Genomic DNA, 46,156 nt, shown 5'->3' on the forward strand with positions numbered 1-46,156 from the left:
ATCCCGTCCAACGCCTTCTTCATGGCCTTCGCCCTGCTCGTCATCGGCATGATCACCGGTCTCGACGGTTCCGGGTTCTCCGGCCTGCCGCTGACAGGCTCGCTGTCGGGGGCGCTGGGCCCCGCCGCGGGCGTCGACCCGGCCACCCTGGCGGCCGTCGGTCAGATGGGAGCCATCTGGGCCGGTGGCGGCGTGCTCATCGCCTGGTCCTCCCTCATCGCGGTCGCGGGCTTCGCCCGCGTCTCGGTGCTGGACCTGGCCCGGAAGGCGTTCCTGCCGGTGATGCTGGGACTGCTGGCCTCCACGCTGGTGGCCGTGCTGATCTTCTGACGGCCGCCTCCCTCTCCGGTTCTTGCAAGGTTAGGCTAACCTTATCTAGCATGTCCGGCAGAGGGAGGCGATGCCTCGGTGGAGACACTGCTGAGCGGACCGGACGGCACCTACGACATCCTGGGAATCGGCTTCGGCCCATCCAACCTCGCGCTGGCGATCGCGCTGGCCGAGCACAACGCGCGGGTCCCGGAGAGCGAGCGGCTCCGCGTCGGATTCCTGGAGAAGCAGCACGACTTCGGCTGGCACAGGGGGATGCTCCTCGACGACGCGACCATGCAGGTGTCCTTCTTGAAAGACCTGGTCACCATGCGCGACCCGGCCAGCGACTTCAGCTTCCTCTGCTTCCTCAAGCAGAGCGGCAGGCTGGTGGACTTTCTCAACCACAAGACGCTCTTCCCGTTACGCATCGAGTTCCACGCGTACTTCGAGTGGGCCGCCGCGCGGATGCGCGACCTGGTCGAGTACTCGGCGGAGGTGGTGTCCGTCGAGCCGGTGACCGGGGAGGGCGGTGAGGTCCACGCGTTCGACGTGATCGTCCGCGATCCGGAGCGTCCGGAGCGCACCTTCATCCGCCGCGCGCGCAACCTCTGCGTCGCCACCGGCCTGGAGCCGCACCTGCCGCCGGGGACCGTCGTCTCCGACCGGGTGTGGCACAACAGCGAACTGCTGCCCCGCGTGAGCGCACTCCAGGAAGCCGGGACCCGGGTGCGCAGGGCCCTGGTGCTCGGGGCGGGCCAGAGCGCCGCCGAGACGGCCGACTACCTGCACCGCACCTTCGACCAGGCGGAGATCTGCGCCGTCTTCGCCAAGTACGGCTACACCCCGGCCGACGACAGCCCCTTCGCCAACCAGATCTTCGACCCGGCCGCCGTCGACACCTACTTCGGCGCCCCGCCCCAGGTCAAGCAGTCCCTGCTCGACTACCACCGGAGCACGAACTACTCGGTGGTGGACATGGACCTCATCGAGTCCCTCTACCGGACCGTCTACCGGGAGAAGGTCCGGGGCAGCGAGCGGCTGCGCCTGCTGCGCGCCTCGCGCATCCGCGAGGTGCGCGCGCTGGACGACCGGCTCCGCGTCGAGGTGGAGTTCCTGCCCACCGGCGCCCGCGAGGTGATCGAGGCCGACCTGCTCGTCCACGCCACCGGCTACCGGCCCCAGGACATCGGCGCCGTGCTCGGCCGGGCCGCCAAGCTCTGCCTCCGCGACGAGGAGGACGAGGTCAGGATCGGCCGCGACTACCGCGTACTGACGCCCCCGAACGTGTCGGCCGGCATCTACCTCCAGGGGGCGGGCGAGCACACCCACGGCCTCACCTCGACGCTCCTGTCCACCACCGCGATCCGGGCCGGGGAGATCCGCGACTCGCTGCTCGCCCACCGCACGCCGCGGGCCAGGGCGGCGACCTAGTGGTCGTCGCCGAGGGCCGGCCGGGCGTCTCCGCGCAGCGGCCGGCCGGCCTCGCCGCGGGCGACGCCGGCCGGAGCGGCGTCCTGCTCGTGCTCGTGGCGGCGCTGGCCGCCACGTGCGTCCTCAGCGTCGCCGCCGGCACCAGGACCATCGCCCTCGGCACGGTCTGGGACGCGTTCGCCCACTTCGCCGGCACGGAAGAACACGTGATCGTCCGCGAGCTGCGCGTGCCGAGGACGCTGCTCGGCCTGCTGGCGGGGGCCGCGCTCGGCGTCTCCGGGGCGGTGCTCCAGGCCGTGACCCGCAACCCGCTGGCCGACACGCAGATCCTCGGGATGAACGCCGGCGCGGCGCTCTTCGTGGTGTTCGCGATCGGCGTGCTGGGGCTCACCGGCATCTGGTCGTACGTGTGGTTCGCGTTCGCCGGGGTGGCCTTCGCCACGGTCCTCGTCTACGCGCTCGGCTCGATCGGGCGCGGCGGCGCGACGCCGCTCCGGCTGACGCTGGCGGGCGTCGCGCTCGGCGCGGTCATGTCGGGCGCCTCGGCCGGGATCCGGCTGGTCAAGCCGAGGGCCTTCGACTACCTGCGCTTCTGGGACGTCGGCACGCTCGCCGGACGGCCGGCGCAGATCGCCGTGGCCGTCGCCCCGTTCGTCGTGCTCGGCCTGGGCCTGGCGCTGGCGGCGGCCCGCTCGCTGAACGCCGTCGCGCTGGGCGACGACCTCGCCCGCACGCTCGGCGCAGGGGTCGTCAGGACGCGCGTGCTGTCGGTGCTCTCGGTGACGCTGCTGACCGGGGCGGCGACCGCGGCCGTCGGGCCGATCGGCTTCGTGGGCCTGATGGTGCCGCACGCCGTCCGCCGGATCGTCGGGCCCGACCAGCGCTGGATCCTCGCGTACACGGTGATCTGCGCGCCGATCCTGCTGCTCGGCGCCGACATCGCCGGGCGGATGCTGATCCGTCCGGCGGAGTTGCAGGCGGGCATCGTCACCGCGTTCCTGGGCGCGCCGGTCCTGATCTGGCTGATCAGGCGGAGAGCGGTGAGCGGCCTGTGAACGGGGTGGACTTCGGCCACCGGGTCGTGGTCGCGCGGGGACCCGGCCCGCTGTCGGTCCGGTTCGGCGCGCGTACCGCGCTCGTCTGCGCCGGGCTCGGCCTGGCCGCCCTGGCGGTCGCCGTGCTCGGACTGGGCACCGGCGAGTTCGAGGTGCCGCCTGGCGAGGTGATCGGGGCGCTGGCCGGGCAGGGCTCCGGCGCGACGCGGCTGGTGGTCGTCGAGTGGCGGCTGCCGCGCGTGCTGCTGGCCCTGCTCGTCGGCGCGGCGCTCGGGCTGAGCGGCGCCGTCTTCCAGTCGCTGCTGCGCAACCCGCTCGGCAGCCCGGACGTGATCGGCTTCAACACCGGCGCCTACACCGGGGTGCTGGTCACGATGCTGCTGGTGGGCCGCGACTACCACCAGACCGCGGCCGGCGCGCTGGCCGGGGGACTCCTGGCGGCCGCGGTGGTCTACCTGCTGGCGTACCGGCACGGCGTCCACGGGTTCCGGCTCATCGTCGTGGGCATCGCGATCAGCGCGATCCTCGCCTCGGTGAACCAGTGGTTCGTCATCAAGGTCCAGCTGCAGCTCGCCGTCGCCGCCGCCATCTGGGGGCAGGGCAGCCTCAACACGGTCACGTGGGAGCAGGTCCCGGCCGTGGCCGTCGCGGTCGCGCTGCTCACCGCGGGCCTGCTGGCTCTCGGGCCGCGCCTGTCGCTGCTGGCCATGGGCGAGGAGTCCGCCGCCGCGCTCGGCGTGCGCACGGAACGGACCCGGCTGCTCTACCTCGTCATCGGCGTCGCGCTGACCGCCGTGGCCACCGCCGCCGCGGGGCCGATCTCGTTCGTCGCGCTCGCCGCCCCGCAACTGGCCCGGCTGCTCACCCGTACGGCGGGCGTCGCCCTGGCGCCCTCGGCCGTGATGGGCGCGCTGCTGCTGACCACGAGCGACTGGCTCGGCCAGCGGCTGTTCGCGCCCACCCAGCTTCCCGTGGGCGTGGTGACGGTGTCGCTCGGCGGGCTCTACTTCGCCTGGCTCCTGGCCAGGCCGATGCGGAAGGCGGCACCGTGAGACTGAGCGCCAGGGACCTCACGCTCGGCTACGAGCAGCGGCCGATCAGCGAGCACCTCGACCTGGAGATACCGGACGGCCGGCTCACCGTGATCGTCGGGCCGAACGCCTGCGGCAAGTCCACCCTGCTGCGGGCGCTGACCCGGCTGCTCAGGCCGTCCGCCGGGCAGGTCGTGCTCGACGGCGAGGACATCCATGCGTACCCGGCCAAGGAGGTCGCCAGGCGGCTCGGCCTGCTGCCGCAGACGTCGATCGCCCCGGACGGCATCACCGTGGCCGACCTGGTGGCGCGCGGCCGCCACCCGCACCAGAGGCTGCTGCGGCAGTGGTCGGAGCGGGACGAGGCCGCCGTGGTGAAGGCGATGGCGGCCACCGGCGTCACCGACCTGTCGGGACGGCTCGTCGACACGCTCTCCGGCGGCCAGCGCCAGCGGGTCTGGGTGGCGATGGTGCTCGCCCAGGAGACCCCCATCATGCTGCTGGACGAGCCGACCACCTTCCTCGACATCGCCCACCAGATCGAGCTGCTCGACCTCTGCCTCCGGCTGAACCGGGAGCAGCGCAACACCATGGTGGCCGTCCTGCACGACCTCAACCAGGCCTGCCGGTACGCCGACCACCTCGTCGCGATGAAGGCCGGCGCCGTCGTGGCCCAGGGCGACCCCAAGGCGATCGTCACCGCCGAGCTGATCGAGGATGTGTTCGGGCTGCCCTGCCGGATCATCGACGACCCGGAGACCCACACCCCGCTCGTCATTCCCCGCTCCCACCACGCGAACAGGAGAAACGATGTCCGACAACCCCTTCGACGATGAGGACGGCACCTTCTACGTGCTGATCAACGACGAGGAGCAGCACTCCCTCTGGCCCACGTTCAAGGAGGTGCCACAGGGCTGGCGCGTCGTCTTCGGCGGGGAAGGCCGGAGCAGACGCCAGGAATGCGTCGACTACGTCGAGGAGCACTGGACGGACCTGCGGCCGAGGAGCCTGCGCGAGAGCATGGCCGCCGAGCAGTGACCCGACCCATGACCCGCCCCATCACCGGGCGCCGCGTCCTCTGGCGCGCGGTGACCCGCAACCGGCGCCGGCTGGGCGCCGGCACCGGCCTGATCAGCCTGCACCAGGTGTGCGAGTCGCTGGTGCCGATCCTCATCGGGGTCATCGTCGACCAGGCCATCGGGCCGGGCGACGGCGGCGCGCTCCTGCTGTGGGTGGCGGCCATGGCCGCGCTGTTCACCGCGCTGACCATGTGCTACCGCTTCGGCGCCCGCCAGCTGATGATCGCCATCGCCGACGAGGCGCACACCCTGCGCGTCGAGGTCGCCTCGAAGATCCTGCACCCGCGCGGGATCAGGACAGACCGGCGGGCCGGCGACCTGCTCACCGTGGCCGTCAACGACACCGACAACACCTCCTACCTGCTCGACTACGTGCCGCGCGTCGCCGGAGCGGTGACCGCGACCGCGGTGAGCGCCGTCGCGCTGCTCGTGATCGACGTGCAGCTCGGGCTGGCCGTGCTGATCGGCACGCCCGTCGTGCTCGTCGCCCTCCAGGCCGCCACCCCGCTGATCACCAGGCGGGTGGCCGAGCAGCAGGAACTCGCCGGCGAGGCCACGTCCCTGGCGGCCAACGTGGTCAGCGGGGTGCGCCCGCTGCGCGGCATCGGCGCCGAGGGCGCGGCGGCCCGCCGCTACGACGAGGTCAGCAGGCGCTCCCTGCGGGCGGCGCTGCGCGCGGCCCGCACCCAGGGCGGCTACCTGTCCGCCTCCATGTCCAGCGGCGCGCTGCTGGCGTGCGGCGTCGCGATCCTGGCCGGGTGGTTCGCGCTCAACGGGCGGATCACCGTCGGCGAGCTCATCACCGTCATCGGTCTCGCGCAGTTCCTGATGGAGCCCATCGGCCTGCTCGCGGTCGTCCCCGGCTGGGTGGCCGAGGCCAGGGCCTCCGCCGACCGCGTCGCCGGCGTCCTGGACGCCGAGCCGCTGCTCCCCGAGGGTACGGAGGAGGTCGCGGGCCCGTCCGGCCTGGAGCTGCGGACGCTCAGGTACGGCCCGCTGGACGGGGTCGACCTGCGGGTGCGGCCGGGCGAGTTCGTCGGCGTGGTGCCCCACCGAGCCGCCGATGGTGAGGCGCTCGTCAAGATCCTCTCCGGACAGGTGGCGCCGGAGGAGTACGAAGGCGGCGTGCTCGTCGGCGGCGCGCACCTGTCACGGCTCACGCCCGCTGACGCCCGCCGGGTGATGCTGGTGGAACCCCACCTCACCGACCTGTTCACCGGGACCGTCGAGGAGAACGTCACCGCGGGCGGGCCGCTGGACGAGGCCGCGCTGGAGGCCTCAGCGGCCGGCCAGGTCGTCTCCGCCCATCCCGACGGCCTCGCCCACCTGGTCGCCGAGCGCGGCGCCAGCCTCTCCGGCGGGCAGCGGCAGCGGCTCGCGCTCGCCCGCGCGCTGATGGCCCGCCCGCCGATCCTCGTGATGCACGACCCCACCACCGCCGTCGACGCGGTGACCGAGCACGAGATCGCCCGGGGCCTGCGCGCGCTGCGCGGCACCGGGGAGCTCACCACCGTGGTGGTGACGAGCAGCCCCGCGCTGCTCGCCATGACGGACCGGGTCGTGGTCCTCGACGGCGGCCGGGTCGCCGCCGAGGGAACCCACGCCGACCTGGCCGTGACGGACGACGACTACAACCGGGCGGTGCTGAGATGACGGCCTCCGACCAGGCGACGGGCCCCGAGCGGCTGCCCGTCGCGGACGCGCGCAGGACATGGGCGTGGCTGCGGGAGGAGCTGCGCGGGCGGTGGCGGGCCGGGGCGCTCGCCGTGCTGGTGGGCGCCGTGGGCGCCGCCGCGTCGGTGGTGCCCGTGTACGCGCTGGGCAGGCTCGTCGACCTCGTCACCGAGCAGGCTCCCGGCTCGGCGATCGTCCCCGTCGCCGCGGTGATCCTCGTGGGGGCGCTCGTCGGCGGCCTCGCCGCCGGGCCAGGCACCTACCTGATCAGCCGACTGTGCGAGCAGCTGCTCGCCGACCTGCGGGAAAGCACGGTGGCCCGCGCGCTCTCCCTCCCCGTCACCACCCTGGAACGGGTCGGCAAGGGCGACCTGCTGTCACGGGTCAGCACCGACACGGCCGCGATCGGCAAGGCCGCCTCCAACGTGGTGCCCACGATGATCTCCGCGTTCCTGCTGGTCGTGGTGAGCGTCGCCGCGATGGCCGGGCTCGACTGGCGGCTCGGGCTCGCCGGCGCGGTCGCGATCCCGCTGTACGTGATGGCGCTGCGCTGGTACCTGCCACGCGCCGCGCCGAAGTACGCCGAGGAGCGGCGCGCGGTCGCGGACAACTCGCAGTTGCTGGTGGAGAGCATGCAGGGCGTCCGCACCGTGCACGCCTACCGGCTGGAGCAGCGGCGCCTGCACGGCATCGGGAACGCCTCGCACGAGGTGCGCGACATCTCGGTGTCCGTCTTCACGCTGTTCACCCGGTTCGTCGGACGCGTCAACCGCTCGGAGTTCTTCGGCCTGGCCGCGATCCTCGTCACCGGCTTCCTCCTCGTCCGCCAGGGGCACGTGACCGTCGGCGAGAGCGCGGCGGCGGCGGTCCTGTTCCACCGCCTGTTCAACCCCATCGGCATGCTGCTGTTCACCTTCGACGAGGTGCAGGCGGCGGCGGCGAGCCTGGCCAGGCTCGTCGGCGTCATCGACCTCGCCCCCGCGGAGGATCCCCGCGACGGGACGGGCGAGCCGGCAGACGCGTCCCTTGAGCTGGCGGACGTGCACTTCCGTTACGACGGCGCCCCCGAGGTGCTGCACGGCGTCTCCATCAGCCTGCCGGCCGGCTCGCGGGTCGCGCTGGTCGGATCGACGGGCGCGGGCAAGTCCACCATCGCGGCGATCGCCGCGGGCATCCTCACGCCCGGCAGCGGCTCCGTACGCGTCGGAGGAGCGGCGCTCCCGCTCGGGAGCCTGCGCGAGCATGTCGCGATCATCACCCAGGAGGTCCACGTCTTCGCCGGACCGCTCATCGAGGACCTGCGCCTGGCGCGGCCGGACGCCTCGCCGGAGGAGGCCGCCGCCGCGCTCGCCGCCGTCGGCGCCCTGGACTGGGCGACGGACCTGCCCGACGGCCTCGGCACGGTGGTCGGCGAGGGCGGGCACGAGCTCACCACCGCCCAGGTCCAGCAGCTCGCCCTCGCCCGCCTGATCCTCGCCGACCCCCCGATCGCCATCCTCGACGAGGCCACCGCCGAGGCCGGCAGCCTCGGCGCCCGCAAGCTGGAGGAGTCCGCCGCCGCGGCCACCCGCGGACGCACCACCCTGATCGTCGCCCACCGCCTGACCCAGGCCGCCTCCGCCGACCGGGTGGTCGTCCTGGAGCACGGCCGGACCCTCGAAGAGGGCGGGCACCGGGAGCTCGTCGCCGCGGGCGGCCGGTACGCGGAGCTCTGGCGTGCCTGGGAGGCGCGCACCCCCACGTCGTCATCACGTTAGGGCAGCCATGGAAGCGAACCGTCCCGCCAGGATCACCACCATCGCCGACCTTTTCATCGACCAGGTGCGCCGGACCCCCGGGGCGCCGGCCGTGGTCGCCCCCGACGTGCGGCTGACGTACGCGGAGCTGGGCACGTACGTCTTCCAGCTCGCGCGACACCTGCAAGCGCGCGGGTTACGGCCCGAGGACGTCGTCGCCGTCTCGACTCCCCGCTCCGCCGAGATGGTGGTCTGCGTGCTGGCCGTCATGGTCGCCGGCGGCGCGTTCGTGCCCGTCGACCCGTCCTGGCCGCAGGCGCGGCAGCGGCAGGTGCGCGCCGAGGCGGGGGCCGTCCACGTGCTGGACGCGCGCGAGGTCGATCTCTCCTCCTGGCGGTACGGCGACGAGCCCGCCGAGCCGCCGGCCGTGTCCATCCAGGGCGGCCGGCTCGCCTACGTGATGTTCACCTCCGGCTCCACCGGCACGCCCAAGGGCGCCATGATCCGCCACGAGGCGATCAGCCACCGCCTGCTCTGGCAGATGGAGGAGATCCTCGGGTTCGGGCCCGGCGACGCGTCGCTGTTCAAGGCGCCGCTGTCGTTCGACATCTCCGTCAACGAGATCCTGCTGCCGCTCGTCTCCGGCGGGTACGTGGTGGTCGCGGAACCCGGCGGCGAGCGCGACCCCCAGTATCTGCTGGACCTGATCGCCCGCGAGGGCGTCACGTTCGTCTACCTCGTGTCGTCGATGCTGGACGTGCTGCTGGAGATGGCGCGCGGCACCTCGCTGCTGTCCGGGCTGAAGCACGTCTGGTGCGGCGGCGAGGTGCTCACCCCGGAGCTGTTCGAGCGCTTCCGCGGCCAGCTCTCCACGACGCTCTACCACGGGTACGGGCCGGCCGAGGCGACCATCGGCGTCTCCCACGTCATCTACCGCGACACCGCCGAGCGCATCGCGACCTCGATCGGCCGCCCCAACCCGCACACCCGGCTGTACGTGCTCGACGAGCGTCTGGAGCGGGCACCCGAGGGGGCCGTGGGAGAGCTGTACGCCGCCGGGTTCCTGCTCGGCCGCGGCTACGTCAAGGCGCCGTCGCTGACGGGCTCCCGGTTCGTCGCCGACCCGTTCGCCGCCGACGGCTCCCGGATGTACCGGACCGGCGACCTGGCCAGATGGGCGCCCGACGGGTCGCTGGAGTTCGTCGGCCGCGCCGACCACCAGGTGAAGATCCGCGGCATGCGGCTGGAGCTGGAGGAGGTCGAGGCCGCCCTCGCCGCCCACCCCCAGGTGCGGCAGGCCGTGGTCGTCGTGGACGCGACCGGCCGGCGACTCGTCGGGTACGTCCGGGCCGACGAGCCCGTCCCGGCCGCTGCGCTGCGCGACTGGTGCGCCGGCCGGCTGCCCGCGTACATGGTGCCGGAGTCGTACGTCGTCCTGGACCGCTTTCCCCTCACCGCCAACGGCAAGGTGGACCGGCAGGCGCTGCCGGAGCCCGCCGTGCGCGCCCGCACGCGCTTGCCACGCACCCCGCGCGAGCGCGCGCTCTGCGAGATCTTCGCGCGGGTGCTGGGCGTGGCCGAGGTGGGGGCGGACGACGACTTCTTCGCGCTGGGCGGTGACAGCATCGTCGCGATCGGCGTGGTCAGGCAGGCGCGGCGCGCGGGCCTTGAGGTACGCGCCCGTGACCTGTTCGCCCATCCCACGCCCGCCGCGCTCGCGGCCGTGGTCACGCCTGTGGACGTCGTCGCGGTGCCTGGAGTGAACGGGGTCGGCGCGGTCCCCGCCACTCCGATCACGTCGTGGCTCCAGGACGTCGGCCCCTCGATGGACGGCTTCGTCCAGTCGATCACCGTCCGCACGCCTCCGGGGCTCACGGGCGGCCAGCTCGAAACGCTGGTCGACGCCGTACTGGACACCCACGACATGCTCCGCGCCCGAACGGTCGCCGTCGGTGATCAGGTCGTGTCCGGGGGAGTGAGGGCGGTCGGTGGTGACGGTGGTCAGGGCGTGTCCGGGGGGTTGGGGTTGGGGGCGGTCACTGGTGATCAGGCCGGATCTGGGGGTGTGGGGGCGGTCGGTGGTGACGGTGGTCCCGTCTCTGGGGGGTTGGGGGAGCGCGGGGGGCCGTCCGGTGGTGGCCGGGATGGTCGTGGTGAGGTGCGGTGGGGGCTGGTGGTGGGGGAGCACGGGTGGCCGCGGGCCGCGGAGGTGATCACTCGGGTCGCGACGGAGGCGGAGCTGGAGCGGCAGGCCGCCGTGGCGGCGGAGCGGCTTGATCCGGGCCGTGGACGGATGATCGACCTGGTGTGGCTGGACGCCGGGGCGCACGCGCAGGGGCGGCTGACCATCGTGATCCATCACGTGGTCGTGGACGGCGTGTCGCTCCGCGTACTCCTGGAGGACCTGAGCCAGGCGTGGGAGGCGGTGCGGGCGGGGCGTCCCGTCGAGCTGCCCCCGGTGCCCACGTCGTTCCGGCAGTGGGCGACGCTGCTCCGGGCCCGCGACTTCGCCGCCGAGGAGGACCACTGGCGGGGCGTCTGCTCGGCGCCCGACCCGATGATCGGCGAACGGCCGCTGGACCCGCGCCGCGACGTGGTCGCCACGGAGGAGTCCCTCACGGTCGAGATCCCGGCCGAGATCGCCGGTCGGCTGCTCGGCGCGGTCCCCGCCGCGGTGCACGGCGGGGTCAACGACGTGCTGGTGACGGCGGCGGCGCTCGCGCTGGGCCGATGGCGTGGTGCCGGTCCGGCCGTGCTGCTGGAACTGGAAGGACACGGACGGGAGGAGGAGGCCGTCGGGGACGTGGACCTCTCCCGTACCTTCGGCTGGTTCACCACCCTGTACCCCGCGCTGATCGACCCCGGCTCCGGAACACCGGGCGAGGCGGTGAAAGCGGTCAAGGAACAGCTCCGCCGCGTGCCGAACCGCGGGATCGGCTACGGCGCGCTCCGATACCTGGGGGACCGGCCCCGCCCCGACCTGACGGTCACCCCACAGGTGCTCGTCCACTACCTCGGCCGCTTCGACGCGACCCCCGACAGTGGCCCGGACGCGACTTCCGAGGGTGGCCTGGGCACGTCTTCCGGCGCTGGTTTGGATGCGATTCCCGGCATCGACCTGAACGCGACCTCCGGCGTCGGCTCGGACGTGATCCTCGACGGCGGCTTGGACGAGACTCCCGACGCCGACCCGGACGCGACCCCCGACACCGACCCGGACGCCGGGTGGGGGGCCGGGGTGGTCGGTGACTGGGCGCCTGTGGGGGAGGGCGAGGTCGTGGGGGAGCGGCGCGATCCGCGGATGCCGCTGCCGCGGGTGCTGGAGATCAACTCCGTTGCCGTGGACGGGGCCGGTGGGCCGGTCCTGACGACCAGGTTCAGCTGGCCGGCGGGTGTGCTGGACGCCGGGCGCGTGCGGGAGCTGGCCGCGATGTGGACGCGGGCGCTCACCGCCATCGCCACCAGCGACACGGTCACCGGGCACACACCGTCCGACTTCCCGCTCGTACCGCTGGACCAGGAGGACGTGGCCGCCATCGAGGCCGAGTCGCCGGGCCTGGAGGACGTGCTTCCGCTGTCGCCCCTGCAGACCGGGCTCTACTTCCACGCCACCTTCGACCCGGGGCACGACCCGTACGTCGTCCAGCAGATCATCGAACTCGACGGCCCGCTCGACGGCGAGCGCCTGCGCCTGGCCGCAGACCGGCTGATCGGACGGTACCCGAACCTGGGCGCGGCCTTCCGCACCACCGGTGACGGTCACGTCGTGGCCGTGATCGCGGGCCGTCAGACGGTACCGTGGCGTACCGAGGACCTGAGCCACCTCGACCACCCGCGGCCCGCCGTCGAGGCGGCGGCCACGGCGGAGCGGTCGGCGCCGTTCGACCTCGCCCGGCCTCCCGCCATGCGTTTCGCGCTGCTCAAGCTCGGCCCTCGGCGGCACGCGCTCGTCCATACCGTGCACCACATCCTGGCCGACGGCTGGTCGGTGCCCCTGATCCTGCGCGACCTGCTCGCCCTGTACGAGGACAGGGACCTGCCCGCACCGCCGCCCTACCGCGAGTTCTTGAAGATGCTCGCGACGCGCGACCCCGAACCTGCGATCGAGGCGTGGACCGCCGCCCTGGCGGGAGTCCACGAGCCGACCCGGCTCGCCGAAGCCCTCACCAGCCCCGCCGACGGCCCAGCCGGTGGGGCCCGAGGCGGTCCCGGCGCCGGCTCGGCAGACGGTGCTGGCGATTGTCCCGTCGGTGGTTCCGACGGCGCGCCCGGCGGTGGGTCCGGTGGCCCGCTCGATGGTGGATCCGGCGGCGCGTCGGGGGATGGGTCCGTAGGCCCGCCGCGTGGCCTGCTCGGAGATGAGTCCGGCGGTGTTGGTGACCGTTCTGGCGGGTTCGGGCGTGTGGTGCGTGAGTTGCCGGATGAGGTGGGGGAGCGGCTGCGGGGGTGGGCGCGGGAGAACGGGCTCACGGTGGGGTCGGTGCTCGCCGCCGCGTGGGGGATCCTGCTCGGACGTCTGACCGGCCGGGACGATGTGACGTTCGGATCGACCGTTTCCGGACGGGCGTCCGGAGAGGTGCCGGGCATCGACGCGATGGCCGGGCTGCTGATCAACACGGTGCCGGCGAGGTTGCGGTGGCATCCGTCGGACACGCTGGCCGACGCGTTGAGCCGATTCGCCCGCGCCCAGCGGGAAGTGATGGAGCACGAGCACGTTCCGCTGGCGGCGCTGCACCGCAGGCTGGGCGTGACCGAGCTGTTCGACACGCTGGTGGTCGTCGAGAACTACCCGGAGTCCCCGGCCGGGGAGGGTGAGCTCCGGATCGCCGGGGTCGACACGATCGAGGCGCCCCACTATCCGGCGACGCTGCTGGCCAAGCCGGGGGCCCGGATCGCGCTCACGCTGACCCACGACCGGCGGCTGGTCTCCGGCACGTCGGCTGCCCTGCTCATCGGTCAGTACGAGAAGCTGCTCGCCGCCGTCGCCGACGACGCCACCCGGACATGCGGCCAGGTGGAGCTGGTCTCCGAGGAGCAGTACGCGCAACTGACGGCTTTCGGCACCGGAGCCCCGGCGGTTGGTGGCACCGGTGTGAATGACGCGTTCGATCGCCGGGTCGCGGGAGTTCGGGGGAGTGGTGATGGCACCGTAGTCGGCCTGTTCGAGCGTCAGGCCGCCGAGCATCCCGCACGCATCGCCGTCGTCTGTGCCGGCGACACGTTCACCTATGCCGAGCTGCGCGACCGTGCTGATCGGGTGTGCGGGACGCTGGCCGCTGCCGGGGTACGGCGCGGTGACATCGTCGCGGTGGCCGCCAGCCGCTCGGCGGACATGGCGGTGGCCCTGCTCGCCGTGATGCGGGCCGGGGCCGCGTACCTGCCCGTCGACCCCGGCTACCCGGCCGCCCGGATCGAGTTCATGCTCGCCGACGCCCGCCCGGTCTGCGTCCTCACGGACGAGGTGAGCGCCAGGACCCTGCCCCCGCACGACCTGCCCTCCTTCACCATCCGAGCAGCAGCCGCCGGACCGCCCGCCCGACCGCTCGCCGGGTCAACCGTCGTCAGGCCGTTGGACGTGGTGTCCGTCGTCTATACCTCCGGCTCGACCGGGCGGCCCAAGGCGGTCGTGGGCACGCATGGCGCGCTCGCCAACCGGCTCGGGTGGGCGGCGGAGGCGTGGGACGCGCGGGTGCGCCTGGCCAAGAGCTCGCTGAGCTTCATCGACGGTACGACCGAGCTGCTCGGCGGACTGGTCGCCGGCGCCACCACGGTCATCGCGGGCGACCGGGAGGCCACCGACGGGGCGGCGCTGGCCGGGCTCGTCGAACGGTCGGGGGCGACCCAGCTCCTCGCCGTGCCCAGCCTGGCGGCGGCGCTCGCCGACACCGCGCCCGAGCGGCTGGCCGCGCTCACCCGCTGGATCTGCAGCGGCGAGCCGCTCGACCGGGCCTGCGTGCGGTCGCTCAGGAAAGCCTCGCCGAACGCCCGGATCGTCAACTCCTACGGTTCCTCCGAGGTCGCGGGAGACGTGCTCCAGGGCGAGGTCGGCCCCGAGGCGCCGGTGACACTGGGCAGGCCGGTGCCGGGAACGCGTCTCTACCTGCTCGACTCCACCCTCCATCCGGTGCCGCCCGGCGTGCCCGGGGAGATCTACGTCGGCGGCGTCCAGCTCGCCCTCGGCTACCTGAACCGGGCCGGGGTGACGGCGGGCCGGTTCGTCGCCGACCCGTTCGGCAGCGGCTCACGCGTCTACCGCACCGGGGACCTCGGCCGGTGGACGCCTGACGGGCAGGTCGAGTTCCTGGGCAGGGCCGACGACCAGGTGAAGATCAACGGCTACCGGGTCGAGCCGGGCGAGCTGGAGGCCGCGCTGATGCGTCGCGCGGGCGTGGCCGACGCGGCGGTGGCGGTGCGGGGACGGGCCCTGCACGCGTACGTGGTGGCCGAGCAGGGAGAGCGGCTCGACCCGAGGGCGCTCCGGGGCCTGCTCGGCGCGGAGCTGCCCGCCTACCTGCTCCCTGCGACGGTGACCGTACTGGACCGGCTCCCCACGCTGCCCAACGGCAAGCGGGACCGTCGCGCGCTGCCCGATCCTGAGGTCACCACCGGCGGCGGGAAGCCACGGACGGCGGGGGAGGCGGCGGTCCTCGCCCGCGTCGTCGGCCTGCTGGGCATCGACGACCTCGGCGTCCACGACGACTTCTTCACCGCCGGCGGCGACAGCATCCTCGCCATCCGCCTCGTCAGCCTGCTCGCCGGGGACGGGATCGAGGTCACCACCGGTGACGTCTTCCGCCTGCGCACGCCCGCCGCCATCGCCGCCTCCGTGACGGGGACCGGACAGGATCCGGCGGAGACCCTTGAGGGCGAGGTCTGGCCGCTGTCCCCGCTCCAGCAGGGCGTCTACTACCAGGCGACGTTCGCCGACAGCGGCAGCACCTACATCGCGCAGAACGTCTTCGACCTCGACCGCCGCGTCGACGTACCGGCCATGACGGCGGCGTTCGCGGCCCTGCTGCGCCGCCACCCCACCCTGCGCGCCTCCTTCGCCGCCGACGGCGCGTCCCAGCGCATCGCCGCCACGGTGCCCGCCGAGGTGCGGGTGGTCGATCTGACCGAAACCGCTGCGAAACCGGCTGAGGTCCGGGCGGCCGGTGCCGCTGGTACGGGCGCCGATCCGGCCGCCCATGCCGCCGTCCGCGACGAGGAACTCGCTGGGGCGAAGGTGGACGGGTTGGGTGCCGTGCGCGGCGAAGGGCTCGCTGGGGGGAAGGTGCCCGGGCTGGGTGCCGTGATCGAGGCCGTGACGCGGGCGGATCGGGAGGAGCCGTTCGATCTGGCGCGTCCGCCTCTGGTCAGGGTGACCGTGGTGCGGCTGCCGGGCGGGCGGGACCGGTTGCTGCTCACGTCCCACTTCCTGCTGTGGGACGGGTGGTCGCGGGAGCTGGTGCTGCGGGAGCTGTTCGCGCTGTACGACTCGCGTGGCGCACGCGGCGCGCTCCCGCCCGCGGAGAGCACGTTCGCCGACTACCTCGCCTGGGTCGGCGGCCGGGACCGTGACGCCGCCGCCGCGGCCTGGGGCGCGGCTCTCGCGGGCGTCCGGGAGCCGACCATCCTGGCGCCGGAGGCCATCGGCCGCGAGCCGGTGGTGCCGGAGCGGATCGTCGCCGCGCTGCCCGCCGAGGTCACCACCCGGCTCGGCGAGCAGGCCGGCCGCGGCGGCGTCACGCTCAACGCGCTCCTGACCGCCGCGCTCGGCATCCTGATCGGGTACGAGGCCGGCCGCACCGACGTGGTGTTCGGCACGACCGTCGCCGGGAGGCCCACCGAGCTGCCCGGGATCGAGAACGTGGTCGGCCTGTTCCTCAACACGGTCCCGGCCAGGGTGTCGGCCACGCCGTCCGCCACCGTGATCGAGCTGGCCCGCCGGGCCCAGGACGACCGCGTCGAGCTGGCGCCGCACGAACACCTCGGGCTCGGCGACATCCATCGCGCCTGCGGCCAGGAGCAGCTGTTCGACGCCCTGTACGTGCTGCAGAACTTCCTGAACGACAGCACGTTCACCGATCTGGAGCGCGAGCACGGCATCGTCGGCGTGGAGTACACCGACACCACCCACTACCCGTTCACCTGGGTGCTCACCCCCGGCGCCAACCTGCGGATCAAGCTCGAATATCGGCCGGACGTGGTGCGCGAACGCGACGCCCGGCGGATGGTGCGCCGCTTCACCCGGCTGCTGGAGCACCTCGCGGGCGGCCTGTCGGCGCCGGTCGGCGCGCTCGACCTGATGCTGGACGAGGAGCGCGCCGAACTGGCCGGGCAGTGGGCGGCGGCCGAGCATCCGATCGGCACGGCGACGATCGCCGGACTGCTGGCCGAGCGGGCCCGCGCCTGTCCCGATCAGGTGGCGCTGGTCTTCGGCGCGCGCTCGCTGACGTACGCCGAGCTGGACGGCCGGATCAACCAGTGCGCCAGGCTGCTGCGGTCGCAGGGCGCGGGGCCCGGCGAGATCGTCGCGCTCGGCCTGCCGCGCGGCGTCGAGATGGTCGTCTCGCTCTTCGCGGTCCTGCGCACCGGCGCCGCCTACCTGCCGCTGGAGCTGGACCATCCCGTCGAACGGCTGGCCGTCATGCTCGACGACGCGCGTCCCGTCCTGCTGGTCTGCGCCGACCCCGATGGCGACCTGGCCGCGCACCAGCGGCGGCTGGGCGGGCGGTGCGTCGTCCCGGACCGGCTCGCCGGGTTCCCGGCGGAGCCGCTGGACGTGGACGTGCCGGGTGACCTGCCCGCCTACGTCATCTACACCTCGGGGTCCACCGGCCGGCCCAAGGGCGTGGTCACCCCGTACCGGGGTCTGACCAACATGCAGCTCAACCACCGGGCCGAGATCTTCGGCCCGGCCGCGCGCCGCACCGGGCGGGACCGGCTGCGCATCGCGCACACCGTGTCGTTCTCGTTCGACATGTCGTGGGAAGAGCTGCTGTGGCTGGTCGAGGGCCACGAGGTGCACATCTGCGACGAGGAGCTGCGCAGGGACGCCGCCGCGCTCGTCGCGTACTGCCGGGACCACCGGATCGACGTCGTCAACGTGACCCCGACCTACGCCCACCTGCTGTTCGAGGAGGGCCTACTCGACGGCGGCCACGCGCCCTGCCTGGTGCTGCTCGGCGGCGAGGCCGTCGGCGACGCCGTCTGGGACCGGCTGAGGTGGCCGGGCGGGCCCGAGGGCTACAACCTGTACGGGCCGACCGAGTACACGATCAACACGCTCGGCGCGGGCACCCGCGACAGCGCCACCCCGACCGTGGGCCGCCCCATCTTGAACACCCGCGCGTACGTGCTGGACCGGTGGCTCCGGCCGGTGCCCGCGGGCGTGGTCGGCGAGCTGTACGTCACGGGCGCCGGGCTCGCCCACGGCTACCTGCACGCGCCCGGTCTGACGGCCGGGCGCTTCGTGGCCGACCCCTTCCTGTCCGGCGGGCGCATGTACCGCACCGGAGACCTCGTCCGCCGGCGTGACGACGGCAACCTCGACTTCCTCGGCCGCGTCGACGACCAGGTGAAGATCCGCGGATACCGGGTCGAGCTCGGCGAGGTCGAATCCGCCCTGTCGGCGCTCCCCCAGGTACGGCAGGCCGCCGTCGTGGCCCGCCCCGACCCCCGCGCGCCCGGCCTCAGGAAACTGGTCGCCTACGTGGTCCCGACCTCGACCACCGACCTCGAACCGGTCGCCGCCGGGTCGGGCGGGGCCGAGTTCGCGGCGCGGGTGCGGGCGGCGCTGGCTGAGCGGTTGCCCGGCTACATGGTCCCCGCGCTGTACGGGATCACGCCCGAGTTGCCGCTGACCGTGAACGGCAAGCTCGACGTCGCCGCGCTTCCCGAGCCCGTGGCGCCGGGAGGCGGGGCACGGCAGGAGCCGCGCGGCGCCGCGGAGCGGACCCTGTGCGGCGTGTACGCCGAGGTGCTCGGCCTGCCGGAGGTGGGGATCGACGACGACTTCTTCGCCGTCGGCGGTGACAGCATCTCCTCCATCGCCGTGGCCGGTCGCGCCCGCGCGGCCGGGCTGGACCTCACCCCGCGCGACATCTTCCGCCGCCGCACCGTGCGCGCGCTCGCCGCCGCCCTGCCGCAGGCGGCCCCCGAGGCCGCGCACGACCCCGGCGCCGGGACGATCCCGCTCACCCCGATGCTCGCCGAGACGATGCTCGCCCGCACCCCGCTGGAGCGCTTCTACCAGTCCATGGTCCTGCCCACCCCGGCAGGCCTCGACCGGGAACAGGTGGAACGGGCGGTACACGCCCTCTGCCTCCACCACGACCTCCTCCGGGCCAGGCTCGACCGCCACGACGACACGTGGACGCTGTCGGTGCCTCCGCCTGCGGAGTTCGACCCCTCCACCCTCTGCATGAACGCGGACCCGCAGGCTGAAGAGGAGGCGGCCGGGCGGCTCGACCCGGAGCGCGGGATCATGGTGCAGGCGGTCTGGTTCGACGGCGGCCCGCGCCCCGGACGGTTGCTGCTGGTCATCCACCATCTGGTCGTCGACGGCGTCTCCTGGCGGGTGATCGCCGAGGACCTCGCACGCGCCTGGACGGACGTGCGGGCGGGCCGCGAACCCGCCCTGGCCCCCGTCCCCACCTCCTTCCGCGCCTGGGCGGAGAAGATCCAGGACACCCGGGCGAGCTTCCGCGACGAGGCAGGCCACTGGCGCGACGTCCTCGCCACCGACGACCCGCCGCTGGGCGCCCGCCCGCTGGACCCCGCCGTCGACACGGCCGCCACCGTCAGTTCGCTGACGGTGGCGCTGCCCCCGGACACGAGCGCGGCCCTGCTGTCCGCCGTGCCCGCCGCGATGCACGGCGGCGTCAACGACGTGCTGCTGACCGGCTTCGCCGTGGCCCTCGCCCGGTGGCGGCGCACGCACGGGCGCGGCGGCGGCTCGGCCGTACTCCTCAGCCTCGAAGGCCACGGCCGCGACGGCGAGCTCGCCGGCGGCGCGGACCTGTCACGGACCGTGGGCTGGTTCACCGCCATCCACCCCGTGCGGCTGGATCCCGGGCCGCTGAGCTGGGACGAGGTCATGGCGGCCGGCCCCGGGCTGGCCGGCGCGGCCAAGGCGGTCAAGGAACAGCTGCGCGCGGTGCCGCGCAACGGTCTCGGGCACGGGGTCCTGCGCCATCTCGACGGCCTGGACCTGCCGCGGCCGCCGCAGATCCTCTTCAACTACCTGGGCCGGTTCGCCGCCGGCGGGAGCACGCTGCGCGAGGGCGTGCACCCGGACAACCCCGCGATGGGGCTGGAGATCAACGCCCTGGCCCAGGACGGGCCGGACGGGACCACGTTCACGGCCACGCTCTCCTGGCCGTCCGGCGTCATGCCCGCCGAGGACGTCGCCGAGCTGGCGGAGCTCTGGACGGCCGCGCTGACGGCGCTGACCCGCTGCGCAGAACTGGCCGGGCACACCCCGTCCGACTTCCCCCTGATCAAGCTGACGCAGCGGGACGTGGACCGGTTCGCGGGCGCGCGGGACATCCTCCCGCTGCTGCCGCTCCAGCAGGGCATGTACTTCCACGCGTCGTTCGGCGCCGGCCACACGGACACGTACGTGGTGCAGCAGGTCGCCGAGCTGTCCGGGCCCGTGGACCGGGCGGCGCTGCGCCGCGCGGTGACCGCGACCGTGCACCGCCACGACGCCCTGCGCGCGAGCTTCCGCGAACTGGCCGACGGGCGGGTGGTCCAGGTGATCGCCGAAACCGTCGAGGTGCCGTGGCGCGAGGCCGACCTGAGCGGCCTGCCCGCCGAGGAGGCCCACGCCCGGCTGGCCGAGCTGACCGCCGCCGAGCTGGCCGAGCCGTTCGACCTGGCCGCCGCGCCGCTGGTGCGCTACGCGCTGGTCTCGCTCGGCGACGCCGACCACCGGCTCGTGGAGACCATGCACCACATCGTCGCCGACGGCTGGTCGTACCCGCTGGTGTTCGGCGACATCGTCGAGTCGTACGAGCGCGGGCGCGCGCTGCCCGCGCCGGCGGTGACGTTCCGCGACCACGTGGAGGCGGTGGCCGGGCTCGACCGGGCTGCCGCCCGCGACGTGTGGGCCGCCGCGCTGACCGGTGTCTCCCCGACCCGCCTGTACGACGGCGCGTACGCGGTGTCCAGGCACGACGGCGTGCACCGGGACCTGCCCGTCGGCGAGGTCGTCGCGGCGGCCCGCGAGCGCGGGGTGACGCTGAGCACGTTCGTGCACGCGGCGTGGGGGCTGGTGCTGGGCGGGCTGCTCGGGCGCGCGGACGTGGTCTTCGGCTCCACGGTGTCGGGGCGCGGCGGGAGCCTGCCCGGCGTCGAGACGATCGTCGGCCTGCTGATCAACACCATTCCCGTGCCGATGTCCTGGGACCCCGGCGCCACGCTGGGCGACGTCCTCGACCGGCTGCACGCGCGGCAGGGCGACCTGCTCGACGCGCAGCACGTCGGGCTCGCCGAGCTGGCCCGTCTCACCGGGGTCCGCGAGCTGTTCGACACCATGGTCGTGGTCGAGAACTTCCCCGCCGTGCCCGCCGGCGAGCGCTCCGGGCTCACGTTCCGCGGCTTCACCGGCACCGACTCGCCGCACTACCCGGTCTCCCTGGTGGCCTTCCCCGGCGAGCGGCTCACCCTGGAGATCAAGTACGACGTCGCGCTGGTCGGCGAGGAGCGGGCCGGGCGGCTGCTCGACCTGGTCGTCCGGGTCCTCGACCAGCTGGTCCACGCCCCCGGCACGCCCGTCTCCCAGCTGGACCTGCCGCCGCTCGGCACGTCGCCGGACCGGGCGGGTGTGGCGGCATCCCGTACGGCGTTCCTCGGGGCGGCGACGCTGGCGGACGCGTACGCCGCCGCTCGGCCGGAGGCCACCGCTACGGCCGTGACCTGGCGCGACACCTCGCTCACCCACGCCGAGCTGGACGAGGTCGCCACCAGGCTGGCCAGGACGCTGGTCGCCAGGGGAGTGGGGCCCGAGTCGAGGGTGGCCGTGGCGCTGCCGCGCTCGGCCGATCTCGTCGTCGCGCTGCTCGCCGTCGTCAAGGCCCGCGGCTGTTACGTGCCGCTGGACATCGACGCCCCCGCCGCCCGGCTGAGGTTCATCCTGGACGACGCGGCCCCGGTGTGCCTGCTGACCGATCCCGCGACCCTGGCCCGCCTGCCCGAGCCGACCGTACCGGTCGTCCTGCTGAACGAGCCGCCCCAGGACGGCCATCAGTACGGTGCGGATCTGGACGGACCCGGTGCCGCGGACAGTGCGGCGTACATCATCTACACCTCCGGGTCGACGGGGCGGCCGAAGGGGGTGGCGGTGACGCATCGCAACGTGCTGTCGCTGTTCGGCGCGGCCGGTGAGGTCTTCGACTTCGACGCCTCGGACGTGTGGACGATGTTCCACTCGGTCGCGTTCGACTTCTCGGTGTGGGAGCTGTGGGGGGCGCTGCTGCACGGCGGGCGGCTGGTGGTCGTCGACCAGGAGGTGGCCCGCGACCCGCGGCGCTTCCTGGGCCTGCTGGAGCGCGAGCGGGTGACCGTGCTCAACCAGACCCCGTCCGCGTTCTACCCGCTGGTCGAGGCGGCGCGGGGCGAGCTCGCGCTCCGGTACGTGATCTTCGGCGGCGAGGCGCTGGACCCGGGCCGCCTGGCCCCGTGGCGGCGGCGCCATCCCGCCACGGCCCTGGTCAACATGTACGGGATCACCGAGACGTGCGTGCACGTCACGTTCCACGCCCTGACGTCGGACGACACCGCGAGCGTCATCGGCGGGCCGTTGCCCGGCCTCCGCGTGCACGTGCTCGACCGCCACCTGCGGCCGGTCCCGCCGGGGGCCGCGGGAGAGGTGTACGTCGCGGGTGACCAGCTGGCCCGCGGGTACCTCGACCGCCCGGCGCTGACCGCCGCCCGCTTCGTCGCCGACCCGTTCACCCCGGGCGGGCGGCTGTACCGCAGCGGCGACCTCGCCCGCCGCACCCCCGGCGGGGACCTCGTCCATCTCGGCCGCGCCGACCGGCAGGTGAAGATCCGCGGCTACCGGATCGAGCTCGGCGAGGTCGAGTCCGCCCTGCTGACGCTCGACGGCATCGCCGACGCCGCCGTGGTCGTACGAGAGGACCGGCCGGGCCGCCGGCGCCTGGTCGCGTACGTGGTCGCGCGTCAGGGAGCGCGGGTGGACATGGCCAGGGAGCACCTGGCCAGGCTGCTGCCTTCCTACGCCGTCCCGGCCGCGTTCGTCCCCCTCGACGCGCTGCCGCTCACCGTCAACGGCAAGCTCGACCGCGACGCCCTGGCCACCCACCCGCCTGCCCCGGCCCCCGCCGGGCCGGGCGCCGAAGGGGGCGCGGCGGAGGTGCTGCGGGCGCTCTTCGCGGAGGTTCTCCAGCTCGCCTCGGCCGGGGGCGACGACGACTTCTTCCACCTCGGCGGCGACAGCATCATCGCCATCCAGCTCGTGAACCTCGCCAGGCGCCGCGGGCTGCGGCTGTCACCGCAGGACGTGTTCGTGCACAGGACCCCGGCGGCCCTCGCGGCGGCGGCGGCTCCGCGGCCGGTCGAGCCGGTGGCGGACGCCGCAGAGGGAGACGGCGTCGGCGAGATCATGCTGATGCCGATCGTGCACCGGCTGGCCGAGCTGGGCGGGAGGATCTCGCGGCTGAACCAGGCCGAGCTGCTCCGCACCCCGGCGGGGATGACCCGTGAGCAGGTCGCCGCGCTCGTCCGGGTGCTGGTCGACCGGCATGACGCGCTGCGGTCGCGGCTGAGCAGGCTGTCGCCGTTGCTGTGGTCGCTGGAGGCGCGAGCGGCCGGTGACACGCCGGATCCCGGCGTGCTCGCGGTCGACGCGACGGGGCTCGGCGACGACGGCCTGAGCGCCGTGATCGCAGCCGAGTCCGACGCCGCCGCCGACCGGCTCGACCCCGACGCCGGGCGGATGGTCGAGGCGGTGTGGTTCGACAGGGGGCCGGACCGGCAGGGCAGACTGCTGATCGTCGCCCACCATCTGGTGGTCGACGGGGTGTCCTGGCGGATCCTCGCCGAGGACCTGAGGCAGGCCTGGGAAGCCGTCTCGGCCGGGGAGCGGCCCGTGCTCGACCCGGTCGGCACCTCCCTGCGCGCCCACGCGCGCTCGCTGGCCGAGAACGCCGCCCAGGCCGCCAGGCTGGCCGAGTTCGAGCACTGGACGGCCACGCTGCGGCCGGGCGGCGAGCTCGACCCGTCGGCCACGACCGCCGGCCTGACGGTGGGCGCCACCCGGGACCACGTCCTCCGCGTGCCCGGCGACGTGACCGGGCCGCTGCTCACCACCGTCCCGGGCAGGCTGGGCGTGGACGTCACCGAGGCGCTGGTCGCCGCGCTGCGCACGGGCGTCGCGCGCTGGCGGGCGGCGAGGGGCGGGGACGCCGGGGCGCCGCTGGTGATCGACCTGGAAAGGCACGGCCGCGAGGGCGACGCCGACCTCTCCCGTACGGTCGGCTGGTTCACCGCCATCGCGCCCGTACGGCTGCCGGGCGGCTCGGCCGGTCCCGCCGAGGTACGGCGAGCCGTGCGGGCGGCCCCGGACGGCGGGCTCGGGTTCGGGCTGCTGCGCTACTGCAACCCCCGGACCGCGGCCCCGCTCGCCCGGCTCGGCACGCCCCAGCTGCTCTTCAACTACCTCGGCAGGTTCCCCGTCGGAGGGGAGGGGGATTGGGACACGGCGCCGGAGACCGCCGCGCTGCGCGTGGCCCCCGACCCCGACCTGGGCACCCCGTACCTGCTGGAGATCAACGTCGCCTGCCACGACACGCCCGACGGGCCGGAGCTGCGCGCCGTCCTCACGTACGCGGAAGGAGGACTGGGCGCGGACGACGTGCGCGCGCTCGCCGACGACTGGGCCGCCGCCCTCCGCGACCTCATCCTGGAGAAGGCCGAGCCGCGAGCACTGACCGCGGCCACCCGGGAGCCTCGGACAGATGCCGGGACCGCGGCGGCGCCGGGGGACGGGCCGCGGACGTGGGCGCTGTCCCCGTTGCAGGAAGGGCTGTTCTTCCAGGCGCGTTACGCCGGGGACGCCGACGTGTACGTGGCGCAGAACGCGTTCGACTTCGCCGGACGGCTGGATCTCGGGCGTCTGCGCCGGGCCTACGCGGCGCTCCTCGACCGGCACGCGACGCTGCGTCTCGGGTTCGTCGCGGACGGCGGGCACCGGCCGGTCGCCGTGGTCGGGAGCGGGCTGGACGCCGCCGTCGGGGAGATCGACCTGTCGGCGGACGGTTCCCGGCTGCCGGAGGTGATGGAGGAGGACCGGCGGCGGCCCTTCGACCCGGCCGCGCCGCCGCTCTGCCGGTTGACCGTGGTCCACCTGCCCGGCCGTGACCGCCTGCTGCTCACGTACCATCTGCTCCTGTTCGACGGCTGGTCGCGGGAGCTGGTGCTGCGCGAGCTGTTCGCGCTGTACGAGTCCGGCGGCGAGCGCGGCGTCCTCCCCGAGGGCGGGGCGGTCTACACCGGCTACCTCGCCTGGCTGGCCCGCCAGGACGGCGACGCGGCGGCGCGGGCCTGGGCGGAGGCGCTCGCGGGCCTGGAGCCCACCATCCTGTTCCCCACGGCGGCGGGGACCGCGCCGGTGCCCGCGACCAGCCTGGCGTTCCGGCTCACCGAGGAACAGACGCGGCGCGTCACCCGCCAGGCCCGCCGGTCCGGGGTGACGCTCAACGCGCTGCTCACCACCGCGCTCGGCCTGGTGCTGGCCCACGCGTCCGGCCGCCGCGACGCGATCTTCGGCACGACCGTCGCCGGGCGGCCGACCGAGCTGGAGGGCGTCGAGTCGGCGATCGGCGTGTTCCTCAACACGGTGCCCACGGCGGTCCGGCTCGCCCCGGACGAGAGCGTGCTGGACGTCATGCGGCGGGTCCAGGCCGACCGTGTCGCGCTGATGCCGCACGAGTATCTGGGGCTCGGCGACATCCAGCGCGCGGCGGGCCGCGACCAGCTGTTCGACAGCCTGTACGTGCTGCAGAACTTCCTCGGCGACGACACGTTCACCGATCTGGAGGAGGCGCACGGCATCGTCGGCGTGTCCAGCGTGGACGCCACGCACTTCCCGCTGACCTGGGTGGCCACCCCGGGCGCGCGGCTCTCCGTGCGGCTGGAGTACCGGGCCGACGTGGTGGCGCGGGAGCGGGCGGAGGCGCTGCTGGCCCGGCTGGAGCGGGTGCTGCTCCGCCTCGTGGACGACCCGGCGGCGACCGTGGCCGACGTGCCGCTGCTGCTGCCGGGGGAGAGCGCCGTGCCCGCCGGGGCCGTGCGGCCCATCGGCGAGGACACGATCGCGGACCTCCTGGCGGCCCAGGCGCGGCGCACCCCGGAGCGGCCCGCGCTCACCTCGGGCACGCGGACCCTTACCTACGCCGAGCTGGACGCCCGGGTGAACCAGATCGCGCGCTCGCTGCTGGCCGGGGGAGCGGGACCCGAGAAGATCGTCGCGCTCGCCGTGCCCCGGTCGGCCGACATGGTCGCCGCGCTGTTCGCTGTGCTCCGCACCGGGGCGGCCTACCTCCCGCTCGAACTCGACAACCCCGGCGACCGGCTGCTGGCGATGCTGGCCGACGCCCGCCCGGTGCTGCTGGTGACCACGCGGGCGGTGGAGCCCAGGCTCGCCTCCCATCCGGTGGCGCGGCTGTGCCTGGAGGACGTGTCGGGACCCGCCGATCCGGTCACCGTCGCGCGCGGGCCGGGTCACCTCGACCATCCCGCGTACGTCATCTACACCTCCGGCTCCACCGGCCGCCCCAAAGGCGTGGTCACGCCGTACCGGGGACTGACCAACATGCAGCTCAACCACCGGGAGGCGATCTTCACGCCGGCCGTCGCCGCGACCGGCGGGCGGATCCTCACCATCGCGCACACCGTCTCCTTCTCCTTCGACATGTCGTGGGAGGAACTGCTCTGGCTGGTCGAGGGCCACCACGTGCACATCTGCGACGAGGAGCTGCGCAGGGACGCCACCGCGCTCGTCGCCTACTGCCACCGCCACCGCGTCGACGTGGTGAACGTGACGCCCACCTACGCCCGGCACCTGCTCGACCAGGGCCTGCTCGACGGCCCGCACCGCCCGCCGCTGGTGCTGCTCGGCGGCGAGGCGGTGCCCCAGTCCCTGTGGTCGGAGCTGCGCGACGCCGAGGGCGTGAGCGGCTACAACCTCTACGGGCCGACCGAGTACACGATCAACACGCTCGGCGCGGGCACCGGCGAGAGCGCCACCACCACGGTCGGGCGGCCGATCTGGAACACCCGCTGTCACGTGCTGGACGCCTTCCTGCGCCCGGCCCCCGTCGGCGAGCTCTACATCGCGGGGGCGGGCCTGGCGCGCGGCTACCTCGGCCGCGCCGGGCTGACCGCCGGGCGGTTCGTCGCCGACCCGTCCGTCCCGGGCGGGCGCATGTACCGCACCGGCGACCTCGTCCGCGTCCGGGAGGACGGCAACCTCGACTTCCTCGGCCGCACCGACGACCAGGTCAAGATCCGCGGGTACCGGGTGGAGCCGGGCGAGGTCGAGGCCGCCGTCACCGCTAGGCCCGGGGTGCGCCGGAGCGCCGTCCTCGCCGTCCCCGACGGCTCCGGCGCCAGGCGCCTGGTGGCCTACCTCGTCCCCGACGGCCCCGCGGGCGCCGAGCTGGCCGCCGCCGTGCACGCCGGGCTCAAGGAGGTGCTGCCCGGTTACATGGTGCCGGCGGCGTACGCGGTGGTGGACGCGCTGCCGCTGACCGTGAACGGCAAGCTCGACACCGCCGCGCTGCCCCCGCCCAGCGCGCCGGCGTCGCGTTCGCGACCGCCCGCCGACGAGCGGGAGCGGCTGCTGTGCACGCTGTTCGGCCGGGCGCTCGACACCGGCGACGTCGGGCCCGACGACGACTTCTTCGACCTGGGCGGGCACTCCCTGCTGGCCATCCGGCTGCTCGGGCTCGTGCGCGCCGCCACGGACGCGGACCTCACGCTGCGCGACCTGTTCGACGCGCGCACCCCGGCCCGGCTCGCCGCCCGTCTCGCCAGCGGCGCGGCGCCGTCCGGGCGGCCCCCGCTCACCCGGCGGCCCCGCCCCGACCGGGTGCCGCTGTCGCCCGCGCAGGAGCGGCTCTGGCTGCTCCAGCAGCTCGACCCCGGCTCGACCGCCTACACCTACCCGCTGCTCGTCCGGCTGCGCGGCGCGGTGGACGCCGCCGCCCTGCGCGCCGCGCTCGGCGACGTGGCGGCCAGGCACGAGGTGCTCCGCACGGTCATCGACGAGGGGCCCGCACAGCGGGTGCTCGCCGCACCCCGGATCGACCTGGACGTCGTACGATGCCCGGACGCGGGCCCGGTGCTGGCCGAGGCGCTCGCCCGTCCCTTCGACCTGGCCGCCGGGCCGCCGCTGCGGGCCACCCTCGTCGAGGAGCACGACACCGGCCACACCGTGCTGGCGCTGGTGCTGCACCACATCGCGATGGACGAGTGGTCCGACGGCCCGCTGCTGCGCGACCTCGGCGCCGCCTACGCCGCCCGGCTGGCGGGCCGGGCCCCCGACTGGGAGCCGCTGCCGGTGCAGTACGCCGACTACGCCCTCTGGCTGTCGCTCGACGACCGGCACGACGACGACCGCGCCTACTGGGAGCGGCGGCTGCGCGGCCTGCCCGCCGAGATCGCCCTGCCCGCCGAGCGTGCGCAACGGGTACGGACCGGGCGCCCCGCCGGGCAGGTGACCGCCACGATCCCGCCGGAGCTGGCCGCGTCGCTGCGGGAGCTGGGGCACGCCGAGTCGGCGAGCATGTTCATGGTGCTCCACGCGGCGCTGGCCACCCTGCTCAGCCGTCTCGGCGCCGGTACGGACATCCCCATCGGCACCCCCGCCTCCGGCCGCGCCGATCCCGCCCTGCACGACCTCGTCGGGTTCTTCGTCAACACCGTCGTGCTCCGTACGGACCTGTCCGGCTCGCCCACCTTCGCCGAGCTGCTGCGGCGGGTGCGCGAGACGGACCTGGCCGCGTTCGAGCACGCGAGCCTGCCCTTCCAGCAGGTGGTCGAGGCGGTCAACCCGGCTCGGGCGCAGGGCCGCAACCCGCTGTTCCAGGTGATGCTCGGCTACCTGCACCGCCCGGCCGGGCGTGACACCGTGCTCGGCCTGCCGGTGGGGGAGGCGCCCCCGGTCGCCGCCGACCCCAAGGTGGACCTGAACCTCACCTTCGTCGACGGCGAGCCGTTCGAGATGGTCCTGGAGTACGACGCGGACCGCTTCCACCCGGCGACCGCGCGGCGGCTGGCCGACCGCCTCCTGGTGCTGCTCGCCGAGGTCGCCGCACGCCCGGAGCAGCCGATCGAGTCCCTGGACGTCCTGTCGGAACGCGACCGGACCGACCTGGCCGACTGGCAGACCGGCGGCCCGGCCCCGATCGGCGGAGCGCCGTGGCACGCCCGGTTCTCGGCGCTGGCGAGGGCGACTCCGGAGGCGGACGCCTGCGTGTTCGAGGGCCGGACGATGAGCTACGCCGAGCTGGACGCCGCCTCCGACGCCTTCGCCGCCAGGCTCGCGGGGCTCGGGCCGGAGGACCTGGTCGGGATCGCCCTGCCGCGGTCGGCGGAGCTGCTGGTGGCCGTGCTCGGCGTGGCCAAGGCGGGCGCCGCCTACCTGCCGCTCGACCCCGCGTTCCCTGCCGAGCGGCTGCGCTTCATGGTCGAGGACGCGCGACCGGCCGCGATCGTCGTGGACGACCGCACCCGCGACCGCTTCCCCGGCGGCATCACGCTCGACGGCCCCCCGGTCCCCGCCCCGGCGCGTGACGAGAGCGCGCCGGGCGATCCGCGGACGGCGGCGTACGTCATCTACACCTCCGGTTCGACCGGGCGTCCCAAGGGCGTGGTGGTGACCCGGGGAGACCTGGAGTGCTTCCTCGGCGCGCTGCCCGTGACCGGGCCGGGCGACCGGCTGCTCGCCGTGACCACGCTCTCCTTCGACATCTCGGTCCTCGAACTGATGGGGCCGCTGCGTACCGGAGGCTGCGTGGTCATCGCCTCGGACGCGCAGGTGAGGGACCCGCGGCTGCTCGCGGGGCTGATGCGGGACGAGCGGGTCACGATCGTGCAGGCCACCCCGTCGCTGTGGTCGGCGCTGCCCGCCGACGCCGAGCTCGGCGGGGTGCGCGTGCTGGCAGGCGGCGAGGCGCTGCCCCCCGCCCTGGCGGAGCACCTGGCCGAGCGGGCCGCGAGCGTGACCAACCTGTACGGCCCCACCGAGGTGACCGTCTGGGCCACCGCCGCGGCCGTCCGCCGGGGCGAACGTCCCGCGCTCGGCCGCCCGCTGCCGGGCACGGCCGCGTACGTGCTGGACGCGGCGCTGCGCCCGGTGGCTCCCGGCGTCGCGGGGGAGCTGTATCTCGGCGGCGCCCAGGTCACGCGCGGCTACCTGCGCCGCCCGGGGCTCACCGCGGCCAGGTTCGTCGCCGACCCCTTCACCGGCGGGCGCATGTACCGCACCGGTGACCTCGCCAGGTGGAGCGCCGAAGGGGAGCTGGAGTTCCTGGGGCGCGCCGACCACCAGGTCAAGGTGCGGGGTTTCCGCGTCGAGCTCGGCGAGATCGAGGCGGTCGCCGCCACCTGCCCCGGCGTGGCGGCGGTCGCGGTCGCCGCCCGCCGGGACCGGATCGTCGCCTACGTCACCGCGCCGGCCCCCGGGCTCCGCGACCACCTCGCGGAGCGGCTGCCGTCCTCCATGGTCCCCGCCGCCGTCGTCGTGCTCGACGAGCTGCCGCGCACCCCCAACGGCAAGGTGGACCGGGCCGCGCTGCCCGACGTGGACCTCGCGCCCTCGGCCGCCGGCGTCGTGCCGCGCACCCGTGCCGAGGCGGCCGTCTGCGCCGTCATGGCCGAGGTGCTGGGCGTCGGGCGGGTCGGCGTGGACGACGACTTCTTCGCCCTGGGCGGCCACTCGCTCCTGCTCGTCAGGCTGGCCGCCGCCCTGCGCGCGGAGCTGGGCGCCGAGATCCCGGTCGCGGACCTGTTCACCGCCCCCACCGCCGCCGCCCTGGCCCGGCGGATCGCCGGCGGCGCCCCCGCCGGCGACGCGATGGCCGAACTGCTCGTCCTGCGGCCGGGCGGATCGCGGCCGCCCCTGTTCTGCTTCCCGCCCGCGAGCGGGCTCGCCTGGCAGTTCGCCGCGCTCAAGCGCCACCTGCCGGAGGACGTCCCGCTGTACGGGCTGCAGTCGCCCCGCCTGAGCCGCGACACCGCCCTGCCCGAGACCATGGACGAGCTCGCCGCCGAGTACGCCGGCCTGATCGGACGCACCGCCCCGGAAGGCCCCGTCAGCCTGCTCGGCTGGTCGTTCGGCGGCGCGGTGGCCCACAAGGCCGCGGTGCTGCTGGCCGCGGAGGGCCGCGAGATCGGCCTGCTCGGCATGCTGGACACGCCGCTGGAGGTGCCCGGAGGGGCGGACGACGTCGCCGCGCTGCTGGCCGAGATGGGTTACCGGGTGCCGGACGGGCGCATGTCGGTCGCCGACGCCGTCGCGTTCCTGCGCGGCCTCGGCGACGGCGTCGCGGTCCTGGCGGACGAGCAGATCGGGCGCGTCGTGGAGAGCTACCTGGACAGCGACCGCATGATGGCGCGGGCCCGGTACGACGTGTTCCCCGGCGACGTGCTCTTCGTCGACGCCACCGTGCCGGAGCCGGGCTTCACCGGGAGGGCCTCCGGCCGGTGGCGCCCCCACGTGGCGGGCGAGCTGCGCGCGGTCGCCGTGGAGTGCCGTCACTCCGAACTGCTGGACGCCCGCGCGCTGGAGATCGTCGGCCCGCTGCTGGCCCGCCTCATGTGATGGCGGACAGGTCCTTGACCGGGGTGGAGGGGTCCATGTCGGCGGCGTTCGCGAGCTGCGGCACGAGCACGTCGAGCGCGTACAGCAGCGCGTCCGGCCCGCTGTAGGAGAGCGCGCCGCCGAGCGGGGTGGAGAAGTCCGTGTAGATCGTGCGGTCGCTCTCGACGACCTTCAGCCGGGAGAAGACCGGCGAGGCCAGCATCTTCTCCTTCGTCGAGCCGTTGACGAACAGCACGTCGCGGTCGATCAGGTCCAGCCGTTCCTCGCTGATCTCGTTGGCCTCGCTCTGCGCGGCGAAGCCGAGCGCGTCGAACAGCGCGCGGCGCGGATCGCGGGCCGGGATCAGCCAGTGCTGCCCGTTCTCCGGCCCGAAGTCGACCACCAGGACCTTGCCGGCGAACTCGGGGTGCGCCCGCTTCGCCTCGGCGATCTTCGCGTTGACCTTGTCGACGAGGGCCTGAGCCTCGGCGGCCTTGCCCAGCGCCTTGCCCGTGGTGATCGTCTGGACGTCCCAGGGGGTCTGCTCGTCGGCGTAGGCGTCCGACTGGATCACGGTGGGCGCGATCTGCGAGAGCTTCTCGTACGTCTCCTTGTTGATCGTCTCGTAGATCGCGATGATCACGTCGGGGCGCTGCTTGATGATCGCCTCGAAGTTGAGCTCCGCCGAGAACGTGGACAGCTCCTGGCCGCCCAGCGCCTTCTTGACCCACGGGAAGGTCGCGTACGCGTCGAACCACGCGCGGGTGCTGACCGGGACCACGCCCAGCGCGAGCGCGAAGTCCTGGTCGTTCCAGCCGACGGTGACGACCCGGGCGGGCCTGGTCTCGATCGTGGTGCTGCCGAACTTGTGCTCGATGGTGACCGGGAACGCGGTGTCCGCCGGCGCGGAGGCACTCGGGGCGGCAGGCTCCGGGGCCGCGCAGGAGACCAGCGAGGCCGCCAGGAGGAGGGATAAGAAGGCTCGCGGAACCGCACGGGAACTGATCATGGGGATTCCTTCTGGCCGGAGGGCTGCAATCAACTTAGGATAGCATTACCTAACTTTGATCACCGGAGGCTGGAGATGCAGCGCACCCTGCTCGGCGGGAAGATCCATCGGGCCACCGTGACCCAGGCCGACCTGCACTACGTCGGCTCCCTCACGATCGACAAGGTCCTCATGGACGCGGCCGGGCTCGTCGAGGGCGAGCAGGTGCACGTCGTCGACATCGACAACGGGGCACGGCTGGTCACCTACGCCATCGAGGGCGCCCCCGGTTCCGGCGTCATAGGCGTCAACGGGGCGGCCGCCCATCTGGTGTCGCCGGGCGACCTCGTCATCGTCATGTCCTACCGGCAGGTGACGGAAGAGGAGCTCGGCTCGTACGTCCCGTCCGTGGTGCACGTCGACGGGCGCAACCGGATCGTCGCGCTCGGCGCGGACCCGGCCGCCCCGGTGCCCGGAGCGGCCGGGCAGGTCACCGGCCGGTGAGGTAGCCGCCCATGGTGCGGAAGACCTCGGTGGCGGGCAGGTCCGCGCCCTCGTCGGTGCGGACCCGCTCGATCACCAGCCCCCGGCTGCGCCCCCGGCGGGCGTCGGCGCCGGCGACGATGACCACGCCGTCGCCCTCGCGGATGAAGACCCGACCGGGAGTCCCGCCGTAGACGCCCTCCGACACCGACGCCTTCAGCACCCGTACGCGCTCGCCCCGGTAGAAGGTGAAGGCGTTCGGATACGGGTCCGACTGGGCGCGCACCAGCCGCTCGATGTCCTCGGCCGGCCAGGTCCAGTCGATCCGGCTGTCCTCCGGCGAGCGTTTGTGGAAGAAGCTCGCCCTGGACCGGTCCTGGGGGACCGGGACGGCCCGGCCGGTGTCGATCAGCGTGAGCGCGTCCCGCACGATCGGCTCGATCAGCGCGACGGTCCGGTGGAACAGGTCGGTGGCCGTGTCGGACGGTCCGACGGGGACCGCGCGCTGCAGGAGGATGTCGCCGGCGTCCAGCTCCTCGTCCATCAGGTGGGCGGTGACGCCCACCTCCTCCTCGCCGTTGATCAGGGCCCAGATGAGCGGGGAGAAGCCCGCGTAGGCGGGCAGCAGCGAGTCGTGCACGTTCAGCGTGCCGTGGCGGGGCAGCCGGAAGATCTCCGGCGGGATCCAGGTGCGCCAGTTGTTGGCGACGATGATGTCCGGCTCGGCCTCCTTGAGCGCGGTGACGAGCTCGTCGTCGGGCCGGGCGCGCAGCAGCACGGGCACGCCGTGCTCGGCGGCCAGGCCGGCGACGGAGTCGTCCCAGATCTTCTCGTAGGCGTGTTCGCTCTTGGGGTGGGTCACGACGAGCGCCACGTCGTGGCCGGATCCCAGCAGTGCCTGCAACGTGCGGTGTCCCCAGGTCTGGTAGCCGAACATCGCGACCCGCATCTGCGCCTCCTGGTGGGGAGAATCCCTGATTAGGTGAGCCTAACCTAAATAAGGTCGGTCAAGGAGGGCAGTTTTCCGAGCCCTGCTCGGAGTTTCCGACGCCTTCCTGGTGGGAGGACTATGCGGTTGGGAGCGCTCCCAACCGTCGTCCTAACAGAAGCGCAGATGGCGGTGAAAAGGTTGACTCGCGTGCTGACGCGAGCCTAGCGTTCCGTTTGGGAGCGATCCCAACGATCTTGCGAGTGGGGCGCGTGGCTGCCCCTTGCTGAACCCCATCACCGGCGAGGAGCGCCCGTTTCGTGGCGCACGGTTCCCTTGGTGACGGGTGTCGTTTCCGCGCTACGAGGAGAATGCGTCATGGCTGTGCTCGGCGTGCTCGAAAACGAGGTCATGCGGTTGTGGTCCGAGATCCTCGGGGTCGAGGTCGCGTCCGCGGACCAGGATTTCTTCGAACTGGGCGGCCAGTCGCTGGCGATGGTCCAGTTCCTGGCCATGGTGGAGAGTGAGTTCCGGATCGAGTTGCCGGTCGAGGTGCTCTTCGTCGACGGGTTGACGGTCGCGGAGGCGGCGCGGGCCATCGAGGAGGGGTCGCGGGCCCAGGCCGCGGCCGGGGAGTCCCCTTGACCACCGTCATCATGGTCACCCACGGCACGCACGGCGACGTCCTGCCGTTCGTGGGTCTTGGACGGATCCTCCGGGAACGCGGGCACCGGGTGGAGATCCTCACGCACGCCCCCTTCGAGGCGGTGGCCCGGCGCGAGGGCCTGGAGTTCACGCCCATCGACACCGAGCGCGAGTACGAGCGATACCTCTCGGACACGCCGATGCTGCTCGGCGCCGGGATGGACCGGTGGCGGCGCTTCTACGACGCCATCGGGCTGTTCGACCAGATCCGGTTCGAGTGCGAGGTGCTCAAGGCCCGTCACGTGCCGGGGGAGACGGTGTTCGTGGGGCGCCACACCACGGCGATCTCGACGCTCTTCGCCGGCGAGGTGCTGGACGTGCCCACCGCGTGGGTGGCCGTGACGCCGGTGCAGTACATGTCAGAACGCCCCGCCGTGCACATGTACCGGGAGACCATGAGCGACCGGCTCGACGCGGTGCGGGCGACGCTCGGGCTGGGGCCTGTCGGCGACTGGACGTCCTGGTTCACCTCGGCCCGGCTCCACCTGGGGCTGTGGCCGGAGTGGTTCGACCGGGCGGGGGTCACCGCGCCGTCGCGGGTCCGGCTGACGGGGGCGCCGTACGGCGACGACACCTTCACCGACCCGGTCCCGCCCGAGGCCGAGCGCCTGCTCGACCGCGGCGCGGTGATCGTGACGGGCGGCACCGGCCGCATGATCCACGAGCGGTTCTACGCCGCCGCCGTCGCGGCGTGCGCGGCCGCGGGCGTGCCCGCCCTGGTCGTGGCCAGGCATCGGGACCTGGTGCCCGCCGACCTGCCCCAGGACGTCTCCTGGTTCCCGCACCTGCCCTTCCACCAGGTCATGGGCCGCGCCAGGGCGGTGCTGCACCACGGCGGCATCGGCACCGTGGTCAGGGCGGTGGCCGCGGGGGTCCCGCAGGTCCTGCTGGCGCACGGTTTCGACCGTTCCGACAACGGCATGCGCCTGGCCAGGCTCGGACTCGGGTCCTGGCTGCCCGAGCGGCGGTGGACGACGGAGGAGATCGTCCCCCTGCTGAACGAGGCGCTGGCCGCCGACGGTCACCGTGAGCGGGTGGCCCCGTACGCGGGGGCGGCGCGGCCGGGGCTGCGGGCGGCCGCCGAGGCCGTCGAAGAACTGCTGCACGTCTGATCCCACCGGAGCTGACCATGTCGAACCGGAGTTGACCATGCCAGTTTTGGGAGCGCTCCCAACCCTTGTCGAATCGTTCGGGCGCCAGGCGGCGAGCACCCCGGACCGGATCGCGCTCGTCGCCGGCGACGAGCGCCTCACCTACGCCGCGCTGGACGAGGCCGTGGACCGGCTGGCCGCCAGGCTCGCCGCCGCCGGGGCCCGCCCCGGCACGCTCGTGGGGATCTGCGCGGCCAAGTCGGCCGCCTGCGTGACGGCGATGCTCGCCGTCCTGCGGACCGGCGCGGCCTACCTGCCGCTCGACCCCGCGCACCCGGCGGCCCGCGTCGAACTCGTCCTGGCGGACTCGCGCGCGGACCTGCTGCTGACCGAGGGTGAGCCGGTCACGACCACGGTGCCGGTGCTCCGGCTGGACGGGGAGCACCCCCCGGCCGCGCCGGTCCCCGCCGCGCCCCCGGACCCCTCGTCCCCGGCGTACGTGATCTACACCTCGGGCTCGACCGGCACGCCCAAAGGGGTGGTGGTGCCGCACCGGGCGCTGGCCAACCTGCTCGCCGGCATGCGCGAACTGGTGGGCTCGACGGCCGGCGACGTCTGGCTCTCGGCCGCCTCCCTCACCTTCGACATGTCCGTGCCCGAGCTCTACCTGCCGCTCGTCACCGGAGGACGGCTGGTCCTCGTCGACCCCAGGACCGCCCTCCTCGGCAAACGGCTCGCCGCGCTGATCGAGCGCGAGGGCGTGACCCACATGCAGGCCACCCCCTCCGGCTGGCGGGTCCTGCTCTACGCCGGGTTCCGCGGCCCTCGGCTGACCGCGCTCGCCGGCGGTGAGGCGCTGCCCGCGGCCCTGGCCGGCGACCTGCGTTCCCGGGTCGGACGGCTCGTCAACATGTACGGCCCGACCGAGGCCGCCGTCTGGGCCACCTCCTGGGAGGTGCCCATCGAGCCGGGGACGGTCTCGATCGGCGACCCGCTCCCCGGCGCCACCGTCCACGTCGTGGACGACGGGCTCGACGAGGTCGGCCAGGGCGAGCTCGCCATCGGCGGCGTCTGCGTGGCCGACGGCTATCTCGGCCGGCCGGCCCTGACCGCCGACCGATTCGTCCCCGACCCCTACGGCGAGCCGGGCAGCAGGCTGTACCTGACCGGCGACGTGGTGCGGCGCACCGGCGCGGGACTGGAGTACCTGCGCCGGGCCGACACCCAGGTGAAGGTACGCGGCTACCGGGTGGAGCTCGGCGAGGTGGAGGCCGCCATGGACGGCCTGCCCGGCGTGCGGCAGTCCGTGGCGGCCGTGTCCGGCGACGCCCTGGTGGCGTTCGTCGTCGGTGACTGCCCTGACCTGCGCCGCCGGCTGGCCGCGATCCTGCCCGCGTACATGGTGCCGACCAGGGTGATCCCCCTGGACTCCGTGCCGCTCACCCCCAACGGAAAGATCGATCGGCGCGCTCTTGAGGAGAAGATATGAGCGATGTTCTGGTGGTCGTCAACCACGAGGAGCAGTACTCCGTCTGGGCCGCGGGACGGGAGTTGCCTCCCGGCTGGCGGGCCACGGGCTTCGCCGGCACCCGTGAGGAATGCCTGGCGCACATCGAGACCGTGTGGACCGACATGCGTCCCCTCAGCGTGCGCGGCGGGGGGTGAGGCGGCATGGACTCCAACCCTGACGCCGTCATCGTCGGCGCGGGCCTGGCCGGACCCCTGCTGGCGAGCATGATCGCACGGCGCGGGTACCGGGTCGACCTGGTCGAAGGCCGCCCCGACCCGCGCTCGGCCCGCCACGACAGCGGCCGATCCATCAACCTGGGCATGTCGGCGCGGGCCATCGCGGCGCTGCGCGAGGTGGGCCTGTGGCAGGAGGCGCGACGGCTGTCCGTGCCGATGCGCGGGCGCATGGTGCACACCGCCGGCGGACGGTCGTCCTTCTACCCGTACGGCAAGGACCCGTCGCAGATCCTGCACTCCATCAGGCGGGACGCGCTGGTCTGCCTGCTGGTCGAGCACGCGGAGAAGCAGCCCGGCGTGCGGCTGCGCTTCGGCACCAGGTGCGTGGCCGTCGACCGGGACGCCGCCGCCGTCACCATGGAGGACGGTAGCAAGCTGACGGCCGGCTTCGTGGTCGGCGCCGACGGCGCCTCCTCGCTCGTCAGGACCGAGATGCAGCGCGGCCTGCCGGCCGGCTTCAGCCGCGAGTACCTCGAATGGGGCTACAAGGAGATCACGATCCGGGCCAGGCCCGACGGCACGCCCGCCGTACCGCTGGAGGCGCTGCACATCTGGCCGGGCGAGCGCGGTCTGGGGGTCGCCCACCCCAACGTCGACAACAGCCTGACCTGCACGCTCTTCCTGCCGCGCGACGAGCCGCCGGACCGGGCGTCCGACGCCTTCCCGCACCTGGCGGAGCTGGTGCCCGACCTCGACGAGCAGGCGTCCGCCGCGCCGATGGGGCACCTCACGACCGTACGCACCGCGCCCTGGCACCACCGGGACACGATGGTCCTCGTCGGCGACGCGGCGCACGCCGTCTACCCCTTCTACGGCCAGGGCATGAACGCCTCGTTCGAGGACTGCCTGGCGCTCGACCGGATGCTGGCCCGGCACCCGCGCGACCGGCAGGCCGCCTTCGCCGCCTACGAGCGGTCCCGCAAGCCGCACACCGACGTGCTGGCCGAGCTGTCCGCGCAGAACTTCCTGGAGCTCCGCGACGGCATGCGCTCCCCGCTGCGGCTGGCCAGGAAGCGCCTCGACCTGCTGCTGCACAAGGCGTTCCCCGGCACCTGGGTGCCGCTCTACACGCTCGTCTCGCACACCACCGTGCCCTACGGCGAGGCGCTGCGGCGCGCTCGCCGCCAGGACCGGGTGGCCGCCGCGCTGACCGTGACAGGGGCGGGCGCGGCCGTCGCAGGCCTGCTCGCCGTGCTCGCGCGCCGCCACGGGAGGACCTCTCGATGATCACACATCCGCACGACGCATCCCTCGTGCTGTTCGACCCGGCCGACGTGGAGGCGGACCCCGCCGCGCACCCCCTGATCGGCGAGCACCGGGCCGACCTGCGGGCCGTCGTCGAATGGGCGCGCGCCTACCTGTGCCGGCCGCACCCGGAGCTCGGCCGGCTCGGGCCGGTGTGCCCGTACGCGCAGGCGTCGCTGGACCGCGGCGCCTTCCGCCTGGCCATCCAGCCGGGCGGCGGCCACACCGTCGAGTCGTTGAGCGCGCTGCTGGCGCCCTACCGCGACTGGTTCCTCGACCTCGCCCCCCGCAGGATGCCCGCCGCGCAGTCGACGACCATCCTCGTCCTGCTGCCCGGCATGCGTGACGCGCGGGAGGTGATCGACGCCGCGCAGTGCGCGCTCAAGGACGCCTACGTGGGGCACGGCCTGATGATCGGGGAGTTCCACGACGGGCCGCCGGACAAGGCGGGGCTGTGGAACCCCGGCTTCCGCCCGCTGCGCAGCCCGGTGCCGATGCTGGTGATCAGGCACATGGTGCCGACCGACCTGCCGTTCCTGATCTCCGAGGAGGCGCATCTGGCCGCCTACCGGGATCTGTTCGGCGAGCAGGTGCCCGGGCACCTGCGGGACCTGGTGGCCAAGTCATGACCGGCACGAGCTTCCCCCTGACGCCCGCCCAGGAACGGCTCTGGTTCCTGCACCAGGCCGGCCACGACCCGTCCGGCTACCACGTCTGGGGCGGGCACCGGTTACGCGGGCCCCTGGACGCCGGACACCTGGGCCGGGTGCTGAACCGCCTGGCCGCCAGGCACGAGGCGCTGCGCACCGGGCTGGCCGACACCGGGGACGGGCGCCCGATCCAGATCGTGAGCGACGCGTCCGAGGTGGACCTGGAGGTCGTGGAGGTCCCGGACGAGGTCGCGGCGCACGCGGCGTGCGACTCGTTCGTGGCCCGGCCGTTCGCGCTCGGCCGGGCGCCGCTCATGCGGGCGCTGCTCCTCCGGCTCGCACAGGACGACCACGTGCTCGTCCTGTGCCTGCACCACACGATCTGCGACGGGCGCTCGCTGCAGGTCCTCTTCACCGAGCTGTACGGGATGCTGGCGGGGACCTTCGAGCCCGCCGAGCCCGCCGTCCCGTTCTCGGAGTACGTCGCCCGGCTCCGCGGGGGCAGCCGGGAGCGGGCCCAGGCGGCGCGCGACTACTGGCGTACCCGGCTGGCCGGCGCGCCCTCCCTGCTGGGCCTGCCCACCGACCGGCCCCGTCCCGCCGTACCGAGCGGGCGCGGCGCGCAGCATCGCTGGACCCTGCCCGAGCACCTGCGCGCCGGCCTGGTGGACGGCGCGCGCAGGACCAGGACGACGGTGTTCGCCATGGTCCTGGCGGCCCTGGGGGTCACCCTCGGCCGGTGCGCCGACCAGGACGACATCGTGGTCGGCTGCCCGATGGACGGCCGTACCGGGCGGGACGGCGGGACGGTCGGCATGTTCGCCAACACCGTCGCGCTGCGGCTCGACCTCGGCGGCGACCCGGCCGTGACGGACCTGCTGCGGCAGTGCAGGCGGACCGTGGCCGAGGCGCTCGCCCACGGCGGCACGCCGTTCGACGAGGTGGTTGAACTCGCCGGAGGCCGCCGCGACCTCAGCCACAACCCGCTCTTCCAGGTCATGCTCGTCATGGACCACCTGGACGGCCGGCCCAGGACCGCGGGTGACCTCCTCGTCGAACACTGGGAACTGCCCGCGCCCGAGGCCCGCTTCGACCTCACCCTGTTCGTCACCGTGGGCGACGACATCGAGCTGTACCTGGACTACGCGGCCGACCTCTTCGACGCCGACACGGCGGCGACCCTGGCGCACCACCTCACCACCGCCCTCGAAGCCCTCACCGGCGACCCTTCCCTCCCCCTGAGCCACATCCCCTTCACCACCACCCCAACCGAAGCGACCGGGGCCGCCTCCGCCGCTCCGGTCCCGGGGCTGGTTTCCGGGGAGGACGGTCCGACCGGGGCCGCCCCGGTGCCGTCCGGGGTGCAGACCGTCATCCCGCGGCTGTCCCGGGCGGGGCACCCCGTTCTGGGGGGCGGGTCATCCGGGGTGGCGGGCGAAGGTTCCGAAGAGTCCGCGCACCCCGTTCCGGAGGGTGGGGCGTCTGCGGCCGGATCCTCCGTTCCGGCCGCTGGGTTCTCTGTGGCGGGGAGTGTCGCATCCTCCGAGGTGCCGGCCGAGGGCTGGGCCGGGGTGGCGGAGCTGGTTGTGCGTCAGGCTGAGCGGGGTCCGGATCGGGTCGCGGTCATGGCCGCGGGGGAGCGGTTGACGTACGGCGGGCTGGTCGCGCGGGCGCGGGAGGTGGCGGCGCGGTTGGGGCCGCTCAGCGGAGACCCTGACGCGCGTCCGGTCGTCGGGGTGTCGCTCCCGGCGGGGCCGGACGGGATCGCCGCCGTCCTCGGTGTGCTGCTCGCCGGTGCCGCGTACCTGCCGCTCGACCCCGGCCACCCGCCCGCCCGTGTCACGCACCTGCTGCGGCGGGCACAGGCTGTCGCGGTGATCGCGCCGTCCGGCAGGCTCGCCGAGCTGAACGAATTCCCGGGAGCGAAACTGCCGGTCACCGACCAGACAGGACCGAGCGGCGAGTTCGTGACAGGCCGGACGCGTCGGGTCGGTCCGGGACGTCTTGAGGGGCGGATCACGGGCGAGGTACGTCCCGGCTCCGCAGACCCGGTGCGTGCTGCCGTGCGGCCGGGGGATCCGGCGTATGTGATCTTCACGTCCGGGTCGACGGGGGCGCCCAAGGGGGTGGTGGTGTCGCACGGCGCCGTCGCGGAGTTCACCCGCTCGTTCGCCGACGTGCACGGCTTCGGCCCGGAGCACCGGGTGCTGATGCTGCCGCCGCTCACCTTCGACGCCTCCGTGGGAGACCTGTTCCCGGTGCTCACCACCGGCGGCACCCTGGTCGTCCATCCGGAGCCCGCCCGGCTGGACGGCGCGGAGCTCGTACGGTTCTGCGGCGAGAACGGCGTGACCGCCGTCGACGCGCCCGTGGCATTGTGGCGGCGCTGGGTCACCGACCTGGCCGAATCGGGCGTACCCGAGAGCTGGCCGGTCGAGATCATGATGGTCGGCGGCGAGCAGGTGCCGGTCGAGGACGCGCGCACCTGGCAGCGGGTGACACGCGGCAGGTGCGCCCTGTTCAACCACTACGGCCCCACCGAGGCCACCGTCTGCGTCACCGTGCACCGGATCGGCGGCACGGACGAGCTCGGCGACCTGGGCCGGGTGCCGATCGGCGCGCCGCTGCCGCACGTGCGCGCCCGCGTCCTGGACCGGTCGGGGCGCGCGGTGCCGACCGGCGGGGTGGGCGAGCTGCACCTGGGCGGAGCCGGCCTGGCCGACGGGTACGCGGGCGAGCCGGCGCTGACCGCGGCGGCCTTCGTGCCCGACCCCGACGGCCCCGCCGGGGCGCGCCTGTACCGTACGGGCGACCTGGCGCGGGTACGGCCGGACGGCGCGCTCGAGTTCCTGGGCCGCCGCGACCGCCAGGTGAAGATCCGTGGCCACCGGATCGAACCGGCCGAGGTCGAGCACGCCATCATGGAACATCCGGACGTCACCGACAGCGCGGTCGTCGTCTCGGGGGACCGCCTCGTCGCCTACGCGGCGACCCGCACGCCGGACCTGACGCCGGGCGCGCTCCGCGAGTTCCTGCGCGAACGGCTGCCCGGATACCTGGTGCCCGGGGCCTTCGTGCCCGTCGCTGCCATCGCGCGCACCACGCACGGGAAGGTGGACCAGGCGGCCCTGCCGCCCCCGCCAGGACCGGCGGGCGAGGCGCCCGCGACCGCCACCGAGTCGGCGCTGGCCGCGGTGTGGCAGCGGGTCATCGGCGTGCCCGACGTGCGCAGGTCGGACAACTTCTTCGAGGTGGGCGGGCACTCGTTGCTCGCCGGCCGGGTGGTGGCCGAGATCAGGCGCGAGCTCGGCGCCGACGTGTCCCTGCGCGCGGTCCTGGAGACGGCCGACCTGGCCGAGCTCGCCGCCGCCGTGGAGCGCGGCGCCGACCGGGAGCATCTCGACCTCGAACCGCTCGCCGTCCTGCCGCCCGACCTCGCCGTGCGGCCCACGCTCCCGTCTCCGGTACGGTGCGGCTCGGCCATCCTGCTGACCGGCGCCACCGGGTTCCTCGGCGCCCACCTCATCGGCGAACTCATGGCCCGCACCGATGCCGAGATCATCTGCCTGGTCAGGGCCGGCGACGAGCACCGGGCCGGGGAACGGGTGCTGGCCAACCTGCGGGCGTACGGGCTCGACGCCCCGCCGGGCAGGCTGCGCGGGCTGCCTGGCGATCTGGGCTCGTCCCGGTTCGGCCTGGACCGGGAGCGGTTCGGCGAGCTGGCCCGCGAGGTGGAGGTGATCTGCCACAACGGCGGTCAGGTGAACTTCTACGAGAGCTTCCACCGCATGCTGCCGGTCAACGTCGGCGGCACGGTCGAGGCCCTGCGGCTGGCCGGGCTCGGCGGCGCCCGCCTGCACGTCGTCTCCACCCTCGGCGTCTTCCTGGGCCTGGCCCACCGGGGCCGGGTGGTGACCGAGGCGACCGCCCCCGACGACCCGGCCGGCCTGGAGACGGGCTACGACCAGAGCAAGTGGGTGGCCGACCGGCTGGCGCGCCGGGCCAGGGACGAAGGGCTGCCGGTCGTGGTGCACCGGCCCGCGCGGGTCAGCGGGCACAGCGCGACCGGCCTGGGCAACCCGGGCGACTACTTCAGCCGCCTGCTGGCCACGTGCGTCCGCCTGCGCATGGTGCCCGACCTGCCGATAGAGGAGGACCTGGCACCGGTGGACCATGTCGCCGCGGGCATGGCCCACCTGATCACCGACCCCGCGACGGCCGGCGACTTCCACTACTTCAACGGCGCGACGATCTCCTACCGGGAGATCGCCGAGGCGCTCGGCGCGGACTGCGTACCGTGGGACACCTGGCGGCGCGAAGCCGCCGGCCTGGGCGCGGACAGCCCGTTCGCGCCGTTCGCGCCGGTGCTGTCCGCGGCGGACCCGCAGTTCCGGCGGCCCGTCTTCGACTGCGGGCGCACTGAGCGGGCCCTGGCCCGCGCCGGGCTCGCGTGCCCGCCCGCCGACGGCGCGCTCATCAGGCGCTACGCCGGCCGCCTGGCCGAGGTGGTGCACGCATGAACATCGTCAGGTTCGCGCTCATCTGGACGGCGTCGCTGCTGTCGTCCGTCGGCTCCAGCCTCACCACCTTCGTCCTGGGCGTCTGGGTGTACCAGACCACCGGCTCGCCGACGGAGTTCGCGCTGGTCGTGCTCAGCGGCATGCTCCCGGGCATCCTCATCGGGCCGTTCGCCGGGCTGGTCGTCGACCGGTTCGACCGGCGCAAGGTGATGATCCTCACCGACTGCCTGGCGGCCGTGTCCACGGCCGCCGTCGGCTTCCTGATCTGGGCGGACGGGCTGGCCGTGTGGCACGTCGCCCTGGCCGGAGCCGTCAGCGGCGCGTGCGGCGTCTTCCACCTGACCGCCTACCAGGCCATGACGCCGCTGCTGATCCCCGAACGTCACCTGGGCCGCGCCAACGGGCTCATGCACCTGTCCAGCGGCATCCAGATCGCCGCGCCCGTCCTCGGGGCCACGCTCCTGGCCACCGTGGGCATGGCCGGGGTGGTGGCGATCGACCTGAGCACCTTCGGCGTGGCGATGCTGGCCCTGCTGCTGATCCGGCTGCCCGCCGCGGTGCTGCGGCCCAACGTGGCCGCCGAGCGACCCGCCGTGCTGGAGGACCTCGGGGCCGGGTGGCGCCACCTGCGGTCCCGGACGGGACTGACCGCGCTGGTGGCCGCGCTGACCGGCTTCAACTTCACCTTCGCCGTCGCGGGGGTGCTGGTGCAGCCGCTGATCCTGTCGTTCGCCGGGCCCGGGGTGCTGGGCGTGCTGATGTTCGCCGGAGGCGCGGGCATGCTCGCGGGCGGCCTCGTCATGGGAGCCTGGGGCGGGCCCCGCCGGAAGATCGGCGGGATGACGGCGTTCATGGCGCTCGGCGGCGTCTTCCTCGTGCTGCACACGGTGAGCCCGTCGCCGCTGCTGGTGGGGGTGGCCGCCGCCGGGTTCCTGTTCACGCTGCCCGTGGTGAACGGCTGCGCGCACGCCGTGCTGCAGAGCCGCGTCGATCCGGCCCTGCTGGGACGGGCCATGGGCACCGTGCACACGCTCGGCTCGGCCGCCGTCCCCGTCGGTTACCTGCTGGCCGCGCCCGTGGCCGAACACCTGCTGAACCCGGCGCTGCTGCCCGGCGGGGCCCTCGCCGGCAGCGCGGGTCTGATCGTCGGCGTCGGCGAGGGACGCGGGATCGCCCTCGTGCTGCTCCTCGACGGGCTGCTCCTGCTGACCCTGGCAGGCGTCCTGGCCGTGCTCCCCGCCCTGCGCCGCCTGGACCGCCGGCCCGTCCCGGTCCCCGTCGCCTGAGAAACCCCGGGAGCCGCCCGGACCCCGGGAGCCGCCGGTTTCCCGGGAGCCGCCCGGACCCGGGAGCCGCCGTTCCCGGGAGCCCCCGAGAATCGCCTGAGAGGAATCGCATGCCGGTCGACCTGCCGCCCGACGAGGTGGACGCCTTCCGCAGGGGTGACGCCCCGGCGCCGATGCTGGACCTGATCGGCCTGATGGCCTGCCACGCCGTCGGGGCCGCGCGCTCGCTGGGTGTGTTCGACGCGCTCGCGGCCGGGCCGTCGACGACGGACGAGCTCGCGGCCGCCGTCGGCGCCGACCCGACAGGGCTCGACCAGTTGCTCGGCGTCCTCCGTACCACCGGATACGTGCGCCGCCACGAGGGCCGGCACGCCAACACGCCCGCCACCGCGGCGTGGCTCTGCTCCGGCTCGCCCACCGACTACGGGCGCATCCTCGGGCTGTGGCAGGCCATCGTCGAGGAGCGGTGGGCCGGGCTCGCCGGCGCGGTGCGCTCGGGGACCCCCGCGGGGGGCTTCTACGACTGGCTCGCCGGCCGCCCCGACCTGTCCGCCGCCTTCCACGACCTGCAACGCGGGCTCGCCGAGTGGCTGGCGGACGAGGTCGTCTCGCTGGTGCCGCTGCCGGAGGGCGCCAAGAGCCTGCTCGACCTGGGCGGCGGCCACGGGGCGTACGCCGCGGCGTTCTGCCGGGCCCACCCCGGGCTGTCGGGCACGATCGTCGACGGCGCCGTCACGGACGGCTCCGACGGGAGGTTGACCTGGCGGGCCGGCGACCTGCTCACCGCCGATCTGCCCGGTGAGCAGGACGTGACCGTGCTCTTCAACGTGCTGCACGGGTTCGCCGCGCGGGACGCGGCCGCGCTCGTCGCCAGGGCGGCGGGCACGCTGCGGGCGGGAGGGCTGCTGGTCGTCCTGGAGAGCATGCCCGAGCCCTCGGGCACCGCCGCCGACCTGGCCTTCGCCGCCGGGTTCTCGCTCAACCTGTGGCACACGCAAGGCGGCGCCCTGCACCCGGCGGAGACGATCCGCGGCTGGCTGGAGGCGGCGGGATGCGCCCCCGGTGCCTGGACGGAGCTCACCCGCTCGCCGTCGCACGCCCTCGTGATCGCGACCACGTAAGCGCCCGGGGCTCGCCGTCACGTCGTCGTTGGGGATGAGCGACAACCGGGCCGCCGCGACGCGCGGGACCGCGCCGACCAGCTCAGGGCCGAGATGGTCGACGCGGTCAAGTGCTTCCACGACACTCCGGTGCTCCGGATGGACTGGTCATCCTCAAGCCCGGCGCGTGCGGGCTACCGGTAGGTGATGTCGGACGAGGAGTACAGGCAGTTGACGCCGTCGGCGCCTTCGCCGATCTTGGTGGGCTCGCTGCCCTTGGGCA

At 74.2% G+C, this 46,156-nt stretch carries 21 protein-coding genes (1 of these 21 cut by a window edge); 19 read left to right on the forward strand and 2 right to left on the reverse strand.

Going from position 1 to position 46,156, the window contains the following annotated elements:
• The 9 genes from AB0K05_RS12220 to AB0K05_RS12260 form a co-directional block, all read left to right on the forward strand.
• Positions 1–330, forward strand: the 3' end of a protein-coding gene (locus tag AB0K05_RS12220) for a hypothetical protein (RefSeq protein ID WP_364228784.1). 1,200 nt of this gene lie to the left of the window's left edge; only the last 330 of its 1,530 coding nucleotides appear in the window; the start codon falls outside the window, past its left edge; it ends in the stop codon at positions 328–330.
• Between the two features lie 78 nt (positions 331–408).
• Positions 409–1,743, forward strand: a complete 1,335-nt coding sequence (locus AB0K05_RS12225) for a SidA/IucD/PvdA family monooxygenase (RefSeq protein WP_364228786.1) — start codon at positions 409–411, stop codon at positions 1,741–1,743.
• Positions 1,743–2,798 carry an iron chelate uptake ABC transporter family permease subunit gene (locus AB0K05_RS12230; RefSeq protein WP_345482776.1) on the forward strand — a complete coding sequence of 352 codons (1,056 nt, stop codon included), beginning with the start codon at positions 1,743–1,745 and terminating at the stop codon, positions 2,796–2,798. Before AB0K05_RS12225 ends, AB0K05_RS12230 begins: the two co-directional genes overlap by 1 nt.
• Positions 2,795–3,850, forward strand: coding sequence for an iron chelate uptake ABC transporter family permease subunit (locus tag AB0K05_RS12235; protein WP_364228788.1), 1,056 nt, complete (start codon positions 2,795–2,797; stop codon positions 3,848–3,850). The genes AB0K05_RS12230 and AB0K05_RS12235 overlap by 4 nt, the downstream gene beginning before the upstream one ends.
• A complete protein-coding gene (locus AB0K05_RS12240; RefSeq protein WP_364228790.1) occupies positions 3,847–4,665 on the forward strand; it encodes an ABC transporter ATP-binding protein in 819 nt (272 codons plus the stop codon). Before AB0K05_RS12235 ends, AB0K05_RS12240 begins: the two co-directional genes overlap by 4 nt.
• A complete protein-coding gene (locus tag AB0K05_RS12245; protein ID WP_148033141.1) occupies positions 4,640–4,867 on the forward strand; it encodes an MbtH family protein in 228 nt (75 codons plus the stop codon). The genes AB0K05_RS12240 and AB0K05_RS12245 overlap by 26 nt, the downstream gene beginning before the upstream one ends.
• A gap of 8 nt (positions 4,868–4,875) precedes the next feature.
• Positions 4,876–6,561: an ABC transporter ATP-binding protein gene (locus tag AB0K05_RS12250; RefSeq protein ID WP_271278853.1), complete on the forward strand. Its 1,686-nt coding sequence runs from the start codon at positions 4,876–4,878 to the stop codon at positions 6,559–6,561.
• Entirely contained in the window at positions 6,558–8,339 is a 1,782-nt protein-coding gene (locus tag AB0K05_RS12255) for an ABC transporter ATP-binding protein (protein ID WP_364228793.1), read from the forward strand. Before AB0K05_RS12250 ends, AB0K05_RS12255 begins: the two co-directional genes overlap by 4 nt.
• A gap of 7 nt (positions 8,340–8,346) precedes the next feature.
• On the forward strand, positions 8,347–31,152 hold the full coding sequence (locus AB0K05_RS12260; protein ID WP_364228795.1) for an amino acid adenylation domain-containing protein: 22,806 nt from the start codon (positions 8,347–8,349) through the stop codon (positions 31,150–31,152).
• Here the strand turns inward: AB0K05_RS12260 and AB0K05_RS12265 are convergent.
• On the reverse strand, positions 31,145–32,140 hold the full coding sequence (locus AB0K05_RS12265) for an ABC transporter substrate-binding protein (RefSeq protein ID WP_364228797.1): 996 nt from the start codon (positions 32,138–32,140) through the stop codon (positions 31,145–31,147). The two genes, AB0K05_RS12260 and AB0K05_RS12265, sit on opposite strands and share 8 nt — an antisense overlap.
• Before the next feature lie 75 nt (positions 32,141–32,215).
• Between AB0K05_RS12265 and panD the strand changes: the two genes are divergently transcribed.
• A complete protein-coding gene (panD, locus tag AB0K05_RS12270; protein ID WP_271279399.1) occupies positions 32,216–32,623 on the forward strand; it encodes an aspartate 1-decarboxylase in 408 nt (135 codons plus the stop codon).
• Here panD and AB0K05_RS12275 read toward each other — a convergent pair.
• A complete protein-coding gene (locus AB0K05_RS12275; RefSeq protein ID WP_271279398.1) occupies positions 32,610–33,551 on the reverse strand; it encodes a methionyl-tRNA formyltransferase in 942 nt (313 codons plus the stop codon). The genes panD and AB0K05_RS12275 overlap by 14 nt on opposite strands.
• A 357-nt stretch (positions 33,552–33,908) precedes the next feature.
• On the opposite strand from AB0K05_RS12275, the gene AB0K05_RS12280 reads away from it, so the two are divergent.
• The 9 genes from AB0K05_RS12280 to AB0K05_RS12320 all read left to right on the forward strand — a co-directional run bounded on the left by AB0K05_RS12280 (position 33,909) and on the right by AB0K05_RS12320 (position 45,894).
• Positions 33,909–34,175, forward strand: a complete 267-nt coding sequence (locus tag AB0K05_RS12280) for a phosphopantetheine-binding protein (RefSeq protein WP_148033135.1) — start codon at positions 33,909–33,911, stop codon at positions 34,173–34,175.
• Entirely contained in the window at positions 34,172–35,347 is a 1,176-nt protein-coding gene (locus AB0K05_RS12285) for a glycosyltransferase (RefSeq protein ID WP_271279397.1), read from the forward strand. The genes AB0K05_RS12280 and AB0K05_RS12285 overlap by 4 nt, the downstream gene beginning before the upstream one ends.
• A gap of 37 nt (positions 35,348–35,384) precedes the next feature.
• Complete coding sequence (locus AB0K05_RS12290) at positions 35,385–36,815, forward strand: amino acid adenylation domain-containing protein (RefSeq protein ID WP_271279396.1); 1,431 nt, start codon at positions 35,385–35,387, stop codon at positions 36,813–36,815.
• Positions 36,812–36,991 carry an MbtH family NRPS accessory protein gene (locus AB0K05_RS12295; protein ID WP_148033132.1) on the forward strand — a complete coding sequence of 60 codons (180 nt, stop codon included), beginning with the start codon at positions 36,812–36,814 and terminating at the stop codon, positions 36,989–36,991. The genes AB0K05_RS12290 and AB0K05_RS12295 overlap by 4 nt, the downstream gene beginning before the upstream one ends.
• Before the next feature lie 6 nt (positions 36,992–36,997).
• Complete coding sequence (locus tag AB0K05_RS12300) at positions 36,998–38,299, forward strand: NAD(P)/FAD-dependent oxidoreductase (protein WP_364228801.1); 1,302 nt, start codon at positions 36,998–37,000, stop codon at positions 38,297–38,299.
• A complete protein-coding gene (locus AB0K05_RS12305) occupies positions 38,296–38,946 on the forward strand; it encodes a DUF6875 domain-containing protein (RefSeq protein ID WP_364228803.1) in 651 nt (216 codons plus the stop codon). The genes AB0K05_RS12300 and AB0K05_RS12305 overlap by 4 nt, the downstream gene beginning before the upstream one ends.
• Entirely contained in the window at positions 38,943–43,487 is a 4,545-nt protein-coding gene (locus AB0K05_RS12310) for an amino acid adenylation domain-containing protein (RefSeq protein WP_364228805.1), read from the forward strand. Before AB0K05_RS12305 ends, AB0K05_RS12310 begins: the two co-directional genes overlap by 4 nt.
• Complete coding sequence (locus AB0K05_RS12315; protein ID WP_219545325.1) at positions 43,484–44,773, forward strand: MFS transporter; 1,290 nt, start codon at positions 43,484–43,486, stop codon at positions 44,771–44,773. The genes AB0K05_RS12310 and AB0K05_RS12315 overlap by 4 nt, the downstream gene beginning before the upstream one ends.
• A gap of 110 nt (positions 44,774–44,883) precedes the next feature.
• Positions 44,884–45,894, forward strand: coding sequence for a methyltransferase (locus AB0K05_RS12320; protein WP_271279391.1), 1,011 nt, complete (start codon positions 44,884–44,886; stop codon positions 45,892–45,894).
• Positions 45,895–46,156: the final 262 nt, after the last annotated feature.

Origin of the sequence: Nonomuraea sp. NPDC049486, from assembly GCF_040676925.1 — a bacterium.
GTDB lineage: Bacteria > Actinomycetota > Actinomycetes > Streptosporangiales > Streptosporangiaceae > Nonomuraea > Nonomuraea ferruginea.

Bases quoted from the DNA above. Each gene is read 5' to 3' on its own strand.
- AB0K05_RS12245 (WP_148033141.1), top strand. From the start codon at position 4,640: ATGTCCGACAACCCCTTCGACGATGAGGACGGCACCTTCTACGTGCTG.
- AB0K05_RS12250 (WP_271278853.1), top strand. From the start codon at position 4,876: ATGACCCGCCCCATCACCGGGCGCCGCGTCCTCTGGCGCGCGGTGACC.
- AB0K05_RS12255 (WP_364228793.1), top strand. From the start codon at position 6,558: ATGACGGCCTCCGACCAGGCGACGGGCCCCGAGCGGCTGCCCGTCGCG.
- AB0K05_RS12260 (WP_364228795.1), top strand. From the start codon at position 8,347: ATGGAAGCGAACCGTCCCGCCAGGATCACCACCATCGCCGACCTTTTC.
- AB0K05_RS12265 (WP_364228797.1), bottom strand. From the start codon at position 32,140: ATGATCAGTTCCCGTGCGGTTCCGCGAGCCTTCTTATCCCTCCTCCTG.
- panD (WP_271279399.1), top strand. From the start codon at position 32,216: ATGCAGCGCACCCTGCTCGGCGGGAAGATCCATCGGGCCACCGTGACC.
- AB0K05_RS12275 (WP_271279398.1), bottom strand. From the start codon at position 33,551: ATGCGGGTCGCGATGTTCGGCTACCAGACCTGGGGACACCGCACGTTG.
- AB0K05_RS12280 (WP_148033135.1), top strand. From the start codon at position 33,909: ATGGCTGTGCTCGGCGTGCTCGAAAACGAGGTCATGCGGTTGTGGTCC.
- AB0K05_RS12290 (WP_271279396.1), top strand. From the start codon at position 35,385: ATGCCAGTTTTGGGAGCGCTCCCAACCCTTGTCGAATCGTTCGGGCGC.
- AB0K05_RS12295 (WP_148033132.1), top strand. From the start codon at position 36,812: ATGAGCGATGTTCTGGTGGTCGTCAACCACGAGGAGCAGTACTCCGTC.
- AB0K05_RS12300 (WP_364228801.1), top strand. From the start codon at position 36,998: ATGGACTCCAACCCTGACGCCGTCATCGTCGGCGCGGGCCTGGCCGGA.
- AB0K05_RS12305 (WP_364228803.1), top strand. From the start codon at position 38,296: ATGATCACACATCCGCACGACGCATCCCTCGTGCTGTTCGACCCGGCC.
- AB0K05_RS12310 (WP_364228805.1), top strand. From the start codon at position 38,943: ATGACCGGCACGAGCTTCCCCCTGACGCCCGCCCAGGAACGGCTCTGG.
- AB0K05_RS12315 (WP_219545325.1), top strand. From the start codon at position 43,484: ATGAACATCGTCAGGTTCGCGCTCATCTGGACGGCGTCGCTGCTGTCG.
- AB0K05_RS12320 (WP_271279391.1), top strand. From the start codon at position 44,884: ATGCCGGTCGACCTGCCGCCCGACGAGGTGGACGCCTTCCGCAGGGGT.